This window comes from Acinetobacter proteolyticus, from assembly GCF_000367945.1.
Lineage (GTDB): Bacteria > Pseudomonadota > Gammaproteobacteria > Pseudomonadales > Moraxellaceae > Acinetobacter > Acinetobacter proteolyticus.
Window position 1 is genome coordinate 192,877 of sequence record NZ_KB849177.1, and the last position, 57,671, is coordinate 250,547.

47 protein-coding genes and 1 CRISPR repeat array (1 of these 48 running past the window's edge) are annotated in these 57,671 nt (G+C 41.8%); of the genes, 26 read left to right on the forward strand and 21 right to left on the reverse strand.

The genetic code is table 11. The features are described from left to right. Positions 1–7 precede the first annotated feature (7 nt). Positions 8–2,917: a CRISPR direct-repeat array (repeat unit 28 nt; unit sequence GTTCATGGCGGCATACGCCATTTAGAAA). Between the two features lie 116 nt (positions 2,918–3,033). The 5 genes from thiE (at position 3,034) to rapA (ending at position 9,562) form a co-directional block, all read left to right on the forward strand. Continuing rightward, entirely contained in the window at positions 3,034–3,645 is a 612-nt protein-coding gene (thiE, locus tag F993_RS18690) for a thiamine phosphate synthase (RefSeq protein ID WP_004652099.1), read from the forward strand. A gap of 82 nt (positions 3,646–3,727) precedes the next feature. Next, positions 3,728–5,026 carry a glutamate-1-semialdehyde 2,1-aminomutase gene (gene hemL, locus F993_RS18685; protein WP_004652100.1) on the forward strand — a complete coding sequence of 433 codons (1,299 nt, stop codon included), beginning with the start codon at positions 3,728–3,730 and terminating at the stop codon, positions 5,024–5,026. Between the two features lie 349 nt (positions 5,027–5,375). Continuing rightward, a complete protein-coding gene (locus F993_RS18680; RefSeq protein ID WP_004652101.1) occupies positions 5,376–5,792 on the forward strand; it encodes a GlcG/HbpS family heme-binding protein in 417 nt (138 codons plus the stop codon). Between the two features lie 143 nt (positions 5,793–5,935). Further along, positions 5,936–6,580 (forward strand): RluA family pseudouridine synthase, encoded by a 645-nt coding sequence (locus F993_RS18675; protein WP_171065980.1) that lies wholly within the window; start codon positions 5,936–5,938, stop codon positions 6,578–6,580. 144 nt (positions 6,581–6,724) lie between these two features. Next, positions 6,725–9,562: an RNA polymerase-associated protein RapA gene (gene rapA / locus F993_RS18670; RefSeq protein ID WP_004652103.1), complete on the forward strand. Its 2,838-nt coding sequence runs from the start codon at positions 6,725–6,727 to the stop codon at positions 9,560–9,562. Between the two features lie 55 nt (positions 9,563–9,617). On the opposite strand, the gene dps is transcribed toward rapA, so the two are convergent. The 3 genes from dps to fabR all read right to left on the reverse strand — a co-directional run bounded on the left by dps (position 9,618) and on the right by fabR (position 12,129). Further along, complete coding sequence (gene dps, locus F993_RS18665) at positions 9,618–10,112, reverse strand: DNA starvation/stationary phase protection protein Dps (protein ID WP_004652105.1); 495 nt, start codon at positions 10,110–10,112, stop codon at positions 9,618–9,620. Between the two features lie 218 nt (positions 10,113–10,330). Further along, complete coding sequence (locus F993_RS18660; RefSeq protein ID WP_004652106.1) at positions 10,331–11,347, reverse strand: AI-2E family transporter; 1,017 nt, start codon at positions 11,345–11,347, stop codon at positions 10,331–10,333. An 86-nt stretch (positions 11,348–11,433) separates the two neighbouring features. Continuing rightward, positions 11,434–12,129, reverse strand: coding sequence for an HTH-type transcriptional repressor FabR (gene fabR / locus F993_RS18655; protein WP_004652107.1), 696 nt, complete (start codon positions 12,127–12,129; stop codon positions 11,434–11,436). A 140-nt stretch (positions 12,130–12,269) separates the two neighbouring features. On the opposite strand from fabR, the gene F993_RS18650 reads away from it, so the two are divergent. Then, positions 12,270–13,337 carry a ferredoxin reductase gene (locus F993_RS18650; protein ID WP_004652108.1) on the forward strand — a complete coding sequence of 356 codons (1,068 nt, stop codon included), beginning with the start codon at positions 12,270–12,272 and terminating at the stop codon, positions 13,335–13,337. 14 nt (positions 13,338–13,351) lie between these two features. Further along, positions 13,352–14,446, forward strand: coding sequence for a fatty acid desaturase family protein (locus tag F993_RS18645; protein ID WP_004652109.1), 1,095 nt, complete (start codon positions 13,352–13,354; stop codon positions 14,444–14,446). Between the two features lie 52 nt (positions 14,447–14,498). On the opposite strand, the gene F993_RS18640 is transcribed toward F993_RS18645, so the two are convergent. Continuing rightward, positions 14,499–14,966 (reverse strand): hotdog fold domain-containing protein, encoded by a 468-nt coding sequence (locus F993_RS18640; RefSeq protein WP_004652111.1) that lies wholly within the window; start codon positions 14,964–14,966, stop codon positions 14,499–14,501. A gap of 110 nt (positions 14,967–15,076) precedes the next feature. Between F993_RS18640 and F993_RS18635 the strand changes: the two genes are divergently transcribed. Together F993_RS18635 and F993_RS18630 are read left to right on the forward strand one after the other, a co-directional pair. Continuing rightward, positions 15,077–15,709: a TetR/AcrR family transcriptional regulator gene (locus F993_RS18635; RefSeq protein WP_004652112.1), complete on the forward strand. Its 633-nt coding sequence runs from the start codon at positions 15,077–15,079 to the stop codon at positions 15,707–15,709. A 26-nt stretch (positions 15,710–15,735) separates the two neighbouring features. Beyond that, a complete protein-coding gene (locus F993_RS18630; RefSeq protein ID WP_004652113.1) occupies positions 15,736–16,197 on the forward strand; it encodes a GFA family protein in 462 nt (153 codons plus the stop codon). Positions 16,198–16,228: 31 nt separating this feature from the next. On the opposite strand, the gene F993_RS18625 is transcribed toward F993_RS18630, so the two are convergent. From F993_RS18625 to F993_RS18615, 3 genes are all read right to left on the reverse strand, one after another. Then, positions 16,229–18,385 (reverse strand): TonB-dependent receptor family protein, encoded by a 2,157-nt coding sequence (locus F993_RS18625; protein WP_004652114.1) that lies wholly within the window; start codon positions 18,383–18,385, stop codon positions 16,229–16,231. A 257-nt stretch (positions 18,386–18,642) separates the two neighbouring features. Beyond that, positions 18,643–20,856, reverse strand: coding sequence for a TonB-dependent receptor family protein (locus F993_RS18620; protein WP_004652115.1), 2,214 nt, complete (start codon positions 20,854–20,856; stop codon positions 18,643–18,645). 192 nt (positions 20,857–21,048) lie between these two features. Then, complete coding sequence (locus F993_RS18615) at positions 21,049–21,750, reverse strand: SIMPL domain-containing protein (RefSeq protein ID WP_004652117.1); 702 nt, start codon at positions 21,748–21,750, stop codon at positions 21,049–21,051. A 464-nt stretch (positions 21,751–22,214) separates the two neighbouring features. Here F993_RS18615 and F993_RS18610 point away from each other — a divergent pair, with 464 nt between their 5' ends. Both F993_RS18610 and F993_RS18605 read left to right on the forward strand, forming a co-directional pair. Beyond that, on the forward strand, positions 22,215–23,585 hold the full coding sequence (locus tag F993_RS18610) for a diaminobutyrate--2-oxoglutarate transaminase (RefSeq protein WP_004652118.1): 1,371 nt from the start codon (positions 22,215–22,217) through the stop codon (positions 23,583–23,585). A 3-nt stretch (positions 23,586–23,588) separates the two neighbouring features. Further along, the gene (locus F993_RS18605) at positions 23,589–25,121 is read left to right on the forward strand and encodes a pyridoxal phosphate-dependent decarboxylase family protein (protein WP_004652119.1); all 1,533 of its coding nucleotides are present in this window, start codon (positions 23,589–23,591) and stop codon (positions 25,119–25,121) included. A gap of 87 nt (positions 25,122–25,208) precedes the next feature. On the opposite strand, the gene F993_RS18600 is transcribed toward F993_RS18605, so the two are convergent. Then, entirely contained in the window at positions 25,209–26,264 is a 1,056-nt protein-coding gene (locus F993_RS18600) for an aromatic ring-hydroxylating oxygenase subunit alpha (protein ID WP_004652120.1), read from the reverse strand. Between the two features lie 435 nt (positions 26,265–26,699). Between F993_RS18600 and F993_RS18595 the strand changes: the two genes are divergently transcribed. Continuing rightward, positions 26,700–28,130: an aldehyde dehydrogenase family protein gene (locus F993_RS18595; RefSeq protein ID WP_004652121.1), complete on the forward strand. Its 1,431-nt coding sequence runs from the start codon at positions 26,700–26,702 to the stop codon at positions 28,128–28,130. Positions 28,131–28,202: 72 nt separating this feature from the next. On the opposite strand, the gene F993_RS18590 is transcribed toward F993_RS18595, so the two are convergent. Then, positions 28,203–28,688, reverse strand: a complete 486-nt coding sequence (locus F993_RS18590; protein ID WP_004652123.1) for an Lrp/AsnC family transcriptional regulator — start codon at positions 28,686–28,688, stop codon at positions 28,203–28,205. 135 nt (positions 28,689–28,823) lie between these two features. On the opposite strand from F993_RS18590, the gene F993_RS18585 reads away from it, so the two are divergent. Further along, a complete protein-coding gene (locus tag F993_RS18585; protein ID WP_004652124.1) occupies positions 28,824–30,545 on the forward strand; it encodes an alpha-keto acid decarboxylase family protein in 1,722 nt (573 codons plus the stop codon). 138 nt (positions 30,546–30,683) lie between these two features. Further along, complete coding sequence (locus F993_RS18580) at positions 30,684–32,066, forward strand: amino acid permease (protein ID WP_032812304.1); 1,383 nt, start codon at positions 30,684–30,686, stop codon at positions 32,064–32,066. A 54-nt stretch (positions 32,067–32,120) separates the two neighbouring features. Here F993_RS18580 and F993_RS18575 read toward each other — a convergent pair whose 3' ends face one another. Continuing rightward, entirely contained in the window at positions 32,121–32,570 is a 450-nt protein-coding gene (locus F993_RS18575) for an SRPBCC family protein (protein WP_004652126.1), read from the reverse strand. A 356-nt stretch (positions 32,571–32,926) separates the two neighbouring features. On the opposite strand from F993_RS18575, the gene F993_RS18570 reads away from it, so the two are divergent. From F993_RS18570 to blp2, 6 genes are all read left to right on the forward strand, one after another. Next, positions 32,927–33,958: a substrate-binding domain-containing protein gene (locus F993_RS18570; RefSeq protein WP_004652127.1), complete on the forward strand. Its 1,032-nt coding sequence runs from the start codon at positions 32,927–32,929 to the stop codon at positions 33,956–33,958. Positions 33,959–34,057: 99 nt separating this feature from the next. After that, positions 34,058–35,437 (forward strand): phosphate ABC transporter permease subunit PstC, encoded by a 1,380-nt coding sequence (gene pstC / locus F993_RS18565; RefSeq protein WP_004652128.1) that lies wholly within the window; start codon positions 34,058–34,060, stop codon positions 35,435–35,437. Beyond that, positions 35,434–36,828: a phosphate ABC transporter permease PstA gene (pstA, locus tag F993_RS18560; protein WP_004652129.1), complete on the forward strand. Its 1,395-nt coding sequence runs from the start codon at positions 35,434–35,436 to the stop codon at positions 36,826–36,828. Before pstC ends, pstA begins: the two co-directional genes overlap by 4 nt. A 14-nt stretch (positions 36,829–36,842) precedes the next feature. Continuing rightward, a complete protein-coding gene (gene pstB, locus F993_RS18555; RefSeq protein WP_004652130.1) occupies positions 36,843–37,757 on the forward strand; it encodes a phosphate ABC transporter ATP-binding protein PstB in 915 nt (304 codons plus the stop codon). A 143-nt stretch (positions 37,758–37,900) separates the two neighbouring features. After that, complete coding sequence (gene sohB / locus F993_RS18550) at positions 37,901–38,863, forward strand: protease SohB (RefSeq protein WP_004652131.1); 963 nt, start codon at positions 37,901–37,903, stop codon at positions 38,861–38,863. A 250-nt stretch (positions 38,864–39,113) separates the two neighbouring features. Continuing rightward, positions 39,114–41,258 (forward strand): Ig-like repeat protein Blp2, encoded by a 2,145-nt coding sequence (gene blp2 / locus F993_RS18545; RefSeq protein WP_004652132.1) that lies wholly within the window; start codon positions 39,114–39,116, stop codon positions 41,256–41,258. A gap of 25 nt (positions 41,259–41,283) precedes the next feature. On the opposite strand, the gene F993_RS18540 is transcribed toward blp2, so the two are convergent. Both F993_RS18540 and F993_RS18535 read right to left on the reverse strand, forming a co-directional pair. Beyond that, on the reverse strand, positions 41,284–41,922 hold the full coding sequence (locus F993_RS18540) for a DUF2238 domain-containing protein (RefSeq protein WP_004652133.1): 639 nt from the start codon (positions 41,920–41,922) through the stop codon (positions 41,284–41,286). Between the two features lie 38 nt (positions 41,923–41,960). Further along, the gene (locus tag F993_RS18535; RefSeq protein WP_004652134.1) at positions 41,961–42,311 is read right to left on the reverse strand and encodes a hypothetical protein; all 351 of its coding nucleotides are present in this window, start codon (positions 42,309–42,311) and stop codon (positions 41,961–41,963) included. A gap of 261 nt (positions 42,312–42,572) precedes the next feature. Here F993_RS18535 and F993_RS18530 point away from each other — a divergent pair, with 261 nt between their 5' ends. Next, on the forward strand, positions 42,573–42,977 hold the full coding sequence (locus F993_RS18530; RefSeq protein ID WP_004652135.1) for a hypothetical protein: 405 nt from the start codon (positions 42,573–42,575) through the stop codon (positions 42,975–42,977). Here the strand turns inward: F993_RS18530 and rsmD are convergent. Continuing rightward, entirely contained in the window at positions 42,974–43,522 is a 549-nt protein-coding gene (gene rsmD / locus F993_RS18525; protein ID WP_004652136.1) for a 16S rRNA (guanine(966)-N(2))-methyltransferase RsmD, read from the reverse strand. The two genes, F993_RS18530 and rsmD, sit on opposite strands and share 4 nt — an antisense overlap. Continuing rightward, the gene (gene mrdA, locus F993_RS18520) at positions 43,522–45,561 is read right to left on the reverse strand and encodes a penicillin-binding protein 2 (protein ID WP_004652137.1); all 2,040 of its coding nucleotides are present in this window, start codon (positions 45,559–45,561) and stop codon (positions 43,522–43,524) included. The genes rsmD and mrdA overlap by 1 nt, the downstream gene beginning before the upstream one ends. Positions 45,562–45,800: 239 nt before the next feature. Between mrdA and F993_RS18515 the strand changes: the two genes are divergently transcribed. The 4 genes from F993_RS18515 to F993_RS18500 all read left to right on the forward strand — a co-directional run bounded on the left by F993_RS18515 (position 45,801) and on the right by F993_RS18500 (position 48,678). Continuing rightward, a complete protein-coding gene (locus tag F993_RS18515) occupies positions 45,801–46,319 on the forward strand; it encodes a hypothetical protein (RefSeq protein WP_004652139.1) in 519 nt (172 codons plus the stop codon). 61 nt (positions 46,320–46,380) lie between these two features. Next, a complete protein-coding gene (locus tag F993_RS18510) occupies positions 46,381–47,694 on the forward strand; it encodes a DUF445 domain-containing protein (protein WP_004652140.1) in 1,314 nt (437 codons plus the stop codon). 83 nt (positions 47,695–47,777) lie between these two features. Further along, positions 47,778–48,431 (forward strand): adenylate kinase, encoded by a 654-nt coding sequence (gene adk, locus F993_RS18505; protein ID WP_004652141.1) that lies wholly within the window; start codon positions 47,778–47,780, stop codon positions 48,429–48,431. A gap of 61 nt (positions 48,432–48,492) precedes the next feature. Then, positions 48,493–48,678, forward strand: a complete 186-nt coding sequence (locus tag F993_RS18500; protein WP_004652142.1) for a hypothetical protein — start codon at positions 48,493–48,495, stop codon at positions 48,676–48,678. On the opposite strand, the gene nth is transcribed toward F993_RS18500, so the two are convergent. Next, complete coding sequence (nth, locus tag F993_RS18495; RefSeq protein ID WP_004652143.1) at positions 48,675–49,361, reverse strand: endonuclease III; 687 nt, start codon at positions 49,359–49,361, stop codon at positions 48,675–48,677. The two genes, F993_RS18500 and nth, sit on opposite strands and share 4 nt — an antisense overlap. Further along, positions 49,362–50,195, reverse strand: a complete 834-nt coding sequence (locus F993_RS18490) for an RnfABCDGE type electron transport complex subunit B (protein WP_081401961.1) — start codon at positions 50,193–50,195, stop codon at positions 49,362–49,364. A 350-nt stretch (positions 50,196–50,545) separates the two neighbouring features. Here F993_RS18490 and gdhA point away from each other — a divergent pair, with 350 nt between their 5' ends. Continuing rightward, positions 50,546–51,892, forward strand: coding sequence for an NADP-specific glutamate dehydrogenase (gene gdhA, locus F993_RS18485; RefSeq protein WP_004652145.1), 1,347 nt, complete (start codon positions 50,546–50,548; stop codon positions 51,890–51,892). Positions 51,893–51,983: 91 nt separating this feature from the next. Here gdhA and F993_RS18480 read toward each other — a convergent pair whose 3' ends face one another. From F993_RS18480 to F993_RS18460, 5 genes are all read right to left on the reverse strand, one after another. Continuing rightward, complete coding sequence (locus F993_RS18480; RefSeq protein ID WP_004652146.1) at positions 51,984–53,090, reverse strand: META and DUF4377 domain-containing protein; 1,107 nt, start codon at positions 53,088–53,090, stop codon at positions 51,984–51,986. A 191-nt stretch (positions 53,091–53,281) separates the two neighbouring features. Then, the gene (locus F993_RS18475; RefSeq protein ID WP_004652148.1) at positions 53,282–54,055 is read right to left on the reverse strand and encodes a DODA-type extradiol aromatic ring-opening family dioxygenase; all 774 of its coding nucleotides are present in this window, start codon (positions 54,053–54,055) and stop codon (positions 53,282–53,284) included. Between the two features lie 100 nt (positions 54,056–54,155). Continuing rightward, complete coding sequence (rlmH, locus tag F993_RS18470) at positions 54,156–54,635, reverse strand: 23S rRNA (pseudouridine(1915)-N(3))-methyltransferase RlmH (protein WP_004652149.1); 480 nt, start codon at positions 54,633–54,635, stop codon at positions 54,156–54,158. A 323-nt stretch (positions 54,636–54,958) separates the two neighbouring features. Next, on the reverse strand, positions 54,959–57,388 hold the full coding sequence (gene lon / locus F993_RS18465; RefSeq protein WP_004652150.1) for an endopeptidase La: 2,430 nt from the start codon (positions 57,386–57,388) through the stop codon (positions 54,959–54,961). A 144-nt stretch (positions 57,389–57,532) separates the two neighbouring features. Continuing rightward, a protein-coding gene (locus F993_RS18460) for a 5-formyltetrahydrofolate cyclo-ligase (protein WP_004652151.1) crosses the window boundary here: on the reverse strand, positions 57,533–57,671 show its end. Its footprint extends 449 nt past the window's final position; the window shows 139 of its 588 coding nt (coding positions 450–588); the start codon falls outside the window, past its right edge; it ends in the stop codon at positions 57,533–57,535.

A 57,671-nucleotide genomic window follows, 5' to 3' on the forward strand; every position in this document is an offset into this window, starting at 1 on the left:
GCGACACGTTCATGGCGGCATACGCCATTTAGAAAGTATAGACCTTCCTATCTGGATTATTGTTTTTGTTCATGGCGGCATACGCCATTTAGAAAGTTTTCACTCAAAGAGTAAAAACTAGATTCAAGTTCATGGCGGCATACGCCATTTAGAAAGTTCATGAGACTTGTCGAAATCGACTTTTCTCGTTCATGGCGGCATACGCCATTTAGAAACTGCGATTTGGAGTGTGTGAGATGGGTGTAGTGTTCATGGCGGCATACGCCATTTAGAAATAAGCCAATTTCAAACATAGATTACCCCACTAGTTCATGGCGGCATACGCCATTTAGAAAATTTGATCGAAATTGGATTAAAGAAACTCGATGTTCATGGCGGCATACGCCATTTAGAAATTATTGGTTTTAGTTATGAACATCGTATTTACGTTCATGGCGGCATACGCCATTTAGAAATTATGTCCAGATCAAGGCATCTCCAGCAAAATGTTCATGGCGGCATACGCCATTTAGAAAACCATCAAAGTAATTGGCAAAATCCAATAAAAGTTCATGGCGGCATACGCCATTTAGAAATGTGGAGCAAGTTTAGCAATTGATATTGATCGGTTCATGGCGGCATACGCCATTTAGAAATAATCAACTTCGCATAATGAAGATTGATGTTAGTTCATGGCGGCATACGCCATTTAGAAATGAAAGGTGAGACATCATATCTGATTTATATTGTTCATGGCGGCATACGCCATTTAGAAATGTCAATCATAGGGTTTTTAGTGGTTGTCTATGTTCATGGCGGCATACGCCATTTAGAAACGTGCAGTGACTAGCAAATACGAGTGGATAGCGTTCATGGCGGCATACGCCATTTAGAAAAATCATAGATTAAAGGTCTTGAATATGGGATTGTTCATGGCGGCATACGCCATTTAGAAATTGCTTATGCTAATGCTGCGCTTGGCGGTTGGTGTTCATGGCGGCATACGCCATTTAGAAAAATGGGAACAAGAAGCACTTGAAGCTCGACTTGTTCATGGCGGCATACGCCATTTAGAAAATTTGCATTGTTAATGACTTAACCAATAACAAGTTCATGGCGGCATACGCCATTTAGAAAAGTTTTCACCCATGATCTGGAATTGTCCCCAAGTTCATGGCGGCATACGCCATTTAGAAAAATCAAATTCATGCTCTCAATGAAGAAGTTACTGTTCATGGCGGCATACGCCATTTAGAAAACCAATCACCATTATCAGCAGCGAAAGTATGTGTTCATGGCGGCATACGCCATTTAGAAATATGAGCCTGTATATGTCCCTCAGCCTGTCAAGTTCATGGCGGCATACGCCATTTAGAAACTTGGTTGCTTCCTCAAAAGCCTCTCGTTCTTGTTCATGGCGGCATACGCCATTTAGAAATAACCAAACTGTAAAGCGCAACTAATTGCAGTGTTCATGGCGGCATACGCCATTTAGAAATTTCCAAGATAAGCACCCATGCCTGTTGATAAGTTCATGGCGGCATACGCCATTTAGAAATCTGGAAATAAGCATTGGTGAGTTTTCCACGAGTTCATGGCGGCATACGCCATTTAGAAACCGTTCCCCGCACCTTCAGATTTTTTCGGTCAGTTCATGGCGGCATACGCCATTTAGAAAATGACGTATCACAAGCTGATTGCAAACGCTTGGTTCATGGCGGCATACGCCATTTAGAAAATCCGGGATAAGTTGATTGCCATTAATCAAGGGTTCATGGCGGCATACGCCATTTAGAAAACACCAATTAAAACCGATACCCACAAAGCCCAGTTCATGGCGGCATACGCCATTTAGAAACATTGAAGGACGGGCACCAATTAGAACTAAATGTTCATGGCGGCATACGCCATTTAGAAATGATATTTCACCGATGTCTTTATCGCCACGGCGTTCATGGCGGCATACGCCATTTAGAAAATTACCAAACGTGACTCAAGTGACGGAGAAGGGTTCATGGCGGCATACGCCATTTAGAAATGTTCGCTGATCAGTTAAGTCTGCCAATTTCGGTTCATGGCGGCATACGCCATTTAGAAATAGACGTATTCGTTATCGCAACATGAACGGTCGTTCATGGCGGCATACGCCATTTAGAAAACTGTTTGTTGCATTATCGAATGCTAAACGTTGTTCATGGCGGCATACGCCATTTAGAAAGTTTCCGTGTTGTACTGGTTGTATCGATTGATGTTCATGGCGGCATACGCCATTTAGAAAACCAGCCGCGCCCTCTTCAAACGCGTTGTCATGTTCATGGCGGCATACGCCATTTAGAAAAATAACCATTTGCCCAAATCTCAACCCCAGCAGTTCATGGCGGCATACGCCATTTAGAAAAGAAACAGGCGAACCATTTTTTAATGAGAAGCGTTCATGGCGGCATACGCCATTTAGAAATGATTACGCTTCACTGAAGAATGTTCTTTTAAGTTCATGGCGGCATACGCCATTTAGAAATTGCCGTCAATATATTTCGGCTCAAAGATTGTGTTCATGGCGGCATACGCCATTTAGAAAAACTTGGCAGTCCACGACGTTTAAAGACCATCGTTCATGGCGGCATACGCCATTTAGAAAAGCCTTTCGCGCTCTTCTTTAAGCCTTGCCCCGTTCATGGCGGCATACGCCATTTAGAAATACGCAAGTCACGCATCGTGACTAAAAGTAAAGTTCATGGCGGCATACGCCATTTAGAAAATATTAAATCTATTACCCGTGATGATGTTTTAGTTCATGGCGGCATACGCCATTTAGAAATGGTCAGGCATATCCAGTGATTCTTTTGGAATGTTCATGGCGGCATACGCCATTTAGAAAATAAAAGGGTGGTCATCTGAATTAATGGTCAGGTTCATGGCGGCATACGCTATTTATTTGTGAGGCAGAGAGTAGATAGGTTAATTAATAAGAACTTACACACTCACTCTCTTTAATTTTTAACCAAGAAAATATACTCTGAAGCTAATGTAATTATAGTGAATAGTGAAACGTTCATGCGCGGTCTATACCTCATTACCAACGATGATCCAATCCAATTATTATTAGAAAAATTAGATGTGGCGCTAGCAACAGGACAAGTAGCTATTTTGCAATATCGCCGTAAGAAAGTGGCAAAAGCAGATCAGCCAAGTGAAGTCGAACAGATCAAAGTACTTTGTGAAAAGCATCAAGTCCCATTTGTGATTAATGATGATTTGGCTTTGGCGGAACAATTTGGATTAGGGGTACATCTTGGACAATCGGATGGTGAAATTAGTGATGCGGCCGCACGTTTACCACAAGGTGTAATTATTGGTCGGACTTGCCTAAATGCATTAGAGTTGGCGGAAAAGGCGATTGCGGATGGTGCAACTTATGTGGCCTTTGGTGCGGTTTATGCGACTTCAACCAAACCAGAAGCAGGCAATGTAGGCATTGAAGTGATCAAACAAGCGAAACAAAAATTTGCTGTGCCGATTTGTGCAATTGGCGGTTTGACCGTTGAAAATTCTCAAGTGGTGATTGAGGCTGGGGCGAGCCTTTGTGCCGTAATTAGTGATATATTAGGGCGATCAACAGCCGAAATTCCTGCTCGTGTAAATGCATGGGCAATGTTATTTGACTAATTATATGTATCCGCTTCGCGGAACTTTTATTGTTTCTCGGAACGACAACGTTCCTCGTCCTCGATTCTAGGTTGAGTCTTTTATGAGCTTATCTCCAAAGCAAGAACAGCTATTTAAACAAGCAAATAAACATATTCCAGGTGGCGTAAATTCACCTGTACGTGCATTTAACGGTGTTGGTGGTACGCCAGTCTTTATCGAAAAGGCAAAAGGGGCGTACTTGTGGGATGTCGATGGTAAGCGTTATGTGGACTATGTCGGTTCATGGGGACCAATGATTTTGGGTCACGCACATCCAGATATTATTCAAGCGGTACAAACTGCGGCAGAAGATGGCCTAAGTTTTGGTGCGCCAACCGTGCACGAAACGACGCTGGCAGACACTATTTGTGAGATCATGCCTTCAATTGAATTGGTACGTATGACCAGCTCAGGTACTGAAGCCACCATGACTGCGATTCGTTTGGCACGTGGTTATACTGGCCGTGACAAGATTGTGAAATTTGAAGGCTGCTATCACGGTCATTCCGATTCGTTATTGGTCAAAGCGGGTTCAGGCTTATTGACGCTCGGTGAAGGTGAGCCAACCTCAAAAGGTGTACCAGCTGATTTTGCTAAACATACCTTAACGCTACCGTATAACAATATCGAAGCATTGAAAGAATGCTTTAGCAAGTTCGGTCATGAGATTGCGGGTGTGATCATTGAACCTGTTGCCGGCAATATGAATCTGGTAACGCCAATCGACGGTTTCTTGCAGGCGATCCGTGATGTCTGTGATGAATACAAATCAGTGTTTATCATTGATGAAGTGATGACAGGTTTCCGTGTTGCTTTAGGTGGCGCACAATCAGTCTATAAAGTTAAACCTGACTTGACCACGTTAGGTAAAATCATTGGTGCGGGCTTACCAGTCGGTGCTTTTGGTGGTAAACGTGAAATCATGGAATGCATCGCACCTTTAGGTGGTGTTTACCAAGCAGGCACATTGTCAGGGAATCCATTGGCAATGCGTGCAGGTATTGCGATGTTCAAACACCTTCGTGAACCAGAGTTTTATGACAAGCTGGCTGCACAGCTCGCAAAATTACTTGCAGGTTTACAGGCTGCGGCAGACGAAGCGGGTATTCCATTTAAAACTCAGCAAGTCGGCGGCATGTTTGGTTTGTATTTCACCGATCAAGAGGACATTACCAGCTTTGACTCAATGTTGGCCTGTGATGTGGAAGCATTTAAGAAATTCTTCCACGGCATGTTAAAGCGTGGTGTCTATCTTGCGCCATCTGCATTTGAAGCAGGATTTATTTCATCGATGCATTCAGATCAAGATATTGCAGAGACTATTCAAGCAGCAAAAGAAACTTTTGCTGAAATGAAGTAATGCGGTGATGTCTAAAAAAGCCCGAGTTTTTCGGGCTTTTTTAATGGATATATCTTTAATTTGAAATGAATAAAAAGCTTAATACATTAAAACAATATGGGTTGATCTTAACGCAACCGTACTGATTTTCTAGCTGTTTATAGGATAAACCTTTGCGATCAACAAAAAAGATAAATAATCTTTATTGTACCGCCAGTCAAAATAATGCTTGAATAATAAACTATATTTGCGTTGGTCTGCGACTGCTGCAAAGCATTCACGTTTTGATTGGCGCAGGTGATAGAGAGCGCTTCTATATATTTTATTTTAAATAAGCTTTTGATAACAAACTCATGGGAATGGAGTAACAATGAAAACTAAACATTATTTAACTGCGGCGGATGTGGAAATTCTGGTTGATGCAGCAGCACAATATGCGACAGCACATAATTTTAATGTCAGCATTGCTGTTGTCGATGACGGTGGCACCTTGTTAATGATGAAGCGCATGGATGGCGCCTCGGTATTATCGACACAGATTTGCCAAGAAAAAGCACAATCTGCTGCGGTCAGCCGAAGAACCACCAAGGCATCCGAAGATATGATCCGTGATGGTAAGATCGGCTTTTTAACGATCAATGCAGCAAAAGGCATGTTAGAAGGTGGTGAGCCGATTGTCTATCAAGGACAGGTTGTCGGGGCTGTGGGTGTTTCTGGCGTGCAGTCATTTCAGGATGCAGAAATTGCCCAACATGCGATTCAACAATTTCTAGAGCAACAGACCTAAATCATCATTTAAATTCGATTCTGGATGAAATATCGAGAGAAACACGAAAAAAAATGAGTAAAAATACGTGTCATGCATTGTAATTCAGCGCCAAGCTTTTTATGATTGCCCGCTTGTTTTCATCCAGTCGTTGGAAGGCTACCTTGAATGATTTTCTAAGTGAACATTTGATTCATCGTGATGAAGATTTTATGGTCATCCATAAACCTGCAGGCTTACTCACTGTGCCGGGGAAAACACCTGATTTACAAGATTGTTTAATCAATCGTTTATTAGAATTAGAACCAAAAACTTTACTGATTCATCGTTTAGACCGTGATACGTCTGGCATTTTGGTGTTTGGTTTATCCAAATTTGGACAGAGCAATATTTCACGCCAGTTTCAAGATCGTCAAACCTCAAAAATTTATCAAGCTTTGGTGGCTGGGCATTTAGAAGGTCAGGGCATAGTCGATATTCCTGTGATTTATGATCCAAGCCGTCCACCCTTGCATATTGTGGATGCTTCCTATCACAAGCCAGCATTAACCGAATGGCAAGCGGTCGAACATCTAGAAATTCAAGGACAAGCTGTAACTCGAGTTAAACTCATTCCGATTACAGGGCGTTCACATCAGCTTCGTGTGCATATGCAATATTTAGGTCATCCGATTCTGGGTGATACTTTATATGCCACGCCAGAACAGCAACAGCTTTATGCGCGTTTGTGCTTACATGCCAAGCAATTGAGCTTTGCGCATCCTAAAACAGCTGCACAGCTCACTTTCGATTGTGCAGTCCCGTTTTAGTCTAAAAACTTTTTTATGAAACACGATGTGATGCACGCTATTTGATTGCGCTTTGTGTCAAAATACATCGTTGAAAACTACATAAAATGCCTTAACTTTTATTTGGGTCAAGGCATAAAATATGTAGGCTAACTTGAGATAAAGGTGGAAAAATTGCAGCAGTTTGCTATTGGTCAACGTTGGTTATCAGATACTGAAACTGAACTCGGTTTAGGGGTTCTTATTGATGTAGATGAACGTTCTATCAGCATTTTATTCCCTAAAAGTGATGAAACTCGTGTTTATGCACGCAACAATGCGCCTTTATCTCGTATCATCTTTAACGTTAATGATGAAGTACAAGACCAAGAAGGTATCAAGTGGACTGTTGAGTCGATCGAAGATCGTCATGGTGTACTGCGTTATGATGTGGTTCGTAGCCTTGAAAATGGCGAACAAGAACGTAAGTCACTGAATGAAACCCGTATCGGTGCACAGATTCAGCTGTCAAAACCTTTAGAGCGTCTATTAGCCAGCCAAGTTGATTATAAAGAATGGTATGACCTGCGTATTGAAGCGATGTTGTTGCAAGCGCAAATGCACACCAGTCCTTTACGTGGCTTCCTTGGTGCGCGTGTGGGCTTGATTCCACACCAACTTTATATTGCACATGAAGTCGGTAAACGTTTTGCCCCGCGTGTTTTATTGGCCGATGAAGTGGGCCTAGGCAAAACCATCGAAGCAGGTTTGATCATTCACCAACAACTAAAAACAGGCCGTTCAGAACGTATCCTGATTTTAGTGCCTGATTCACTGCAATATCAGTGGATGATTGAAATGCGCCGCCGTTTCAATTTGCAATTCTCGCTGTTCGACTTAACCCGTACCGCCTCGATCAAAGAGCATGATCCTGATCTGAATCCATTCTTGACTGAGCAATGCATTATTGCCAGCGTCGACCTGATGGTTGACCACGATGACTTGCGTGAGCAGGCCATGGAAGCTGGTTTTGATCTATTGGTGGTCGATGAAGCTCATCATTTGATGTGGAGTGAAGAAGAAGGCGGTAATGATCGTTATGATCTGGTCGAAGAACTCGCTGAACAAACAGCAGGTGTGTTACTGCTCACCGCAACACCTGAGCAATTAGGCGTTGAAAGCCATTTTGCCCGTCTTCGTTTACTCGATCCGCAACGTTTCAGCAGCCTTGACCGTTTCCTTGATGAAGAAGAACAATATCAACATACTGCAAAAATTGCAGAAGTGTTGATGTCTGACCAAGCATTAACAGAAGAGCATCTTGCTGCACTGGACGGTTTATTGGGTCATCGTATTGATGATCAACCTGAACAGCGTATGCGTGCGATTCACGAATTATTAGACCGTCATGGCACAGGTCGTATTCTGTTCCGTAATACCCGTGAAGCAATTCAAGGCTTCCCAGGTCGTGATTGCCAGCCAGCGCCTTTACCTGCACCAGAAGACTGGTCATTTGATGGCAAAATGCGTGAGCAAATGTGGCCAGAAGAAGGTCAACTCGATGGTGCATGGATGGAAAATGATCCGCGTGTGCCTTGGTTGATGGAAGTGCTGCGTAAAGAATTAAAGCACAAAAAAGTGTTGTTGATTGCACGCAGTGGGCCAGTGGTTGAAGCATTGGAAAATGTTCTACGTTTACATGCGGGAATTCGTACCGCGATGTTCCATGAGGGCATGAGCTTATTAGAGCGTGACCAAGCTGCGGCATATTTTGCAGAAGACAGTTATGGCGCTCAAATTCTATTGTGTTCGGAAATTGGTTCAGAAGGGCGTAACTTCCAGTTTGCCAGTGATTTGATCTTATTTGATCTACCTGCAAACCCTGACGTATTGGAACAACGTATTGGTCGTCTGGACCGTATCGGTCAAGAAAACCGTATTCAAATCCATGTGCCGTATCTGATGGGTACAGCACAAGAACGTATGTTCCGTTGGTACAACGAAGCGCTCAATATTTTCAGCAGTATTTCTCCAACGGCGCAAACGCTACAAGAGAATTTTATTGTTGAATTGAAAGATTGCTTGTTGGCCGATCAAGGCCAGACGTTTGAAGATTTACTTGAAGAAGTCAATGTACAGCGTCAGGCCTTGGAAGCTGAACTACAAGCAGGTCGTGACCGTTTGCTTGAGTACAACTCGTGTCGTCCAGTGGTTGCACAAGGCATTGTACAAGCGCTTGAAGATTATGATGACAACACCACTTTGCCAATGTTCGTGAAGCGTTTCATGTCATCCACCAATATTGATTTTGATGAGCAAAGTAACGGTACGGTGATCATCAAGCCGACTGATCAGATGCAAGTTCAAGGGATCACCTTGGATGAAGAGGGAATGACAGCAACCTTCTATCGTGATCAGGCACAAATCCGTGAAGACGCGCAATATTTGACTTTGGAACATCCGTTTATTGAAAGTGTGATGGAAATGATCCGCACACAATCATTCGGTAGTACCAATGTGGCCTTATTGAAATCGAATGCCTTGAAACAAGGTTCAGTCTTGTTGGAAGTGTGGTTTAAGGTTGATGTGGTTGCGCCGAAGGCATTGAATTTGCCATCAAGCTTACCGAAGCAATTGATTCGTGTATTGCTCAGCGAAAATGGTCAGGACTTGTCTGCCAAGATCGATCCAAGCATTCTACGTCCGTATCTGCATCACCTAGATGGCAATAGTTGCCGCCAAGTGGTGAAAGCGCGTCGTGATGTGATTGAGTCACGTTATGCACAAGCTTTAGAGATTGCCAAGGGATCATTGCCAGAATTAATGCAACAAGCCAAAGAGCATTACAGTGGTAAATGGCAGTATGAAATTGACCGTTTAAGCTATCTCAAGCAATTTAATCCAAGTATTCGCCAAGATGAAATTGAGCGTCTACAGAAATTCCAGAAAGAGGGCTTAGGTCTGTTAGATGGTCTGTCTGTGACACCAGAAGCAATTCAAGTTTTGGTTGTGGTTAAACCATAATTAAAAGTGCAATAAAAAAGAGGACGATTAAGGTCCTCTTTTTTTATCTATTGATTTAGTGATCGATATTGGCTTCCAAGAACCATAAATATTGATCCAGATCTTCTAATGCAGCATGGATAATATCTTCAGAAATCGGATCTTGAATTTCATCAATGGTATCACGCAGATGGTTGGCAACCACACCATAACGATCCGCTAATTCTTTAAGATGGTCTTGTACCGCGTGAATCGCCACAGGATAAGGCTTGAGATGTGATGTTTCTGAAACAGTCTGTGTTGTTCCTAATGCAGTACCGCCAATCTGTACCGCACGTTCTGCGACATTGTCCAAATGGGTGATCAATGAAGTACGGAAGGTATCTAACATTTCATGCACTGCAATAAAGTTGCTACCCCGCATGTTCCAATGCGCCTGCTTAGTCAATAAGGAAAGATCAATCAGGTTGGCAAGGATTTGATTTAAAATTTTTACCGTGGATTCTTTAATTGAGTCGTCTAAATTATTACGTGTATATACTTTTAAAGCTTTCGCTGTTGAAGAATTCATAGTTACCTCATTCAATTATAATGTGATGAAACATCGTGAATAAAAACCATTCATTTCATGACTAGCTTATCGCTTGAATCGAGGCTTGAGTGTTTTCGTTTTCTAGGCTTTTGTAAGTTTGCTTATCATCAATTCTGTTTTTGATTGTATTGGTTTTGATTCAGATGGAATGATGCTTCCATCTGTTAGACTTCTTTTAGAATTGTAAAAAAAATGGCTTAAATCAGTCCTGCATCCTTACATTCCAGTTTGATATAGGCATAGAAAATAGGCGCAACAATCAGACCGCTGAGACCAAAAATCGACTCGAAAATGAGCATCGCCAATAACACTTCCCATGCACTGGCATTAATTTTGGTGCCAATGATTTTGGCATTGACGAAGTATTCTAGCTTATGAATGATCACCAGATAGGCCAATGCGATGGCTGCTACAGACAGGGAAATGGTCAAGCCAGCCATAATGATCAAGGTATTTGAAATCAGATTACCAATAATCGGCAGTAGACCAAAAATAAAGGTCAGAATGGTCAGGGTTTTGGCAAAAGGTAAATGGATATTGAAGATCGGCAGAACGATAAAGACAAAGATCATAAACAATACGGTATTGATCAGGGAAATTTTCACTTGAGCAAAGACCACATTTTTAAACGAAACGGAAAGCTTTTGAATGCGATGCAGCACAGCCGCTTTAAACGCAGGTTGTGGCGTGTGTTGTTTGAAATTCTGGATCGAAACCAAAATCCCGACAATTAGACCAATCACCATTGTCGCTAGGTTATGCAGAATATCGGTGCCTGTATTTTTGACGATCGAAATATTATTTTTGATAAAAGACAAAATCTGGTTTTTGATATCCGCCACGCTATGCGGCAAATATCCTGGCAGGTAATGACTCATTTCCTCTTGGAATTTAATCAGTGTTTGATCGATCTTAAAGTTAAAGGAATTCAGTCCAGTCCCTTTTAAATCATAGATCACAAAGCTAATCAGACTGGTAATAAAAAAGCCAATCAGGAACGTGGTTAGAATACCCAGAATAATACTAATAAAGATCCGTGCGCGTTGACCGTCAATATGCTTTTCAACAATCGAACTTAAACTGTTAATAATTTCAAAGACCAGAAAACCTGCAAAAAAACTCGGAAGTAAATGCAGGGGAATGACCATCATTAAAAACAAAGCCATTAAGATAAAACTGGCGATGATGCTTTGACGGTCACTGAGTAGATTCATGATCTAGATGCCTAGTTTAAGTTGTTGTTATGTTAAAGAGCAAACATATGATTTTGATGACATCTATCCTATTGTGCTGCGAACAATTAATCAATTTCCATTTCATTGATATGACGCGCACCTTCTAAAATCATGCGAATCATGACCATGGTCTGTTCTGCCACTTCAGTACGTTGCTCTGTAGGTAAATCCAGCACTTTTGCACCCATATTGAACACCAATTGGGTGATGGCTTTGGCAGCAAGATCAGCATGACTGAGCTTACTGTTATTCAATCGTTCTAAACGAATCAGGTCTTCTTGCAGCTCTTGCTGAAAGAAGTTGAGTTGACGGTCAACCGCTGCTTTATACGAAGTAGAACCCGTGTAGCCTTCGCGTAATAACAAACTCAGATTGCCTTCATCGGTATTCAATTGTTGAATAAACACTTCAACCGAACTGCGGATAATGCTTTGCTGCTTTGAAGCCTGTAAACGCGCTTCACGAATAATACGGCGTAGTACCAAACCCGATTGATCAATCAAGGCAATTGCCAGTTCATCAATATCTTTGAAATGACGATAGAAACTATTTGGTGCAATACCTGCCTCACGTGCAATTTCACGTAAGCTGAGCGAGGCGATACTTTTTTGCGGACCAATCAAGTTGAGCGTAGCTTGAAACAACTCTTCTTTGGTAATGGTTGCTTTTCTACCTACTGAGCGCACAGGAGATTTCATAGGAATGACATCTTGTTCGTTTAGGTTGTCATGACCGAGTGGTAAAAAAGAAGAATGAACCATTGTTTTCAATATATAAGTAAGCTACTCGGGATTATAGCGATTGTCTGTGGACTTGTGAAATGTAAATTCTTATACGAGTGTATATACAAATATATATACATATGTATAATAATTGACAAACAACCAGAGTAAACCTGCTCATGCAAGCAATTGAAAAGAGAAATTCTCTATTTAATTCGTTGGCTCACAGTGTGATGAACAGCCATGACGCCAATTTTTGGTTACAGAAAATCAATCCATTGTGGTCCATTAATCAGTCTCTAGCCAAAATCGTAAAAAAACAAATCGTGGCAAAAGACACGGTCAGTCTTATTCTGCAATGCAACCGACATGTTGCTCGTGGTGTTGCAGGACAGCATCATCCTGTCACGGTTGATATTGCGGGGCGTCACTATGAGCGTACCTATAGCTTGATGCAGGTGGATGCCGATCATCTCTGTTTAACCGTAAAAAAAGTGGATCAAGGTCTAGTCAGTTCTTGGTTGGTTGAGGGTAGCCAAACCGGGGATATCTTACGTTTGGGACAGCCTTATGGTGAGATGCAGCAGACCGTTGCAACACCACATTTAGTATTGCTGGCAGCGGGGAGTGGTATCACCCCGATGCTGAGTTTGATTGAAGCGTTATGTCAGTCAAAACAATTGAATACGACCACGGTTCAATTGATGTATTGGGTCAAAACCCATGCCGATGCAGCTTATGTAGAATATCTGAAAGAAGTTTCTGAAAATTTTTCAAATTTTAGTTATCAAATTTTTTATACCCACGAACAAGATCAACGTTTGAATCAAAGTCATGTTGATCAAATTCGTGATTTAGCTGAAACCACAGTCTATGCCTGTGGACCATCGGGTTTTGCGGCTACAGCAGAAAGTCTGTTTCAAGACGCTGCTGCCTTGCAAACAGAAGCTTTTAGCTTGAGTCAATTTGATGTGGATGCGACGGATACGGGTTTTGTGAATGTCACGTTGACGCAATCGAATAAGACCATCGCCATTCCTAAAGGCCAGTCGATTCTGTCTAGCTTAGAACATCAAGGCATCAAACCAAATCATGGTTGCCGTATGGGGATTTGTAATAAATGTGCCTGTAATAAAGCACAAGGCGCAACCAAGAATTTGTTGAATGGCGCTGCCAATAATGAACCAACACAGCTATTAAAAATTTGTGTCAATTCAGCCCAGTCTGATCTTGTGATTGATCTATAAGAGAGTAATTGATTATGAACATGCCTGTTAAGATGGAATTTTTTAAAAATCCCAAAAATCGTGATTTAACTGCTGCAGAATTAGATGCTTTTGCTCGTGAACTCGATCAAATCAAACAAGACGTATTAGATGATTTAGGCGAGAAAGATGCCAAATATATCCGCCGTGTCTATTCCACCATTCGATATAGCAGTCTGGCTGGACGTGCATGTTTATTTCTAGGTTGGTTTCCTCCAGCATGGTTACTTGGAACAGGCTTACTCGGTTTCGCCAAAATCATGGAAAATATGGAGTTGGGCCATAATGTCATGCACGGTCAGTATGATTGGATGAATGATCCGAAGTTTAATGGTCAAACTTATGAATGGGATACGGTGGGAACTTCAGATAACTGGCGTCAAACCCATAACTATAAGCATCATACTTATACCAATGTAAAAGGTATGGATGATGATGTTGGTTATGGCGTATTCCGTTTGTTCCCTGAACAGCGCTGGTCGAAATTCACCTTAATTCAGCCGATCTATATTGTGCCATTTAGCTTGTTGTTCCAATGGGGGGTTGCAGTTCAAAATCTTGAATTGGGTAAGGTGCTCTATAAGCGTAAAACCATGGCACAATTCAAACGCGAATGGCAGCCTGCGCAAAAGAAAATCCTCAAGCAAATGTTTAAGGACTATGTGTTCTTTCCATTGATTGCGGGACCTGCAGCGATTCCAGTATTCACTGGTAATTTGGTGGCGAATGGGATTCGCAATGTCTGGACATTCAGCATTATTTTCTGTGGTCACTTTACCAAAGATGTTGAAGTATTCCCGAAAGCCGTATTGCAAGACGAAAGCCGTGGTCATTGGTATATGCGTCAGATCCGTGGTTCATCCAACCTTACTGGATCAGAAGCCTTTCATATCTTAACGGGACATTTGAGCCATCAAATTGAGCATCATTTATTCCCTGATATTCCTGCACGTCGCTATCGTCAAGTTGCACCGAAAGTACAGGCGGTGTGTGAGAAATATGGCCTGCATTATAACAATGCCAGCTTCGTGAAGCAGTTTGGTGAAGTGGTCGGACGTATTTTTAAATACGCATTGCCGTTTAAAAAATAAGTGAGAACACCTAGAAAAGCCCTGAATGCATTCGCTTCAGGGCTTTTCTATTTTATTTCTTCTTTTTTGAAATCCACATGGTGATGGTGGCATGGAAAACTTTTTCATTGTGCTGATCGAGTACATCAACATTCACCAGATATTCACCAGCTTTGTCCCAATCGTAATGCTCATCAACAGGGGTGGCGATCGCAATCAAATCAGTTTCAGCCTTCTTTAAATATTCAACCGTCATACCTTTGGGAATCCAGCGATGGGTCGTGGGTACCGTCACTTCAGTCATGGTCCCGCCAGCAAGTTCTGCCATATTGCACATTGCGATTGCATGTACCGTGCCAATATGATTCAGCACGCTTCGTTTTTTCTTGATACTGATTTTGCAGGCATTGGGTTTAAGCTCTTCAAACAGTGGGGAAATACTGCTGAAATACGGTGCTTTAACACATAGCATTCGGGTGAATGTCCATTTACCTGCAGGTAAGGCCGATACTTTATTCCATAAATCTAAGGTGTTTGCCATTTTAAATGTCCTGATACAGAATTAAATTCTTAAACAGAATATAATTCTGTTTACAAGCTGTGGTCAAGTCATACACAATAGTTCCGATTATTGGTCATTTTGATGAAAGCATGCAGGCAGCTCAGCAATTATTAGAACGTTTATATCCACAACGTAGATCCTTATTAAAACGACAGATTTTATTGGATGCCTTGTCCTGTTTTCTTGAATATGGTCTGGAAACGACTAGTATCGACATGATCCGAGCGAAGTCAGAGAGCAGTGTCGGTGCGATTTATCATCATTTTAAAAACAAAGAAGGCGTGATTGCAGCACTGGTGTTTGCCGCATTGGATGATCAGGCGCAGCTACGTGATCAGTATTTACAACAAGCAAAAACGCTCAAAGAATTGCTCTATGCGCTGATTTATAGTTATACCGACTGGGTTTCTGATCAGCCCAAGTTTGCGCGATTTCTTTTGCTCGCCCATCTGAGTGTGCGACAGGGTGAATATCGACAAGCCCTAAATGACAAAAATAAACTCAGAAATCAAAACATCATCGCGCATATTTCAAATTTTGCCGATGCCAGTTTATTAAAATCAGTGCCAGCAGAACTGATGATGTCATTGGTGATTGGTGCCAGTGAAAGTTATTGCCGCGCTTGGTTATCTGAAAAAGTAGTGACCAATCCCAGTGTATATCGAGAAACTTTGGCACAAGCGGCTTGGGATTCATTACAACATTTAAGCAAACATCCATAACGCGAAAATGATCAGGATAATAATAGATGAAACCTAGCAGTGAGAATCAAAAATATACAGGGGTGTGTTTATGCGGGGCAGTGGTTTTTCAGCTAAATCTGAAAAAAATTAAAATGATGTATCGTTGTTATTGCAGCTTATGCCGTAAGCAGAGTGGGGCTGCTTCGAATGCTTCAACTTTTGTGCGGACAGAATCATTTCAGTGGCAGCAAGGCGAGTCGTTGATTCAAACTTATATCAAAGATACCGGCTTTAATAGTAGCTTCTGTAAACAATGTGGTTCGCCTGTACCGAATGCTTTAGGTATCAATCCAAAGGTGATGTGGATTCCTTTAGGATTGATTCAGGAAGATTTTAGCCCAGAGCTTGAATTAAATTTTTGTGTGAACGCTAAAGTGAGTTGGGCCGAAACTCATCAAAAACTTACTGAATTTGATGAGTTACCGAATATGATTGAATTGAAAAATTATTTTGAAATCAATCAATAAAAAGCCGAATGTGGACATTCGGCTTTAGGGCTTAGAAATCAAACGAGGTCTGTAAATAGTAGGTGCGAGAAGGGCCAGCGTAGATGCCACCAACCTGATCTGCGGAACGGGTGTAATAGTCATGATTGAATAGGTTTTTGACACCTAAGCCAACTTTTAAGCCTGATAAGGACGTATCGGCAAAATCATAAGCGGCACGAACACCCACAATACCGTAGCCCGGAATATTACCATAACGACCCGTACCATCATTATTTCCAGCAGCAGTTTGACGCGACTGTGCATAGACATTGGTGTTAAAGGTCCATTGATCACGTTTGTAATCAACCCCAGCATTTCCGATCCAGTTTGAATAGAAATCCAGTTCATTGCCTGAGTCTTGACCTGCCGACGCGGTTGCTTTGGTATAGGTGGTATTGGCATACATCGAGACATTGGCTAGGTCATCATTGATTGCACCTAGATTATATTTAAAGCCGAGCTCAGCGCCTTTATGCTTGGTCGCTCCCAGATTAGAATAGGTTTGTGTGGCATCATCACGCTTGAGCTGATCGGCGAAATCAATGTAGAACAGGGTAAATTCAAGCGATAAATAATCGTCCAGATAATGGGTGCCGATTTCATAATTATCTGCTTTTTCAGGATTTAAACCATCCATAGTCAAATAAGCACCTCTGGCATTGGTATTGGCCATTTGACTATATTGCAGTGGTGCGAATGATTTACCGTAGTTGGCAAAGATATTCCATTGATCATTGGCTTTGTACATCACTGCAAAGCTTGGCAGTACAGCGTCATAGGACTTGCTGGCATTCACGCCATTCAAAACCGAATAATCACGGTTTAGCTTATACATATTTTCATTGGTTTTAATTCGCTCGAAACGAAGCCCTGGGGTGATGGACCATGCGCCTAAATCAGTACGGTTATCGACATAGACGGCATGCGCTTCGGTGTCGCCATCCGCTTTAGTCCAACCATAAAAATTACTTGGGCCTGTGTCACGGTTATAATTGGCGCGATCAACGGATTCACTGCTCGTTTCCTTTAAATAGCGATAACCGACAGACACTTCATTCAGCGTATCGCCGAGCTGAAACGCATGTGAGTAACGTGGTTCAATTGCTGTGACTTTATAATCACGTGGGGCAATCTGATAAAGACTGGAACCGCTGCGCTCTACACCTGCATCACGATAACTATCGAGGTGGTAAGCGAGCACTTCAAAGGCATTATTGTCTTTTTTATAATTATATTTCAGTGAGATATCATTACGGTTGCCTTCCATATAGTCATGGTTGCGTAAAGACTGATATGGGTTTTGCGCATACTGTGCAGGCGTTAAACCGCCAGGCATATCCACCTTGGCTTCATAACGATGTAGATTCGCTTCAATGCTTGAATAATCATCTAAGGCATAGCGGGCTTTTAAACGTAGATCATTGATATTGGCATAGTCGTTTTGATCACGATAACCATCACCATTCACCCCTGAATAGAGTAAAGCGAGACCGAGTCCGTTGTCTAAAGTGGTTCCAAAAAACAGGTTTGGATTGACTTTTAAATTGCCATTTTCAGCCACTTCCGTGGTCATGCCGACACTGGCTGCAAAACTCTCTGGAATGCTGCGCGTATTAAAATTGATAATGCCACCGACGTTTTGTGGCCCAAAGCGGACGGAGCCAGCACCACGAACCACATCAATCGATTCCATATTGCCCAAGGTGGTTGGGGCCAAGGAAAGTTGGGGCTGTCCATAGGGTGCTACTGCTAAAGGGACACCATCGATCATCAACTGCGAACGGGGTGAAAATCTTGAGGTGAGGCCACGAACACCGATACTTAAAGATGCATCACTGCCAGAGGTGCCTGAGTTTTCAGAGGCTTGTACACCGGGAACAGTACGCAACGCTTCTTTCACTGAGGTGGTGCCGCGTACTTCTAAACTTTGTTGATCAACCACAGTACGAGCACCAGGATGGTTGAGCACTTTTTTGGCATTGGCTTGTTCTAACCAGTTGCCCTCAGCTTGGATAGAAATGGTTTCCAGTGTTTGTGTGCTATTACTTTGGCTGTCATCTGCAAATGTTGTCGTCGCAACGCAGCTGATCAGTGCTGTGATGGCACAGCTTAGGGCAGAGGGCTTAAATTTGGAGAAATCAAGAGGAGCAGAAATCGAGCATGTCATAAGTGGATTGCCGAACGGAATGAGGTAGAGGATTTATTTTGCGCTGCCATTCTAATTGATTATAATTCTCATTTATAGTTATTGTTTAGATAAACTAATTAAAGTTTCACATAATATATATAATTTTTTTTGTTAAGAGGTGGAATGTTGCGGGGTACACTGAATCGAGGTTTTGATTTCATTTAGATTGTGGCTTATCGGTGATATTCGTTGTGAAAGAGATAAAACGCCGAACTTAAAGGTTCGGCGTCTTATATTTAGAAATCATATGATGTTTGCAGGAAGAAGGTGCGCGGCTGTCCTACATATTTACCGCCAGTCGAGTCTGATGAGCGGGTATAGTATTGCTTATCAAACACGTTCTTTATCCCACCCGCGATTTTTAAGCCCTTGAGTTGATTGCTAAAGTCATAGCCTGTGCGTACGGCAAAGGTTGAATAACCCGGGATATCACCCGTGCGACCATCTGCGGTTTCTTGTATTTGATAAACATCACCTGAACCCGGTGCGTGTTGTTTGGACTGCGCAAACATGTCCGCATTCACAGACCATTGATCAACTTGATAGGCTAAACCGAGGTTACCCACATGGCGTGAATAGAAGGGCAAATCTTTGCCTTCAAACTTACCCGCTTCAGATGTTGATTTGGTAAAGGTATAGTTCCCGTAGACCTTGAGACCCTCTAGCGCATCCGCCAGTTGACCGAAATCATAGCTGATGCCTGTTTCAACGCCTTTATGACTGGTTGCACCTAAATCTGTCCAAATCCCTGTGCCGATATTATCTGGACGTTCTAACATCAGTTCTTTATCAAAATCTAAATAAAACACCGTCAACTCAGCACTTAGACCATTGCCTAAATATTTAGTTCCGATTTCATAGTTTTTAGATTTTTCGGGATGTAATCCATCCAGAGTCGTTGCTGCTGTGTTGACTCCGCCGACAGATTTAGTCGTTACGAGTTGGTTGTATTGCTGCGGGCCAAATGAAACCCCAGCATTGGCAAAAATATTCCAGTTGTCATTGGCTTTATACAGCACCGATAGGCTTGGTAAGAACTCTTCTGACTTGATTTTTGGGTAAACTGTATTGGTGGCGACACCATTTTGATAGGCGGTAAAATCGTTATGGGTATCGATGGATTCAAAACGAACCCCAGGCGTAATCACCCAATTCGCGAGGCCAAAACGGTTGTCGATATAAATGGCGTGCGCTTTGGTACCGCCGTCACTGGTGGTATTGGCGATACGTTCACCGGGTGTCCCTATGAGAGAGTTGTAAGAAGCTGTGCGTCCTGAGAACTCAGAACTTTCTTCCTGTAAATAACGGTAACCAACAGTCACTTCATTATCCATACCTGCCCAACTGTAGGCACGTGAATAACGTGGTTCAATCCCAAAATATTTATAATCGCGCGGAGAGTTACTGATACGGCTGGTGCCATTATTGGCAACGGACTCTAAGTCACTGGTACGGAAAGAATCAACGTAATAACCCAGTACTTCAAAGTTATTCAATTCATCTTTATGGCTATATTTCACAGAAACATCGGAACGGCGACCCGCAAAATAGTTGCGGTTTTGATTGGATTGATACGGATTATCTGCAAATTGAGCCGCCGTTAAACCTTCAGGCATTTCTCCTCGACCTTCATAATGATGCAGGTTGACCGCAATCGCATCTTGATCGGTCCATTGGTAGGCGGTTTTCAACATGACATCATCGATATCAATTTTATTATTGGCTTCTCGATAGCCATCACCTTTGCTGCCTGAATAAAGTAAAGCTAGCCCTAAACCATTATCGAGTGTGCCACCAATAAACAGATTCGGTGTGTACTTGAGTTGGTCTGTCCCCGTTGCAAATTCTGTGGTTAAACCGACTGAACCTGAAAATTCTTTGGGGATTGCCCGTGTTGCAAAGTTGATGATGCCACCCACGTTTTGTGGCCCAAAGCGAACGGAACCCGCACCGCGAACCACATCGACCGATTCAATATTACCCATAGAAACTGGGGCTAATGATAATTGTGGCTGGCCATACGGGGCAAAAGAAAGTGGAACGCCATCCATCAACACGGTGGAGCGGGGGGACAAGCGTGAGGTAAGACCGCGTACCCCAATATTTAGAGAAACATCACTGCCACCTGTACCGTTGCTGTCTTGGACTTGTACCCCGGGGATTTGTTTTAAAGCATCACGAATTGAGGTGGTGGCAATCTCATCCAAACGTTTGCGGTCAATAATGCTACGTGCACCTGCATGTTGTTGTACTTTTTCAGCATTGGCATCGTCTAGCCAATTGCCTTGTGCTTGAATTGAAATCGTCGCAAGCGTTTGTGTTTCAGCGGGTTGTGCTTCATCGGCAAAAGCCGCATGAGATATACCACTCAATGAAATGGCAATAGCTAGACTTAAAGAAGAGGGCTGGAATTTAATCAATGGTGTCGCTGTATAGGATGCAATTTTCATATCAGGAGGCGAATGCTATAAATTTCCCGAATCTTAATCAGTTATTGCGCCGAATGAAATAAGAACGATTATCACTTATAACTATAGGATGAGTTAAGTTAATTGTTTTTTTACTCAAGATATTTTTGGCTATTTCAAATAACAAAAAACCGTGCTTAAGCACGGCTTTTTGTTATTGTCAGAGCAGAGTTATTATTTAAATTGGATTGAACCATTGGCACTGACCGTGATTTTTGATTCACCTGCTGCCATATCCTGAGCAGGGGCTGCTTCAGCCATGGCAAACTTGGCCATGCCACCGCGCATCATCGGTTGCGGGAAGTAGTTGCTGGTATTCAGGTTTAAACTGACAAGGTTGTATTGGCCTTTATTCCATGCTTGGGTGATGGCTTGCGCACGTTGCTGGAAATTCTTCGATGCTTCAATCATCAGTTCATTTTCAACTTTTTTACGCTGTTCATCCGACACGGTAAAGTTAATCGATTGGGTCTGGAAGCTTTGTTGTAATTCGCTGATCAACTGGCTTGCGGCTTTAAAGTCTTTACTTTCCAGCTGGATTTCCGCGCGGGCACGCCATTCTTTCAATTTATTGCTGTCATTGTCATATACAGGATAGGTACTTTGTGCGCCTGTTTCGACTTTGACCTGTGAATATTTACGCGCAATTGCTTGTGCTTGATTCATCAGTTGGTTGATTTGATTTGAGAGTTCTGCAGGCTGTTTATTGCTTTTCTCAACATAAAGCACGGCACGCATTTCATCATTGGCAACCTGACGTGATGCATCCGCTTGGATATTCACAATGTTGTAGTTCAAGTTTTCATTCTCGTGAGCAAAAAGGCTTGGGCTGAATGCTGCCCCGATCATTAATGTAGCAAGTGCTAAAGTACGCATAAAAATGTCCTTAGAATTTGATATCGAAAATTTATTTTTACCAGTTCGATATTAAAAAGAACTGATGTCGAACTTCTGCATATTTTGTGGTGACTTTGTAAGAGATTAGCAGTGTTTTGCAACAAGAAAATAAAACAAAAAATATTTAAAATCAGATTATTAAGTGGAGTAATTTGACCATTTATCTAAAAACGCAGGCGGGATTAAAAAAAGCTTACTTTCTTTAGCTTGTCACATAGTATGATGATAATCCATCATAGTTATTGGAATGAAATATTTTTTCAATAATTTAGATGCATGTAAGACACAAAAAGTGTTTATTTTATTTCAAAATTAGGTATCATCTCGCTCCTAGTTGAAAGATATAAACAAGTGTCTGCACTAGATTCTAAAAAGCACCGAGTCAAACGACCGCAAGTCACCAGACTTATTTCTTTTACCCATATCAGAGATGGTAATTCGATATGAGCGTTACTTCCGTAAATCCTGCCGCTAATGCAACTAACGAATATTATCTGACTCGCCAAAGTCAGATGGAATCGAATGTTCGTAGTTATCCACGTAAATTACCGTTAGCGATAGCAAAAGCACAAGGCTGTTGGGTTACTGATGTTGAAGGTACAGAGTACCTTGATTGTTTAGCTGGGGCAGGAACATTGGCTTTGGGCCATAATCATCCTGCGGTGATTCAAAGTATTCAAGACACATTGGCAAGCGGTTTGCCATTGCATACTTTAGACTTAACGACTCCTTTAAAAGATGCGTTTACTGAAGCGCTTTTGGCTTATTTGCCAGGCGGTCAAGAAGAATATTGCCTACAATTCTGTGGTCCATCTGGTGCAGATGGTACAGAAGCAGCGATTAAATTAGCGAAAACTTATACGGGCCGTAGCACAGTGATTAGTTTCTCTGGTGGCTACCATGGTATGACGCACGGCGCGCTTGCAATGACAGGTAACCTGTCAGCGAAGAACGCGGTGAATGGCTTAATGCCGGGCGTGCAATTTATGCCATACCCACATGAATATCGTTGCCCACTTGGTTTAGGTGGGGAAGCAGGTGTTGACGCTTTAACGTATTTCTTTGAAAACTTCATTGAAGATGTTGAAAGTGGTGTAACCAAGCCTGCAGCTGTGATCCTTGAAGCGATTCAAGGTGAAGGTGGTGTTGTTACTGCGCCAGTAAAATGGTTGCAAAAAATCCGTGAAGTGACTGAAAAGCACAACATCGTTTTAATCTTGGACGAAGTTCAAGCTGGTTTTGCACGTTCAGGTAAAATGTTTGCCTTTGAACATGCTGGAATCGAGCCTGATGTTGTGGTGATGTCTAAAGCGGTAGGTGGTAGTTTACCACTTGCAGTATTGGGTATTAAACGTAAGTTTGATGCTTGGCAGCCTGCGGGCCACACGGGTACTTTCCGTGGTAACCAACTTGCGATGGGTACAGGTTTAGCATCACTTCAAGTGATCAAAGAACAAAACCTTGCTCAAAATGCGCAAGAGCGTGGTGATTTCTTACAAGCAGAGTTCAAGAAACTTGCTCAAGAATTCCCATGTATTGGTAACGTACGTGGTCGTGGTTTGATGATCGGTGTTGAGATCGTTGACGAGCGTAAACCTGCGGATCATATGGGTTCATTACCTGCTGATGCTCAATTGGCTGCTGCAATCCAGACGGCTTGTTTCAACAATAAATTATTGCTTGAAAAAGGCGGCCGTAACGGTACAGTAATTCGTTTACTTTGCCCGTTGATTATCAATCAAGAAGAGTGCGTAGAGGCGGTTGCTCGCTTCAAGAAAGCTGTTGCTGAAGCATTAAAAGCAGTACGAGGCTAATTCATGGTTGATTTTGCAGAACATCGTAAAGCGTTACTCTGCAATGATGCTCAATCTATTGCTGACTATCAGTCAGCAATGGGCGAGGCGGTAACTGCCGTTTCAGCATGGTTGCAAAATGATAAAATGTACACTGGCGGTAGCATTAAAGATTTGCGTGAAGCAATCTCTTTTGCACCTTCAAAACAAGGTTTAGGTGTACAGCAATCATTACAACGTATGGTTGAGCTTTTCCTCAACAAAAGCTTAAAAGTACATCATCCACATTCACTTGCACACTTACACTGCCCAACCATGGTGATGAGCCAGATTGCGGAAGTGTTGATCAATGCAACCAACCAATCGATGGATTCATGGGATCAAAGCCCAGCGGGTTCTTTGATGGAAGTTCAACTCATTGATTGGCTTCGTCAAAAAGTGGGTTATGGTGCAGGTCAAGCTGGTGTGTTCACGTCTGGTGGTACACAATCAAACTTGATGGGTGTATTGCTGGCACGTGACTGGTGTATCTCGAAAAACTGGAAAGACGAAAATGGCAAGCCATGGTCGGTCCAGCGTGATGGTATTCCAGCAGAAGCAATGAAAAACGTCAAAGTCATCTGTTCTGAAAATGCACATTTTTCTGTGCAAAAGAACATGGCGATGATGGGTATGGGCTTCCAGTCTGTTGTCACTGTTCCTGTGAATGAAAATGCACAGATGGATGTTGATGCACTCGAAAAAACCATGGCGCATCTTCAGTCTGAAGGCAAAATCGTGGCCTGTGTTGTTGCAACAGCGGGTACGACAGATGCTGGTGCGATTGATCCACTCAAGAAAATCCGTGAAATTACCACGAAATTTGGTTCATGGATGCATATTGATGCAGCTTGGGGCGGTGCACTGATTCTTTCAAATGACCATCGTGCAATGTTGGATGGAATTGAATTATCAGACTCAATCACGCTTGATTTCCATAAGCATTATTTCCAAAGCATTAGTTGTGGCGCTTTCTTGTTGAAAGACGAAGCAAACTATCGCTTTATGCATTATGAAGCAGAATATTTAAACTCTGCTTATGACGAAGAACACGGTGTACCTAACCTTGTGTCTAAATCATTACAAACGACACGTCGTTTTGATGCCTTGAAATTATGGATGACGGTTGAAGCATTAGGCGAAGAGCTTTATGGTTCGATGATTGATCATGGTGTGAAGTTAACACGTGAAGTTGCAGATTATATTAAAGCAACAGCGGGTCTTGAATTGTTGGTTGAACCACAATTCGCTTCAGTCCTGTTCCGTGTGGTACCAGAAGCTTATCCTGCTGAATTTATCGATAGCTTAAACCAAAACGTGGCAGATGAATTGTTTGCTCGTGGTGAAGCGAATATTGGTGTAACCAAAGTGGGTAATGTTCAATCATTGAAGATGACCACTTTAAGCCCAGTTGCAACGCTTGAAAACGTTCAAAACTTGCTTGCACTTGTGTTGGCAGAAGCTGATCGTATTAAAGATGCAATTGCTGCAGGAACTTATGTTCCAGCGATTGATTAATTTCAATCTGGCGCATCCATCAAAATAAAAAAGAGGTCTGAATAGACCTCTTTTTTATTGCGTCTTGGAACTGAATGTATGAGTCAGCTAGGCCGCAAAAATAGCATTGAATCCCATTTTTCTTAAAAGTCGACGATACATACTTGAGCTACGGTCTGCTGGAAAATGCGCTTCCATCGATAAATCTAGAGGGAGATATTCAGGTTTCTGGGTTTCAACAATCAGTCGATCTTCTTCAAAAATTTGTAAATTGAATGCATAAGCATCCTCAACAGGTAAATCTTTATCATAATTACGGCAGATTGGTGCAAACAGGCGAGTTTGTCGTGCGCTTACAGGAGAGGCCGCATTCATGATCACCTGTTTACTTTGATTCGGAAAATGAATGGTCAGTGTGGCAGTAAAAGGCAGACTGATTTCAAAATGTCTGAGCCAGTTAAAATTATCTTGCCCACGTTGTGCTGTCCCGATCGGATAGCGTCCGACACTGCTGATATAATCTGCATCAAAGCCATAACTGGTTTCAGTGGTTACATAGTCTGGCACTTCAACATCATCAGGATCACCAAAGGTATCAGGATGTACCCAAGCAAAATGTGCGACATCAATAAACCCTTCCAGTTGCCGACCGGCAAAGCAATTTAAATCAACATATGGGCATACCAGTTGTTGGTAGTCTGAATCTTCCCAGTAGGGCATCTCAGGAATAACAGGGTTATCATCAGGGCGAGCTGCTAAGCAACACCAGACCAGCCCATACTTTTCAGTGGCAGTATAGGTTTTCAAATGAAAGCGCTCTGAGATTTTATGCTGCGGATGTGCGGGAATCCGATTGCATTTGCCGGCATGTCCAAAGCGTAATCCGTGATAGCGACACACAATGCCTTGCCCGTCATGGCGGCCTAAGCTAAGAGGAACCCCACGATGTGGGCAAACATCTTTTGCAACAATCAGTTCATCTCCCATTTTGTAAATAACCAATGGCATATCCAGCAACATGGCTGCTGTTGGTTGCTCTGAAATATCACGGGCGAGTGCAATCGGATACCAGTGCTGAGCAAGTAGCTGCCAATCATGCTCTGAAAAGGTCATGTGTACAGGTAAATCCGTATGCTTAAACGTTGTAATCACTTTGCTATTCATCTTCTTATCTTCTGGCTCATTGGTATTGAATATAGCGAAGCCAGCTGTTCTAAGAAATTTCAATTAATTGAATGAAGTGTTATAAGTTTTAGAACATAGAAGCCAAACTGGAATTTTTAATGTGGTTCCTGAAGCTAAGATGGCATTGTATAAGGGTGCGCATTTGGCTTGCTGCTCTTATGCATTCTGTCCAGCGTCTCTACGATGGTTTTTTATGATGCCAAGGTAGAAAATTGTCACTGTTCTGCACAAACTGTGCATCTTTAATCTAAATCAGAAATAATTATGCATAAACTGTGATGCACAAATTCCATATTGTAGTGATAGATGCTCAATATTTTGATGGATAGATGTCATCACTTTTGCACTTGGGACCTAGAGCTGAGGTCGGATCAGGCAAAACATCATGATTACAATGAATAGAAGGAACAAGGCATGCAACATTTGAATATGCAAAACCAATTTAAACTCATTATTAACGGTCAATCTTGTCTCGGTGAAGCAGGTGAACTTGAGATTATCAATCCTGCAACAGCTGCTGTTGCAGCGCAATGTGCACAGGCGTCGATTGCACAGGTCAATCAAGCAATTGAGGCAGCAAAGCAAGCTTTTAAATCTTGGCAACACAGTTCTCATGAGGAACGCAAAAGCATACTGAATAAGATTGCGGATGGGATTGAACAACATGCCGAAACTTTGGCAGAGTTGATTGTCCTTGAGCAAGGCAAACCCTTGGCATTGGCACAAATGGAAGTGCAGGGTGCGATTGGCTGGACACGTTATACTGCAAGTTTAGACATGCCAGTTGATATTATTGAAGACAGTGAACAGAAACGAATTGAACGTCATTATCAGCCCTTAGGTGTGGTGGCTTCGATTACGCCGTGGAACTGGCCGTTGATGATTGCGGTGTGGCATATCATGCCTGCCTTGCGTGCGGGCAATGTGGTGATTAATAAACCATCTGAATTTACCCCCTTAGCGACGTTAAAACTCTGTGAAATTATTCAACAAGAAGTACCTGCGGGTGTGATCTCAATCTTGCTGGGTAAGGGCGACGTTGGTGAGGCGTTATCGAGCCACCCTGATATCGCCAAGGTGGTTTTTACAGGTTCGACCAAGACGGGTCAGCATATTATGTCAGGTGCGGTAAAAACCTTAAAACACCTGACCCTAGAGCTGGGTGGCAATGATGCGGGGATTGTTTTACCTGATGCCGATCTTGATCAAATAGCCAAGCGAATTTTTAACGTGGCATTTTTAAATGCTGGGCAGACCTGTGCTGCTTTAAAACGTTTATATGTGCACGAAAGCCAATATGACGCGCTAGCACAAAAACTGGCTGATATTGCCAATGCCCAAAATGTTGGAGATGGCATGGCTGCAGAGACTACCTTTGGACCTGTGCAAAATCAGCTGCAATATCAAAAAGTAAAAGCTTTAATTGCCGATGCGCTTGAGCAAGGTGCCAAGGCGCTGTCGGGTGATCAGACGATGCCTGAGCAAGGCTATTTTATTGCACCAACGATTTTAACTGGACTGGATGAAAGCTGCCGAGTGGTACAAGAGGAGCAGTTTGGCCCCGTGTTACCGATTCTAAAATATCGTGATATTGATGATGCAATTGCACGGGCCAATGCCAGTGAATTTGGATTAGGTGGTTCAATCTGGTCTTCTGATTTAAAAGCTGCACAGTTCTACGCTTCACAACTACAATGCGGCACTGCATGGGTGAATACCCATGCAGAGATTGTTCCACATGCACCGTTTGGTGGCTGGAAAATGTCGGGTGTGGGTGCTGAGTTTGGTATGGAAGGTTTGCTGGAAAATACAGTAGGACAAACTGTGCATATCAATAAAATTTAAACTTTCATATTTTTAAGGCGGATCTAATATCCGCCTTTTTGTTTTTATGCATGGTGCTGCTTAAAACGGGGTCTAAGTGGCTGGATGATAGCTGTGGCCCTTGGATTTGCTGAGGAAGTGATTCTGTTCTTTGATTTTTTTTAACACAATGTATGATTTTATATGGCCAATAAAACCATAAGACAGTAGTCGCTCTGTCACGAATTGGGACAGCTGTTCCAGATTTTCTGCGACGACTTTTAAAATAAAATCAGCATCGCCGCTAATTGAAAAAGCATCTTGAATATTATCCTCAGCTTCAATTAAGTCCTGAAAGGCCTGTTGTGACTTAGCCTCGTGAATACGTAAGTTAATGTGGATCATCGCGGTAACCTCCAAGCCTAAAGCTTGTTGGTGGATGCGGGCGGCATAACCTAAGATCACGCCTTTTTGCTCCAGTAACTGTCGTCTTCTGGAACATTGTGATGCCGATAAACCGATTAAATCTCCAACTTCCTGATTGGTGAGCCGTCCATTCTTTTGTAGGGCCTGAATGATTTGCCAGTCGAACTTATCCATTGCATAAAATCCTTTTATGATACACAAATATTGTATTTTTATTAAAATGCGTTTTTATTATGCACGAAATTTAACAGGTAGATGAAATATTATTTTTCTATGGAATAAAAAATTGACTTGAAAGGATGTAGAGCAATGTTCATAGAAATCGGTGATTTTTTAAATCTTCGTCTAAAACAAATGGGTATCCAACATCTGTTTGGTGTACCTGGTGATTTTAATCTTTCTTATCTCGAACAAGTTGAGGCAGATGCCCAACTCGAATTTATTGGTAATTGTAATGAATTAAATGCGGCGTATGCTGCTGACGGTTATGCACGCATCAACGGTTTTGCTGCTTTGACAACGACCTATGGGGTCGGTGATTTAAGTGCGATTAATGGCATTGCAGGTGCTTATGCTGAGAATGTACCAGTGGTGCATATTTCAGGGATTCCGCCTTTACATGTGGTGCAGAAAGGAACTCTGGTTCATCACACTCTGGTAGATGGTAACTACGACAACATCATGAACTGCATGAAAGAGTTCACTGTTGCACAGACCCGTCTAACCCCAGCCAATGCCGCCTCTGAAATTGACCGTGTGTTACGTCAATGTTTCCTTGAACGTCGACCTGTACATATCCAGTTGGCATCGGATATTACTCACGTCAAAATTGAAGTGACAGATCGTTCACTCGATTTATCTTATCCAAGGGTTGAGCCTGAGCTGTTACAAAGCGCAGTCACCAAACTGTGTGAGGTGATTGCGCAAGCTAAGCGACCAGCGTTGCTGATTGATAATGAAGCCTCTGTTTTTGGGATTACCTCACTACTGGATGATTTATCCAAAAAATGCTCGATTCCTTTTGCCAGTATGCTGACCGCTAAAAATATTATGGATGAGGGTTCACCGCGTTATGTGGGAACCTATGTCGGTGGCGCAAGCCAAGCGCATGTGCGTCAGACCATTGAGCAGTCTGATTGCTTGATGGGCATCGGGGTGCGTTTTACTGATGTCGGAACTGGGGTGTTTACCCATCAAATTGCCACTAAAAATTACATTGAAATCAAACCTTATGGTTTGACGATTTTTGGACAGGATTTCCCCGGCATCGAAATTGGACAACTTCTGGTGGAGCTGAATAAGAAGGTTGCACCACGGAAGTTAAGCCAGCCGATGTTGGAGCAGCATGCACAACAGATACTCGAGGTGCCTGAGCAGCAAAAGCTGAGTCAGGATGTTTTGTGGCGTTATATTGCGGGCTTTCTTAAAGATGATGATGTGATTATCGGTGAAGTCGGGACTTCTAACTCAGCCTTGGCGGGGTTAAAGCTACCAGCAACAGCAAAATATATTGCTCAACCACTCTGGGGTTCGATTGGTTATACCTTGCCAGCATTACTCGGTAGTTTGTTGGCTGCACCTGAACGCCGTCAAATCCTATTTATTGGTGATGGTTCATTCCAGCTCACCGTACAGGAGCTTTCGACCATTATCCGTCATGGCCTGAAACCGATTATTTTCTTACTCAATAATGGTGGCTATACCATTGAACGTCTGATCATGGGTGAGAACGCTGCTTATAACGATGTTCAGGACTGGAAATATTGTGAGATTCCACATGTTTTTAACGGTAGCCAAGACTATAAAAGCTGCGTGGTAGAAACCGCAGGGCAGTTAAAGCAGGTTTTGGAGAATATGCATCAGTTCGACGGAATGACCTTTATTGAACTTAAACTCCCAGCCATGGATGCACCATCCAGTTTGAAAAAATTTGCGTCAGTGATTGCACGCTTTGATTATGGCGATCGAGGCTATGAAATCTTAAAACAACGTTCCCAAGCATTACCCAGTAAAAAAGCAATTTCCTTCTGATCAGAAGGCAATTGGAAAATCTTCAAATTCATAAATTGATACGAGAGCGAATCAGATTCGGAGCTTCATGCTGAGCTTCGAATCATACGCTGTATAAAAAGGTGTACAGGATGTGACACACACATTGGAGATAACATGATGGATGTAAACAATAAACATGAGTTAAAACAAGGATTGTCCAATCGGCATATCCAGCTGATTGCACTAGGTGGTGCGATTGGGACAGGATTATTCTTGGGGCTGTCACAAACCATCAAACTGGCAGGACCCTCTATTTTATTAGGTTATGCGATTGCTGGTGTGATCGCTTTTTTAATTATGCGCCATTTAGGAGAAATGGTGGTTGAAGAACCCGTGAGTGGTTCATTTAGTTATTTTGCCAATAAATACTGGGGCCGCATGGCAGGCTTTATGTCGGGCTGGAATTATTGGGTACTGTATGTGTTGGTCAGTATGGCTGAACTAAGTGCCATCGGGACCTTTATTCAATTTTGGTGGCCAGACGTGCCCACATGGCTGACTGCCTTGGTGTTCTTTGTACTGATTAATGCTATTAATCTGGTCAATGTCCGATTCTTTGGTGAGTCCGAATTTCTGTTCTCCTGCATTAAGATTGTTGCGATTTTAAGTATGATCGGTTTTGGTGCTTATTTATTGCTTTCTGGTTCTGCGGGTCCACAAGCGGGTATTGCCAATTTATGGCAACACGGGGGCTTCTTTCCACATGGCACGCACGGCTTTATTATGGCGCTTGCTGTGATTATGTTTGCCTTTGGTGGGCTTGAACTGATCGGGATTGCCGCGGCAGAAACCAAAAATCCTGAAACCACCATTCCTAAGGCGGTGAATCAGATTGTGTACCGTATTTTGATTTTCTATATCGGTGCAATCGGAATTTTACTCTGTCTTTATCCGTGGAATATGGTGGCGGAAGGGGGCAGCCCTTTTGTATTGATCTTCCAGTCTTTGAATAGTAATGGGGTTGCCAATGTCCTCAATTTTGTGGTGTTGATTGCAGCGGTTTCTGTTTATAACAGTTGTATTTATTGTAATAGTCGTATGTTGCATGGCTTGGCCGAACAGGGTAATGCACCTGCGATATTGAAAAAAGTGAATGCGCGAGGAATTCCAGTACCTGCGGCGATTGTCTCTGCTTCGGTCACGGCGGTCTGTGTGTTGGTCAACTATTTAATTCCGGGTGAAGCCTTTCAGTTATTCATGATGCTGGTGGTTGCGGCACTGGTGATTAACTGGTTAATGATTTCCGTCACCCATTTGAAATTTAATAAAGCAATGCGCCTGAAACAACATCAGACTAAATTTAAAAGCATCTGGAGCCCATGGAGTAATTATCTCACCATCAGCTTTGTCTGCTTTATTTTGATTATTATGGCGATGACCCCAGATATGCGTCTGGCTGTTATTCTCGGACCGATCTGGCTGGCGATTTTAGCGGCGATGTATGTCTTTAAGTACCGAAAAAAAATATTGGTTCTGCCCGAAGCACAGTCCAATCTTTAAATCAGAAAAGGCACAGCAATGTGCCTTTTTTTATTGCATCGATGTTGTATTGATCTAGAAGGGTGGAAACTTGTCCTGAACCAGATTGAGTTGGATTCCATGTTCTAAATAGGCTTTCAAACTATCTACGACGGTGGTGAAGCCACCCGTATTATCAATAATAAAGGCAATTAGCTCATCGCCTTGTAAGGGGATATTATAATTTTGAATTCTGAGATAGGTTTGATTGTCATTAATCGCTTCAAAGATGAAATCAACCGTACTGCTCGGTTCGCCCCACTGAATCTGAATCAATTCATTGGTAATGATTTTTGCGACCGTTACGTTTGTCGAAACTTGGTATTTTTCCCAAGTCCATTCAACCGTTTTTCCTTGTTTAAGTGGCGCTGTTGCTGAACTAAACCAAAATTTTGAGGTAATTTCTGGATCAATAAATGCTTCAAAAACGCTGTGGACCGGTTTACGAATCAGCATTTGTGTTTCAATGATGACAGGATTTAGCATTGTATCTGTTCTTTTTGATAGGGAATTGTCATAAAACATATATAAACTGGTTGCTCTGCCCAAGATGCTTTTTGTTAAGCTGAATGAGCGAGTGTTCTTTTAAATTTCATAAAATTCAATATTTAAATGTTATTTTCTGAGTGTAATAGAGTTCCGAGCTGCAAAAAATAAAGCAGAAAATATGACTTTATGACCAATAATTTTCTAAAAATTGAGCTTAAGAAATGGCTATCACAAAAGCGTCATAAAGTTGTCACTTAATTGTCATATTATCTGCTCAAAATGCAGTTAACCAAAGTACAACACTTAACTTAAAAAGAGTTGTAAACCAAATTGCATAAATGAGAGAAAACAGAATGCGCTTAAATCCACGTCACATCGCAATTGCATTAGCTGTATCTGGGGCAACTGTAGCAACGACTGCAAATGCAGCTCGTGATACGATTCAAATTGCTGGTTCATCTACTGTATTACCATTTGCAAGTATTGTTGCTGAAGAGTTTGGCAACACATTCCCACAGTTCAAAGCACCGGTTGTTGGTTCAGGTGGTACGGGCGGTGGTTTGAAGCAATTCTGTCAAGGTGTAGGGGATAACACCATCGACATCGCAAATGCTTCTCGTCAAATTAAAGACACAGAACTTGATGCATGTAAAAAATCTGGCGTAAACCAAGTACAAGAAATTAAAGTCGGTTATGACGGTATCGTATTTGCATCAAACGTTAAAAAAGCAGCGTATAAATTAAAGCCAGTACATGTATTTACTGCATTATCTGCACAGCTTCCTTCAAATGGTAAATTAGTTCCAAACCCATATACAACTTGGAACCAAATCGATAAATCATTACCAAATGAGCCGATCACTTTAGTTATTCCTGCCTCTAACCACGGTACGCGTGAAGTTTTCCAAGAGAAAATGGTTGATGCGGGTTGTGAAGCATTTGATTACTACAAAGCTTTAAGCAAAGATGATCAAAAGAAAGCATGTTCAACTTTCCGTAAAGATGGTCGTGTGATTGAAATTGCGGGTGACTATACTGAAACTTTAGCGCGCTTGAAAACATCTCCAAATGCAGTCGGTGTATTTGGTTTAGGTTTCTATGATTCAAACCGCGATAAATTACGTGTAGCAACTGTAAACGGTGTGACTCCATCAGAAAAAACAGTATTGGATGGTAGCTACCTTGTTTCACGTCCATTGTTCTTCTACGTGAAAGGCGAGCACTTGAAATCAATCAAAGGCTTACCACAATACACAGAATTTTTCTTAAACAAGAAAATTTCTGGTAAAGGTTCTAAATTAGAAAAAGCGGGCTTGATTCCTTTAAGCGACAAAGAACGCGCAAAAATCCTAGCTGATTTCAAAGCAGGTAAATCAGTTAAGTAATATTGTTAAAAGGGAGGCTGGTGAGACGTTGGATCATCAGCCTTTTTGTCTAGCTAAGTTTTTTCAAATCATGAAAATTGAGAAAACAGTGGAGATTACATGAATCTGCTACTTATCGGTGTGTTATTAGCCCTTGTGGCAATTGCATATCAAATCGGGCTGAGTAAAAGCCGTAACCTAGCAGGTAAGGGAAATAACTCAGCAACACTACATTCTCGTCCAGGATATTATGGGGCGTTGGTTGCTTTGTGGTGTGGTATTCCTGCTTTTTTAATTTTGATTATTTGGAATTTGGTTGAACCAAGTATTTTACAACATATTATTTTCAATAATATTCCTGCATCTGTAAGCTCGACCTTAGATGCAGCAGGCCGTGATGTTTTAACCAGTCGAGTGCAAGCCATTGCGTCTGGTTTCGGGGTAACAGATCAGCCAGCAGCATATGAAGTTGCAGCAGCACAACAACTTGCTAAATTCCAGACCATTGGTTCATTTGCAAAACTTGCAGTGGTGATTAGTGCTGGACTGGCGGGTTTAGTTTGGGCAAAACGTCATGTGAGCCAACAGTTCCGTGCACGTAACCAAGTCGAAAAAACCATTAATGTTGCTTTGATCTTATGTTCTGGTGTCGCAATTTTGACAACAATCGGTATTGTTTTATCGATGTTAAGAGAAGCATTACACTTTTTTCATTTTGTGAGTCCAGTTGATTTCTTTTTTGGTACCGAATGGAATCCAGGTTTTAGCACCTCAGGAAATGCAGAAGGTAGTTACGGTATCTTACCGCTGATTTGGGGAACCTTAATGGTGAGTGGTATCGCATTATTAGTTGCGGTGCCGATTGGCTTGTTGGTTGCGATTTATCTGGCTGAATATGCATCGCCAAGATTGCGTTCTTGGGCAAAACCAGCGATTGAAGTTTTGGCGGGAATTCCAACCATCGTTTATGGCGTATTTGCCTTAATGGTGATTGGTCCATTCTTCAAAATGGTGGGTGAAAGTGTTGGTATCAATATTAATGCGACCAGTGCACTCACCGCAGGTTTTGTGATGGGGATTATGATTATCCCATTCGTTTCTTCATTGTCTGATGACATCATTACTCAGGTGCCTCGCGCATTACGCGATGGTTCTTTGGGCCTAGGTGCAACCAAATCAGAAACCATTCGTCAAGTGGTATTGCCTGCTGCCTTACCAGGGATTACAGGTGCATTTTTGCTTGCCGTATCCCGTGCAGTGGGTGAGACCATGATTGTGGTGCTTGCAGCAGGGAACAGTCCATTGTTGCATGCAAATCCATTTGAAGCAGTTTCAACAGTAACCGTCACGATTGTGAAGCAATTAACGGGGGATACTGACTTTGCCAGCCCGCAAGCACTGGTGGCATTTGCCCTTGGTTTAACGCTGTTTGTGATTACTTTGGGTCTAAACATTATTGCACTGTACATCGTGCGTAAATATCGTGAGCAATACGAATGAGTTCATCAAATACATCTCCTCTGGATCCGAACCTATTGGATCCTCAAGTAGCTGCTGAACAACGTGAGCAGCGTAAAAGAAAGATCCAAAGTTCTTTGGCTAAGCGTCATCGTAAAGAAAAAACCTTTCGCTTTGCAGGTATCTCGGCGGTTGTGATCGCGCTGGCATTTGTTGCCTTACTATTTGGTAGTATCTTGGCGAAAGGTCTGCCTGCTTTTTGGCAAAGCAGTATTACAGTTCCTGTTTATTTTGATCCTGCGATCATTAATGTTGGGGCGAAGCCAAAACAAACAGCAGGTGAAACTCCAGCTCACTTTGAAGAGCGCATGGTCGCTTGGCAAACTGAAATGGGGATGGTGGATTGGGATGCCTTGATCGTAAATGGCATTGTCGCTAAAAATAAAGCATTAGAGTCTCAACGTGATTATCTCAGCAGTTTATACACCAGTTCTGAAGCATACCGTTTGCGTGATATGGTGCTTAAAAACCCCGCACTGATTGGAAGCAAGGAAGAGATTAAATTCTTAGCCGACGCCAATATAGATGTCTGGTTAGCAGGTAATATTGATCGTAGTTTGCCAGATGATCAGCAACAACTCGAACCAGAAGTACGTCAACTTGCAGATCAGTTAAAAGCGGAAGGAATTATTAAAAGTACCTTCAACACCAACTTGTTCTTTAGCCCAGATTCTCGTAGTTCACCTGCAACCAGTGGTTTAGCCGGCGCATTCATGGGGTCATTATTCATGATGATGATCGTGATTGTGATTTCGATTCCAATTGGTGTTGCGAGTGCAATTTATCTTGAAGAGTTCGCACCAAAGAACATGATGACGGATATTATTGAAGTCAACATCAACAACTTGGCTGCTGTTCCTTCGATTGTGTTTGGTTTATTAGGTGCTGCAATCTTTATTGGCTGGATGCAATTGCCATTATCAGCACCTTTGGTCGGTGGTTTGGTTCTGAGCTTAATGACCTTGCCTACAGTGATTATCACGACTCGTGCATCGCTAAAAGCAGTTCCACCTTCGATCCGCCAAGCCGCTTTGGGTTTAGGTGCGTCGAAAGTACAAACCATTTTTCATCATGTATTACCGTTGGCGTTACCGGGCATTATGACAGGTGCGATCATTGGGGTTGCACATGCATTAGGTGAAACTGCACCATTGCTTCTAATCGGGATGAGCGCTTTCGTTGCAAGCGTGCCGACAACACCACTCGATCAAGCGACAGCATTGCCAGTACAAGTTTATTTATGGCAAGGTAATGAATTACGTAATTTCTTCGAAGGACGTACTGCAGCAGCGATTATTGTGTTACTAGCGTTAATGATTGGTTTGAATAGCCTTGCCATTTGGCTCCGTAAGAAATTTGAAGTGCGTTGGTAATTGAGGAGAGTACAATGAATACGATTGATATTATGAACGCCGTAGAAAAGGATAAATCAGTGAATCCACAGCAAAAAGAATTTACGTCATCTGAAGCGCAAGTTCAGCAATCAAATACTGCATTTGTCTCTCAGTTTGAAACGGCTTCTTCAAATAAAAAGCCAAAAACCAGTGAAGTAAAAATCAGTACTAAAGATGTTCATGTTTACTATGGTGAAACTGAGGCAATCAAAGGAATTGATCTTGATGTTTACCAAAATGAAGTGATTGCATTCATTGGCCCATCAGGTTGTGGTAAATCGACATTCTTGCGGACCTTAAATCGTATGAATGACACCATTGATAGCTGCCGGGTGACGGGTAAGGTAACTTTAGATAATCAAGATATCTATGATCCAAACCTTGATGTAGTGTTATTGCGTGCGCAAGTCGGGATGGTGTTCCAAAAACCAAACCCATTCCCGAAATCAATTTTTGACAATGTTGCTTATGGTCCGAAATTGCATGGTTTGGCGCGTGACAAATATGACCTAGAAGAAATCGTGGAAAACAGCTTGCGTAAAGCAGGTTTATGGGACGAGGTCAAAGATCGTTTGAGTCAACCAGGTACGGGCTTGTCTGGTGGTCAGCAACAACGTTTATGTATTGCACGTACTATTGCCGTGAGTCCAGAAGTAATCTTGATGGATGAACCGTGTTCGGCACTCGATCCAATTGCGACCGCAAAAATTGAAGAATTAATCTCAGAATTGTCTGAACAATTCACCATTGCAATCGTCACCCACTCAATGCAGCAAGCGGCGCGTGTCTCTGACCGTACAGCTTATTTCCATTTGGGTGACTTGATTGAAGTGAACTCGACTGAAAAAGTGTTTACCCAACCAGACCATCAGTTGACTGAAGCGTATATTACAGGTCGTTTTGGTTAATTTCTCGATCTAATAAAAGAGCCTAAGGGCTCTTTTTATTTATATAAATGAAAATGAATCTATTTTGCAAAATCGCTATTGAATTTTTATTGAGCAGACCACATCTTAGATGAATAACGCCGAACTTATAGAGCATACACTTCATGTTATTCCATTTACCTAAGTTTCCTGCTGAAATTCGTATTAGTCATCTCAATGCGCGTGTGAATGAACAAAGAAAAAGAATTGCGCAAACCACAGCATCTCGTTTGGAATTATTGCAACTTGTTCAACAACTTTCCAAAGAAGCCAAGATCCGCAAAAAGAATGATCAAAAAATCTATGTCCTCGACTTTAAAGGCGATGTCCAAGCTTCTGCCGTAGATACCATTCGTGAAGAAATTACCTTGATTTTAGCGACTGCTAAAGCTGGACATGACCGTGTGGTAGTGCGTTTAGAAAGTCCAGGTGGCATGGTACATGGCTATGGTCTGGCAGCTGCTCAATTGGTTCGATTACGTGATGCAGGTTTTAATGTCACCATCTGTGTTGACAAGGTTGCTGCAAGTGGCGGCTATATGATGGCATGTATTGCCAATGAAATTATATCTGCGCCTTTTGCTGTCGTTGGTTCGATTGGTGTGGTCGCGCAAGTGCCAAATTTCAATCGTTTATTAAAGCAGCACAATGTTGATTTTGAGCTGTATACAGCAGGTGAGTATAAACGTACAGTCACTATGTTTGGTGAAAACACCCCAGAAGGAAAGGCCAAGTTTGAACAAGAATTGCAGCAAACCCATTCTTTATTTAAACATTTTGTTGAAAAATATCGTCCTCAACTTGATGTTGCTAAAGTCGCAACAGGTGAGCATTGGTATGGTGAAGATGCCCGTGAACTGAACTTGGTAGATAAGTTGCAAACTTCGGATGAATATCTATTAGGCTTGTTACCAAAGCATGATATCTATGTGATTAATACGCGTAAACGCCCAACTTTTGGTGAGAAGCTTGGTCTGCAGGCCGCTCAAATGGCAGAGAATTTGATTCCTACTGTTATGAACAAAATTACAGATAGTCTGGCAAAGGCAAACAGTACATTGGTCCAAATGCGTGATCCAAAATTCTAATGATTGGAACTGTAAAATGATCTTGAAAACCAGCCTATATGGCTGGTTTTTTATGTGCCTTCCTGCTGATTTCTGTGAAAATTTTTGGCTGGATTTGAACATTTGGTGAATTAAACAAACATGACAAAACTTCTGATAGAAGAGATTGTAGTCATATCAATCATTTGATATTTTAACTGCAAGATGAATTACTTAATTATTCATTAATCGAAGAATTATTTAAAAATATAATTGATAAGTGAGCATAATAATGACAAGAGTCGTTGTTTTTTCAAAGAAAAACTCGAATATCCTACAAGATGCACAACTAAAAAGTGTGGTTTTAGACCAGCCTTCGATCGTACAGATGGGTGTAAATCAAGCCGATATTAAATCCATGATCAAGCAAGGTAATGATCTTGTCATTACACTAAAAAATGGTGAAAAGATTGTTGTTAGTGGTTTCTATAGTGATGACAATCTAACCGAACACAGCCTAGCACTCGTAAAAGAGGATGGCACTTATGCAGTCGCAGAGTTTGATGATTCAGGGAAATTTGTTCGTTATGCCCCAGCGTCCTCATTGACGCAATTTGCGTATACTGATGCAGTTACTACATCAGTTTCTCAGTCTCAAAATGTGGATCATGATTCTGCGATTAGTAAATCCCAATTATGGAAAGTCGGTTTGGCTGCTTTAGTTGCAGAAGGTGTGTATTTATGGGCAGTAAAAGATGATGATGACGATAAAAATAAAAGTAGTAACCAACCGATTGATATAACACCACCAGCGACACCGACAGCAAATTTGGGTACAGATACACAAACCATTACGGGTAAAACCGAAGCGAAGGCCAAAATCGAAATTAAGGATGCTGCGGGGAAAGTGATTGCAACCACTCAAGCTGATGCCGAAGGAAACTTTACAATTAAATTAGATCAACCTCTCGTCAATGGTGGCAAAGTGAGCGTGACTGCGATTGATGCTTCGGGGAATGCTTCTAAAGCAACTGTCGTGACGGGTAATAAAGATACCATTGCACCCGATGCTCCGACAGCACAACTGAATGCAGATGGCACAATTGTTACAGGCAAGGCAGAAGCCAATGCCAAAGTCTCGATTTATGATGCAGATGGCAAGCTATTGGGTAGCGTGATCGCGAATAAAGAGGGACTGTACTCGATAAAAGTTTCACCGGCTTTAACCAGTGAGAAAGGCGGGACGGTTGTCGCTGAAGATGCAGCCGAAAATAAATCGACACCGTCTAAAGTGATTGCTGGAAAAGATACACTAGCGCCAGATCAACCTTTTGTGGATGTGAATAAGGAGGGTTCCTCAATTCAAGGTCGAGCCGAGGCGAATAGCAAGGTACAAATTAAAGATGTAGATGGAAAAATCATTGGCAGCGGAGTCACAGATGCGCAGGGTAAATTTCAGATTACACTTTCACCTGCATTAGCCACAGATAAAAAAGCAACCATCATTGTAGAAGATGCTGCTGGCAACCAGTCCAAGCCACTGGAGATTACTGCTGGGAAAGACAGCATTGCACCAGATAAAGCTGTTGCTGAAATCAATGCAGCAGGTGATTCGGTGACAGGTACAGCAGAAGCAAATACTAAAATTGAAATTAGAAGTGCAGATGGGAAAACGCTGTATGGTTCAGGTACTGTGGGTGCGGATGGAAAATTTAGCATTACTTTATCATCGGCTTTAACCGATAAAAATGTAGGTAAAGTCTATATCATTGATGCTGCAGGGAACCGTTCCGATGCGTTTGATGTGGTCGGAACAAAAGATACCATTGCGCCGAATAAACCTATTTTGCAAACCGTGATGGATGATGTTGGCGCGGTAAAAGGGGCGATCGCGGCGGGAGGTGATACTGATGATACCAAACCGACTTTAGCCGGTGTAGGGGAAGCAAAAACGGTTCTGACGATTTATGACAATGGTCAACCGATTGGTACGGTAACAGTCGGGGATAATGGCAGATGGAGTTTTGAAATTAAGCAGGATTTGAGTGTAGGGGCGCATAAAATCACCTTAACCCTGACTGACGCAGCTGGGAATATTAGTGAAGCGAGTGATGCGTTTAGTTTTAATGTAGTCGCACCTGTAGTAAAAGCCTCTTTGGCCGATACGGTTGATTTGGATGCCTTACAAACCCAGCAAGTTGAACCCGTTTCTGAATCGACCAGCATTGAGAAACCGAGTTTAAATACCTTATTGTCCTCTTCTGAGCCTGCATCAAATCAATTGGACACTGTGTTGGATCAATTACTAGCGGGGCAGAACAGTACGCCTTCAATCAGTCAGTCCAGTCATACTGATTTACCCAATCTGGATTATGCTCAGACCATAAAAGCTGATCCTTTAGATCAGCTCGTAGCACTGCAACATTCTATTATTTAATTATGATTGCTACTAAGAAGATCGCCTATTTTTGAATAGGCGTTTTTTCTTTGAAAAGTTGGATGATCCCAATCAGCAGTGCTCCGATGGTCGCAAGGAACATGTCCTTATGCGCATCCCAGACGTCTCCTTGTTGACCATTATAGTTCTCTGCATCTTCAGGGGATAAACCGATTGCAATCCACCACTCGATCAGTTCATAGAACATGCTCGATGCCATAACGAATTGAATCACCAGTAGGAATAGGGTCAAAGATTTAGCGGTCGGTAACCAGACTTGGAAACAGCGATAAAAAAATGGATAGAGCAATAAACCGTAGGCAAAATGTACCAGTCGATCATACATATTGCGTGACCAACCCATACTCTGATTCAAGTCAAAATGAAAAAAATAGATGATCCATTGATTATAGGGCACATACGAGTAGAGGTAGTGTGCACCTAAGATATGGATGAGAAGAAAGCCCAGATAGAGACAAAAACTATAAAAACTGATGCCAATTTTTTTCATCGTGACGATGAGGGCAATCAACATCAATACGGTACCCGCTTGGTGTAATAAATAAGCTTCAAACTCAAGCGGTTGAATACTAGCGATTGCAGCCACCAGAAGCACAATTGCTAGTGCAATATAATGTTTTAAACTCAGTTGTTGTTCGATCATGCTGTATCCTAAATACAGTCAGGCAAATTTTATTGCTGTTACTCTGTGGTCGTTACCGTGATTGTTTCTTTAGGAGTAGCCACACCACCGAGTGCCTGACATGCTTGTTTATATAATTGATATTTTTGTTGTACAACTTCATCGAGCGGAATGTCAAAGAGATCTTCACCATTTTTATATTCTTCAATATAAGATGCTGCTTTGTCTTTATTGGCTGCCAATGATTGTTGATAAAAATTAGAAATAGAAGAGGTCGCTAATTCATTGGATTCAATGTTATGACATTGAAAACTTTGCAGGAGTTTTTCAGCGCGTTTTAGCTCGCTAGATTTTCCAAATAGGCAACCAGATAAGCTCACGGTGGCAATGAGCAGGAACAAAAGTTTCATGATCGAGAGAGTAGAATTTTAAAGGTGCTATTATTGTATATAAGGTGGATTTTATAAATTAATTATTTATGTCTAACACGATAAAATTTAATCTTTTTTTATTGTTCACACCTGATTGGATAAAAATTAAATAGATTCGAATTAAAAATGAAAATAAAACTCCAGAGAGTGGTTAAATATTCACCTGAAATCACTGTGTATCAAGCATAAAAATGATTTTTGGCGGTATGCTAAAGAGGGGTATCATCAGCACATCTTGTTATGCGTATTAAGTACATTCTCTTTTTTTGTTCTTTGATCAGTCTTTCTGCTGGAACCTATGCGGATGACTACGATTTTTTTGCAGAGCCGAGTGAAGATACCGAACACATGTTTGATGCTGCTTATCCTGAAATGAAAACAGCATATTCAGTTTTGCATAATCAATTTTTTCAAAATGAGCGTTGGCGAGTCTATAACTATACAGCTTATCAAACCAATCAGTTTAATCATAAGATGTTGACAGGCGATACCACCAGCCTGTCACTGGATGATTTTTCGATTTCAGTTGGTTATGGCATGATGTACCAGTTGAACCAGACCAATCGAATTGGCTATGAATATTTGTCCAGTTTTCCTTTTGACCGTGGGCAATTGATTCGATTTTTCTGGTTGCGAATTTTTTAACTGACTTTTTGATATAGACCTGCTCGGACTAGACCAGCTTTAGTCTCTTTAATTTTCTGCCAAGTATGAGGCAGGGTGAGCTGAGACAAATCTCGATCTGCTTCCACATAAATATAAGCATGGTTTGCAATCATCGGGTCAGCGAGTTCAGCCAACTCTTGCCATAAATCCAGACTATACGGTGGATCAAGAAACACCACGTCAAAATTTGAGTTTAATTTCTTTAAAGTTTGCTGTGCTGTTGCGACATGCAGTTGGCAATTTTCGGCTTTTAACAGCCGAATATTGTCTTTTAAAACTTTGGCTTGTGTTGGATTCGGTTCAATCATGACCACCTTGGCAGCCCCACGAGAAAGTGCTTCAAAACCCAATGCACCCGAACCACTGCACAAATCTAAAACCTGAGCATTTTGAATGTCCCACATCAACCAGTTAAATAAGGTTTCACGGACACGATCTGGTGTAGGACGTAAACCGTCAATACTGGCAAAGGGTAAAAAACGGCGTTTCCATTCTCCCCCAATAATCCGTAATTGATTTTTCATTATTCTGTGACTCCATCTGCAGGTTGAGCAGCCGCTGTCGGCACGACAGGTGTAGACGCTGGAACGGATGAAGCGGCGGGTGTAGAAGCCGCTTGACTATTCGGTGTTGTCGTTGTGGCAATGCTGTTGCTTGGCAGTTCACCAGGTTTAATGCCTGCGGTCATTAAACCACCACTGACTTGATGGCTGGCAGGGCGCAGAGGATTCTTTTTACGGGTCACTAGCCAATAGTCAAAAATTGGACGTGCCAGTTGAGCCGCTGAACCACCGTGCTTACCATTTTCCCAAACCACAGCAATCGCAATTTCAGGATTATCGGCAGGAGCAAAACCAACGAATAGGCCATGATCCCATTGTCTCGAAGAAAGTGCTGCTTCGTTATAGCGTTTACCTTGGGCAATACTTTTGACTTGGGCTGTTCCTGTTTTACCTGCGATTGAATATTGCAAGCCACCTTTAATGCCACGACCTGTCCCAGATTGAATGACATCTACCATTGCAGCATGCATGTTGATCCAATCTTGTTCTGTACCATTAAAGTTAATTTTGCCATCAGGTGCATTGTGGACGCTAAATTTTTTAGCGCCCTTCGTTTCTCTTAAAACATGTGGAGTGACATGTGAGCCTTTATTGGCTGTGATCGCTGTCGCCATGGCGAGCTGTAAAGGTGTAGAGGTAAATGCCCCTTGCCCGATACTGACTGAAATGGTTTCACCTTTTAGCCATTTCGATTTACGCGTTCTCATTTTCCATTCAGGACTCGGGTAGAGACCTGTGCTTTCACTTGGTAAATCAACCCCAGTTTTTTCACCAAAGCCAAATTGACGCATCCAGTCATTCATTTTTTCAATGCCCATACGATAAGACAGGACATAGAAATAGGTATCGCAAGATACAATTTGTGCTTTATGCATGTTTACCGAGCCATGACCCGTCTTCTTATGGTCACGGAAGCGGTGACTATCACCAGGCAAGGAGAAATAACCAGGATCGGAAATTGCTGTGCTCCAATCAACAAGACCATAATGAATCCCCCCTAAACCAAACATTGGTTTAATGGTCGAGCCTGGTGGGTATGCTCCTTGAACCGCACGGTTGTAGAGAGGTTGATCAAGGTTGTCTCGAAGTCCGCTATAGTCTTTGGAACTAATCCCTGTCACGAAAAGGTTGGGATTAAAACTTGGGCTAGAGACTAAAGCGAGGATTTCACCTGTACGTGGGTCCATCGCGACAATCGCACCGCGACGATCTGCCAATTGTTGTGCTGCAATGGTTTGTAGACCATAATCAAGTGATAAATACAGATCATTACCACGTGCTGGATTTTGGCGACCTAAATTACGCAAAACATTACCGTGAGCATCGGCTTCGACAGATTCATAGCCAGGTGTTCCATGCAACAGGTCTTCATAACTTTTTTCGACCCCAATTTTACCAATCAGGTTTGTTCCTGCGTATAAATCCTTATCAATAGACTTGAGTTCTTTATCATTGATACGACCAACATAACCAATTACATGTGCAAACAATTCACCATGCGGATAGTATCGGGTCATTTGAGTTTCAATTTTGACCCCAGGAAAGGCATATTTCACTTCACTGAATTTGGCAATATCAGCTTCAGTCAAGTTTAACTTGATCGCAAGGCGTTCGGTTTTACGCGCAGTTTTGACACGGCTTTTAAAGCGGTCAACATCATCTTGGGTTAAACCCAGAATGGGAATGAGACGAGTAATGGTGTCATCAATATCGTTGACATCGGCACGGCTCAGTGTGGCGGTAAACACAGGATAGTTATCAGCCAACAATACGCCATTACGATCGTAGATATAACCACGCGCAGGTGCTAAAGGCTGTAAACGAATTCGGTTCTTGTCAGAGGCCGTTGTAAAGTCATCGTAATGAACAATCTGTAAATATGCATAACGACAAATCAATAAAAGTAGAAAAATCGCCACGACAAAGATTGCAAAAAAGATACGACCCTTATAAATGCGCTTTTCTTGTTGCATATTTTTTAAAGGAAAGTGCTGTTTCATAGGGTGTCGACTTAATTACAAAATGGAGAGAATACAAAGGCTACGCATTTTAACGTAAGTTGCATGATCATACTGTAGAATTTTCAACAAATCATGCAAAAGGTGCTGCGACAGTTTTTGACTTTGCAGACATTAAAATTGTATGGTCTTGTATATTAGAAGCAAAATAATTCTGTTAAAGTCACAAACAGTTTGAAATAGGATTTTCCAATACACTCTTAGGGAAAATGGAGAAAATAATGAGAAAAATTTGCCTTTTATTATCGGTTTTAACACTTACAGGTTTTGCCCATGCTGACGAAAATCCGTTTAAGCCTGAGCCTAAATTAAAAGATGCAAACGTTTCAACATGGAATGTGGGCGCCGGTTTTACCAAAAAATTATTACATGCCAATCTTGAATGGGTAAATCCTTATGGTATTGCCTATGCCAAAGCAGGGGCATTTCTGAATGATGACAATGAGCCGGGTGGGCAGGTTGGATTTCGTTATCCGTACTATTTAACTGGTACAGATAAAAATGGTTATTACCTTGGTGTATATGCGGGACATTTAGACAGTAAGAACTATGGTGGTAAACAAAAGGGCAATTTGGGTGTCGGTGCCGATCTTGCTTATGTCTGGTTGAATAGCGAGCGTATCAGCACATTTAGTGTTGGCGCCGGGGTACGCGAAAAAATTGAAGATGGAAATGGCAATACTGTGAAAAAATCAGAACCTGTCCTTCAGTTTTCTTATACCTTAAGTTTTGGTTTATAAGAGGAAATTAACGTTCATCCTTTTATAGGCCATCATGTATCAATAATTCAGAGAGTCATGCATGTTTGATTACGTCAATGAATTGTGGCAGATTTTCCTAAATCGACCTGACCATCTGGCAGTCTTGAGTATCATCCCTGTGACCGCCTTTGTAACATGGGCGCACGTATGGATGGCATTGAAAATGGTTTTCTACCCAATCAACTTTTGGGGATTCCATTTAGGACCACTACCTGTAGGTTGGCAAGGGATTGTGCCACGTAAAGCTGGACGTATTTCAGGCATTATCACCGATAATACATTATCTAAACTGGGTTCATTGCGTGAGTTTTTAGAGGCAATGGATCCTGAAGACATGGCCATGATCATCGGTGAACAAGTTGGTTTTGAGCTTGAGCATCTGATTGATGAAGTGATGATTGATCGTAATGCGGTACTCTGGGAAAACTTGCCTTATTCGATTAAACGCCGTATCTATGCACAAGCACATAAACAGTTGCCAAATACCTTAAGGGAATTAGTGACTGAGCTGACCATGAACGTCGAGTCACTGGTAGATATGCGTGAAATGGTCGTCAGTCAAATGGAAGGTGATCGCCGTTTGATGGTGCGCATGTTCCTGAAAGTCGGTCAAAAGGAAATTAACTTTATTTGGCATATCAGTGCCTTAATCGGGATGTTCTTTGGTATTTTCCAAATGATCGTCTGGTTCGTGGTGCCTTGGCACTGGACCGTTCCGTTCTGGGCTGCCATTTGGGGCTTTTTAACCAACTGGATTGCCATCTGGATGGTATTTAACCCGATTGAACCGCACTATATCCGCTACCCGCAGATTTTCCGTTTGACCAAAGACCGTAAATTTCCTTGGATTGTGCCCGTCTTGAAGATTGGAACCTATAATGTTCAAGGCGCATTTATGAAGCGTCAGGAAGAGGTTTCAGATGTATTTGCCAGTGTGGTAACTGAAGATTTAATCACCTTGAAATCGATTATGACTGAAATGATGTATGGCAGTAAAAAAGACAAAACACGTCGTATTGTCAAGCGTCATATCAATGAAATCATGGAAACTCCATTGGTCAGAACCTCATTACAGCTATCATTAGGGCCAAGAGAGTATGCTAGACTCAAGACCGACTTGATTGATCGCTCAATTGAAATTACCATGGGACCAGTATGTGACCCAGCTCTGAATGCAAGTCGCGCGCAGAAGATCTTTCAAATGTTTAGAGACCGCATCCGTGAACTAACACCGAAAGAGTTCCAGAACCTATTGCGTCCTGCGTTCCAAGAAGATGAGTGGATCTTGATTGTACTGGGTGGAGTAACTGGTTTCTTTGCTGGTTTAATTCACTTATTTGTTGCTTTCTTATAATTAATTTGATGTTGGTTGAGTGATAAGTCTGTATGATATTGCTCAATTTAAGATTTATTGTTTTTAAATGAGGATGTTCTTTTATGCGCATTATTTTACTCGGACCACCTGGGGCAGGCAAAGGTACTCAAGCTCAGTTGATCTGTAAGCGCTACAATATCCCACAAATTTCAACCGGTGATATGCTCCGTGCTGCAATTCGTGAAGGTACTGAACTTGGCTTAAAAGCGAAAAGCGTCATGGAGTCAGGTGGTTTGGTCTCTGATGAGCTGATTATTGGCTTGGTTAAAGAACGTATTGCTCAGCCTGACTGTGAAAATGGTTGTATCTTTGACGGTTTTCCACGCACGATTCCACAAGCTGAAGCATTAGAAACAGCTGGAATTAGCATTGATCACGTGATTGAGATTGCTGTACCTGACGAAGAAATCGTGCAACGTCTTTCTGGTCGTCGTCAACACCCAGCATCGGGTCGTGTTTATCACATCGTTTACAACCCACCAAAAGTGGAAGGTAAAGATGATGAAACAGGTGAAGACCTTGTTCAACGTCCAGATGATCAAGAAGAAACGATTCGTAAGCGTCTTGGCTCTTACCACAGCGAAACTGAGCAATTGGTTGGCTTCTATCAAGGTCGTGCAGCGTCTGGCGAAAATGCCCCGACCTATGACAAGTTAGATGGTTTACGTCCAATTGAAAATGTTCAAGCTGATTTATTTGCAATTTTAGATAAATAATTTAAGTTGCTGATTTTAAAAGAGCTCTGGAGATAGGGCTCTTTTTATTTGGAGAAGGCTTATGCTACTAAAAGTTGTTTTGATTTTAGTTGTAATTTTCAGCATCGTTTTATTATTATTTTTATTGTATCAAAGCCAGAGAATGCTGCGCCATGTACAACAGCAGCAAGCTTTGGAAAATAGAAAAAATGGAAAAGCACGCCAACTGCATCCAAAACTGCAGCAGCAAAAAAAACCTCAGGACTAACTGAGGTTTTTTATTGCGATGGCTTTAGTGGCGCCAAACTCAAATCGATCGGGCCAGTTGCAGACATCGGAAACAATGCATTCACCACACTTTGGTTTACGCGCAATACAGCAATAACGTCCATGCAGGATCAGCCAGTGATGGGCATCAATTATAAATTCTTTCGGGATCACTTTAATCAGACGATCTTCTACTTCTACAACATTTTTTCCAACTGCAAGACCAGTACGATTACCCACACGGAAAATATGAGTGTCGACTGCCATGGTCGGATGACCAAAGGCCGTATTGAGTACCACGTTCGCCGTTTTACGTCCAACACCTGGTAAGGCCTCTAGCTCTTTACGTGTTTCTGGAATTTGGCCTTGATATTGATCCACCAGAATTTGGCAGGTTTTAATCACGTTTTCAGCTTTAGAATTATAAAGGCCAATGGTCTTGATATATGATTTTAAACCATCAATTCCAAGGTCTAAAATGGCTTGAGCGGTATTGGCAACAGGATAGAGTTTATCGGTGGCTTTATTCACGCTCACATCAGTTGCTTGAGCAGAAAGCAATACAGCGATCAGGAGCTCAAAAGGAGAGGAGTAGTTCAGCTCGGTCTGAGGATTCGGTCTCTGTTCACGTAAACGTTCAAAAAAAGTCTGAATCTGCTTTTTGGTCATATTCTTTACGGGCATTTAGATGTCCTGCAATTCATTTAAACGTTGTTGTAAAGCAAGCAACTGTACTTGTTTGGATTCATCAGCACGGACGCTAAGCTGTTTTTCAAGCTTTTTAATTTGAGTGCGTAACTTGGCAAGTTCAATTGTGGTTTTTGCATCCAGTGCGGGACTTTCTTTGGGTTTGTCTGCTAGCGTAATCACTGGCACATTGTTTTGCGATTGTGAGAATTGAGCAAAGAACTCAATATCAATTTCTGCACGGACAATGGGCCCCTTACGGCTCAAGCGACGTTTTTCTTCGCGTTGGATATGAGCGTAATAACGATGTCTTAAATCATCCTGTTCGACGGTACGTTGTGTTGCTGTGGGTAAAGGTTTGGTATCTTCAACTAGATCAATGCAATCGACTGGACAAGGTGGAATGCATAACTCACAACCAGTGCATAGGTCTGTTAAAATACTGTGCATCAATTTGCCACTACCGATGATGGCATCGACAGGGCAGGCACTAATACATTTGGTACAGCCAATACATTCATCTTCTCGAATCACTGCTTTGATGCGTTGTGGTCGACCATCAAGTTGAACCTCCCAAACACTAGGTTCAGCTTTTAGTTGGGGGCGTTCTAACAAGACTGCCAGTGCATCTGCAACCGGTTGTCCACCAGGCACACATTTATTAGCTTCTTCGCCTTCTGCAATTGATTTTGCATAAGGTAAGCAGCCATCACGATGCCCACATAAACCACATTGCGTTTGTGGTAACAGTTGGTCGATTTGGACAATAAGCGCGTGTTGTGCAGTTGGGGACATGTATCGACAGTGAAGCAAAAACAGGGAGCTTAGTATAGCAAATAAAGCTTTAACGCGGCTAAGCAATCTAAAAAGATGTAAATTACTCAGGTGTTTTTTTTGCTTAAAAATGGTGCTAATGATGAAATTTTTTAGTGCATTTTTGTGTGTAAATTAGTCTATTTTCCTATTTTAAAATGAAGTTCTGTTATGCATTCGGATGCTTTTACTTGTATTTATTATATAAATAACGAACATTTTTTGATTTAAGGTAATGATTTTAATTGATAAAAAAAGTTAAGTATAAAAATAATATTGTGATGAAATAGTAATCTGTATTTAATAGATGCAAAATTCTATTTTGGTGCATTTTTCGCACCAAGATAAACCATAGACTCGGGGGATGTATGTTGAAATACGATAGCTTAAATGACTTTCTGGATTATGTTAAAGCTAGAGATCCATATCAACCTGAATTTTTACAAGCGGTCGAAGAAGTGATGACCAGCTTGTGGCCATTCATTCAGAAAAATCCTAAATATGCACAATATGGTTTGTTAGAGCGACTGGTTGAACCTGAGCGCGCTATTCAGTTCCGTGTCTCATGGATGGATGATCAAGGACAGACTCATGTCAATCGTGGTTTCCGCGTTCAATACAATTCTGCAATTGGTCCATACAAAGGGGGAATGCGTTTCCATCCTTCTGTGAATTTGTCCATTTTAAAGTTTTTAGGCTTTGAACAAACTTTTAAAAATGCGCTAACGACTTTACCGATGGGTGGAGGTAAAGGCGGCTCAGATTTTGATCCTAAAGGTAAATCTGAAGCAGAAATTATGCGCTTCTGCCAAGCCTTAATGCTTGAGCTATATCGCCATCTCGGTTCGAATACAGATATTCCAGCAGGAGATATCGGAGTGGGTGGCCGTGAAGTGGGCTACATGACTGGGATGATGAAGAAGTTAAGTAACGACACATCTTGCGTATTTACAGGTAAAGGGATTTCTTTTGGTGGTTCATTGGCTCGTCCAGAAGCGACAGGCTATGGCACGGTATATTTTGCTGAAGAAATGCTAAAAACCCGTGGCGATAGCTTTGCCAATAAAACCGTATCGATTTCAGGTTCGGGTAATGTTGCACAATATGCAGCAGAAAAGGCCATGTTCTTAGGCGCCAAAGTCGTTACTCTGTCAGATTCAAATGGTACGGTTTATTTAAAGAATGGTTTTAGCAAAGCCTTGCTTGATGAAGTGATGGAGCTGAAAAACATCAAGCGTGGTCGTATGTCAGAATTCGCATCAAAGCATGGTTTTGAATATTTTGAAGGTCAAACGCCATGGCATATTCCTGTGGATATCGCATTACCTTGTGCAACACAAAATGAGCTCAATGCTGAAGATGCAGTAACCCTATTATCAAATGGCGTAATCTGCGTCGCAGAGGGAGCTAATATGCCATCTACACTTGAGGCTGTTGAAAAATTTGTTGCGGCGAAAATTCTATATGCACCAGGTAAAGCTTCCAATGCGGGTGGGGTGGCAACCTCTGGTTTAGAAATGTCGCAAAATGCTAATCGTTTGGGCTGGTCATTTGAACAGGTTGATGAGCGCTTACATGCGATTATGAAAGAAATTCATCGTAACTGTGTGAAATATGGAACCCAGGAAGATGGCTCGATTAATTATGTGGATGGGGCAAATATTGCAGGTTTTGTAAAAGTTGCCGATGCCATTCTTGCGCAGGGCATTTATTAAAAATCTTATGAAATTCCTCTCTCAGAAAGAGGAATTTCCCATAAAAAAATCCGATGACAAAGCATCGGATTTTTTTATGTATAGTACGAAATTATGGTTTTTTTACAATCTCTTGTTCAACAACCATATCGAGTACGTCTGCAATGCTTGATTGGTCAGCAGCTGGGTTTTTAATGTCAAAACGTTTAACACGTACAATCACACGTTGTTGTGGGTTGTGCTCAAAACCTTCGATTTGACCGTAGTACAATGACCAGTTTTTATCTGCGTAAGTTTTTAAACCTTTGTCATCATATTTGACTTCACGAACTTGCATACAAGTTTGTGGTGCAACACCTGTGCAAGACTTAGTTTCAGGTGAAATTTCTAAGAAAACAGTTTTACCTTCAGATTGGTATTTTGCTTCAGGGGTCATTTTACCAACGAAAGTATATTTTTGACCTTTCGCATCAGCAATCACTAGTGTTGGTTGCTCTGGATTCGTGGCATTTACTTCAAACGCAATTTGACGTTTTTGTAGCAGATCACCTGCGAATTTTTCTTGCGCCATTAATGCTGGTTCACAAGCCATCATGGTTGATGCACCATCACCTGTCGCGATCAAACCATTTTCAATTTTCCAAGATGTATTTAAGCGGTTACAACCTGTATCTACAGATAAGCGATCATTGGCTAAGAAGCTTAATACGATTGGACGTTTGGTATCAGCAGGTTGATATGACCAAGTGTAATTGGTTAACACGTTGCTATTCGTCACTTTTGCACCTGTAAATACATGTTTTTGACCTTTACTATCTGTCACAGTCAAGATGGCTTGGCCATTCACTGTGCTGATTTCAAATGGTACTTTTTTCTCGCTGAAAATGTCAGCAGATAAGCGTTCTTGCTGCATTAAATCGTCAGCACAAGCCATCATCGTCGATACAAGCGGAGAGGTTACAATCTTGTTGCCTTCAACAGCCCAAGTACCGCCTTGGTTATTACAACCCGTTTGGATCGCAAGTTTCTGATCGCTATTAAAAGATAAAACTAAAGGCTTAGATGCCTTAGAACCTTGATAAGTCCAATTATATTCAGTTAAATTTTTTGCAGCAGTTGTATTAATTTGAGAAATTACATTATCAGTTACATTTTGCACAGTTTGGCACGCCATTAAAGAAAGCGGAAGTAATGCAAGAACTAAATATTTGATTTTCATATTCAAAACAACGATAAGTAAATAACAGACATAAGCTTAAAGTATTCTTAAAAAGAGAACATGTCATCCTTTTAGCAATTAAGTTTGTTAAATGTTTCTATTTGTAAAATTTTGGAAAAATATAGTAGATTTATAGGCTTGCCGCTATTTTGAGCAAGCCTAATTTATTTTAATGTGATTTAGTTGGATATTTAATCAAAGCGATAAATATCCATGCCCAAAGAACCCATCGAGAAGCTACTGTGTACAACGTTGAAGCGATGACCTGTGCCCATAGCGAAAAAGAGTGGGGCAAGATGCTCTAGTGTTGGATGGTTACGTTGGTTGTAAGGAAGCGTTGGCCAGTCTAGTACCGCATCATAATCTTGATGGGTCAGTTTACTGACCACTGTATTGCGGAAAGTGCTGGCCCAAGTTGGCACGTCGGCATCTGCTTGCCATGATAATTCAGCAAGATTGTGAGTGATGCTGCCTGAACCGATCAACAGAATTTGTTGCTCACGTAATGGAGAAAGAACCTGTCCAATTTTATAGATTTCATCTGCATTCATTTGAATCGGCAGTGAAATCTCAATCACAGGGATATCTGCATCTGGGTACATATGCAACAGTGGCATCCATACGCCATGATCACGTGGACGGGTACTATTTGCATGTGCAGTAATCCCCGCTTCGGCAAATCGTTTAAGAATTTCTTCTGCCAGTTTTGGTGCACCAGCTGCGGGATAACGAATGTCATATAGCTCAGGTGGAAAACCACGGAAGTCGTGCCAAGTTTGTGGTCGAGTTGATGTATTGACCTCTAGGGCTTGGCTTTCCCAGTGTGCCGACATCACCACAATGGCTTGAGGTTTAGGTAAATTATTCCCCAAGCGATGAAGTGCTGGACCCACTTGTTCTGGATCAAGCGCAAGCATGGGTGAACCATGTGAGATAAATAATCCGGGTAAAGTTTGCAGATCCATAAATAACTACCTAAGAAGGAATATAAGCCTATCCTGACAAAATGGGTATCAATATGACAGCCCTTAAGTTTCAACATGTTGTTCTAAAATTAGAACAGTTTTAAGCCCGATGATAGGGATGGTTGTGATTAATGGTCATCGCGCGATAAAGTTGCTCAATCAATAAAATACGCACCATTGGATGTGGCATGGTCAGCTTTGATAATGACCAATGCCATGCCGCTGCTTTGCGAACAGCATCGGAATGTCCATCTGGACCACCAATCGCAATCGCAATATCATTGCCTTCAAGCATCCATTGTTTCATCGTGTCGGCTAATTTTTCTGTACTGAGTTCGCGACCACCGACTTCTAAAGCAATCAATGTTTCATTGGGCTTGAGTACATTTAGAATGCTGTCGCCTTCAATTTGACAGTATTTTAAAATATCTGCTTCAGAATCATTCTTGCCACGTTTTGCCATTGGAAGTTCGATTACCTGCGTTTGTACAAAGGGCTGAATACGCTTGAAATAGTCTTCAAATCCAGTTAACACCCAAGCAGGCATTTTTTGACCAATGGTGAGAATGCGAATTTTCATAGGGTGTCGTTGATTGAGGAAATGAACCCTATTATAAACCCTGTTCTTTGTCGCATGCAGGTAAGTATGGTTTATCTAGTCATAAAAAATACAACAAGCAGTGGTAGCCTAGTCATAAAAAACGCAGCTCAAAATGCGTATGAGCTGCGATCAAAGTGTCATCCGTCTGGAGTTCGGATGACGCTAAAATGAGTGCAGAGTCAAATTTAGCCTTTGTTTTTATCGACTCTATTTTATTATGCAAGATATTGGTTATTTTTCAACCGAATTGTGTAACAAAAAAAGAGAGCCGAAGCTCTCTTTTATTTCCAATCATTTACAGATTAGTGACGTGCTGCTTTCGCATCTTCGACTGGTTTCACAATCGGTGTCTTTGGCAAAGGCTTAGGTGTATCTGTCAAGGCCAAAGGCAGGATTTCATCAATGCTTTTCACTGCTTTGATTTCTAATCCTTCTTTGACATTGTCAGGGATCTCAGCCAAATCACGGACGTTATCTTGTGGAATAAACACCAGTTTGATTCCACCACGGTGAGCTGCAAGAAGTTTCTCTTTCAAGCCACCAATACGCATCGCGCGACCACCAAGACTGGTTTCACCGGTCATGGCAATGTCTGGACGAATCGGAATACCTGTAAATGCCGATACAAGGGCAGTGGTCAGTGCTAAACCAGCAGATGGACCATCTTTTGGTGTTGCACCTTCAGGTAAGTGAACGTGGACATCCGTTTCTTCAAAACGTGATGATTCAATTCCCAATTCATCAGCACGAGTACGTACCACAGTCATTGCAGCGGTAATCGACTCCTTCATTACATCACCAAGTGAACCTGTGGTAATGAATTTGCCTTTACCTTTGACTGCTGCAACTTCAATGGTGAGTAATTCACCGCCCACAGAGGTCCAAGCCAAACCATTGACACGACCTACTTGTGCTTCATCTTCTGCAATACCGAAGTCAAACTTATGTGGACCTAAGTATTCTGGAAGATTGGCTGAAGTAACGTCAATCTGTAAGTTTTTAGACTTTTTGCTGACCGCTTCTTTCACAACTTTACGTGCAATTTTAGAAACTTCACGTTCTAAGCTACGGACACCTGCTTCACGTGTATAACGTTGTACGATGTCACGGATTGCTTCTTCATGAACAGTCAATTCTTTTGTACGTAAGCCATTGTTCTTGATTGCTTTCGGAACAAGGTAGCGTTCAGCAATATTCACTTTTTCATCTTCGGTATAACCCGGTAGACGAATGACTTCCATACGATCCAGTAAAGCCTCAGGAATATTCATGCTGTTGGCAGTACAAATGAACATCACTTCTGAAAGGTCAAGGTCAAGATCTAAATAGTGATCGTTGAACTTACTGTTTTGTGATGGATCAAGTACTTCAAGCAATGCTGATGCTGGATCACCACGGTAGTCTTGTGCCATCTTGTCGATTTCGTCGAGCAAGAACAATGGGTTTTTAACCCCAACTTTCGTTAGCGACTGCACAATTTTACCTGGCATCGCACCGATATAAGTACGACGGTGACCACGGATTTCAGCTTCGTCGCGTACACCACCCAATGCCATACGAACAAACTCACGCCCCGTTGCTTTGGCAACCGATTCACCAAGTGATGTTTTACCAACACCTGGAGGACCGACTAAACAGAGGATCGGACCTTTGAGTTTTTTCACACGAGACTGAACTGCCAAGTATTCAACAATACGATCTTTAACGTCATCTAAGCCGTAGTGATCTGTATCCAGAATTTCCTGTGCTTTCGCAAGGTTAATACTGACTTTGCTGGCTTTATTCCAAGGCGTATCTAAAATCACTTCTAGATAGTTGCGTACAACAGCCGCTTCACTTGAAGCTGGTTGCATTGCTTTCAGCTTACGAAACTCAGCTTCAGCTTTTTTGCGTACGTGCTCAGGTAAATCGGCTTCAGCAAGACGTTTTTCAATTTCGGCAACGTCATCTTCGGCACCGCCATTCATATCGGAAAGTTCACGTTGAATGACTTTCATTTTTTCATTTAGAAAGTATTCACGTTGGTTCTTTTCCATTTGACGTTTTACGCTGTCATGCAGTGTTTGCTCAATTTGCTGTTCAGCAGATTGATTCATCAAATAGCTCATTAACTCTTGCAAGTGAGCTTCAAACTCGTCGTGTTCTAAAAACTTTTGTTTCACTTCAATATTTAAAGGTACACGAGTTGCAACGAAGAACATCAATTGCAATAAGTCTTCGATTTTATTTGCTGCTGCAACGAGTTCACGTGCATTACGTAGCTTCGCTTCTGCATATTGAGCGAATAGGGTACGTAATTCATTTAAGCGAGTCTCTTGGGTCTCTTGGTCCAAAGGCAATGTCATTGGGCTTAAATGATGTTCAGCTGTTAAGTATTCTTCGCCATCAATAATGCGTTCAAGCTTAGAACGATGTAGGCCTTCAATCAGTACTTTAATGCAGTTTTCATCATTTTCATGATTCACAACTTGTACGATTTTAGCCACAGTTCCATATTGATAGAGGTTGTCGTGATCAATTTCTTCTGTGAGCGAATCTTTTTGCGCAACTACAAATACTAAATTGTCACTGTTACGAGCCACATCCACTGCATTGATCGATTTTTCACGACCCACGAATAGCGCGATTTGCATGTGAGGATAAACCACAACATCACGTAACGCTAATAGTGGTAATACACTTGGAACCTGTGGCTCTAAGCTTGTTTCATTATTTAAAATATATTCAGACATGGGCACTCCTAATGAGTGACAACGGTGTTGCCATGTTTTTTATAGTGATGTGCATTTCAAAAAATACAAGGGGGTAGGGGTAGAAAATATAAAAAAAAGACTAAATTACTCAAGATTCATTGCAGAAATAAGAAAAATAATCTGCTAAGACCTGAAATAATAAAACTTTTTAGGGCTGAGTAAGGCATGCAAGGGTTGATCCCATTTTTGTCTGAGGAGGGGGCCCTCCACATATTGAAATGCATGGGCAAGACCGAGACGATAGGGACGATGTTTGGCTGTA

Bases quoted from the DNA above. Each gene is read 5' to 3' on its own strand.
- thiE (WP_004652099.1), top strand. From the start codon at position 3,034: ATGCGCGGTCTATACCTCATTACCAACGATGATCCAATCCAATTATTA.
- hemL (WP_004652100.1), top strand. From the start codon at position 3,728: ATGAGCTTATCTCCAAAGCAAGAACAGCTATTTAAACAAGCAAATAAA.
- F993_RS18680 (WP_004652101.1), top strand. From the start codon at position 5,376: ATGAAAACTAAACATTATTTAACTGCGGCGGATGTGGAAATTCTGGTT.
- dps (WP_004652105.1), bottom strand. From the start codon at position 10,112: ATGAATTCTTCAACAGCGAAAGCTTTAAAAGTATATACACGTAATAAT.
- F993_RS18660 (WP_004652106.1), bottom strand. From the start codon at position 11,347: ATGAATCTACTCAGTGACCGTCAAAGCATCATCGCCAGTTTTATCTTA.
- fabR (WP_004652107.1), bottom strand. From the start codon at position 12,129: ATGGTTCATTCTTCTTTTTTACCACTCGGTCATGACAACCTAAACGAA.
- F993_RS18650 (WP_004652108.1), top strand. From the start codon at position 12,270: ATGCAAGCAATTGAAAAGAGAAATTCTCTATTTAATTCGTTGGCTCAC.
- F993_RS18645 (WP_004652109.1), top strand. From the start codon at position 13,352: ATGAACATGCCTGTTAAGATGGAATTTTTTAAAAATCCCAAAAATCGT.
- F993_RS18640 (WP_004652111.1), bottom strand. From the start codon at position 14,966: ATGGCAAACACCTTAGATTTATGGAATAAAGTATCGGCCTTACCTGCA.
- F993_RS18635 (WP_004652112.1), top strand. From the start codon at position 15,077: ATGCAGGCAGCTCAGCAATTATTAGAACGTTTATATCCACAACGTAGA.
- F993_RS18630 (WP_004652113.1), top strand. From the start codon at position 15,736: ATGAAACCTAGCAGTGAGAATCAAAAATATACAGGGGTGTGTTTATGC.
- F993_RS18625 (WP_004652114.1), bottom strand. From the start codon at position 18,385: ATGACATGCTCGATTTCTGCTCCTCTTGATTTCTCCAAATTTAAGCCC.
- F993_RS18620 (WP_004652115.1), bottom strand. From the start codon at position 20,856: ATGAAAATTGCATCCTATACAGCGACACCATTGATTAAATTCCAGCCC.
- F993_RS18615 (WP_004652117.1), bottom strand. From the start codon at position 21,750: ATGCGTACTTTAGCACTTGCTACATTAATGATCGGGGCAGCATTCAGC.
- F993_RS18610 (WP_004652118.1), top strand. From the start codon at position 22,215: ATGAGCGTTACTTCCGTAAATCCTGCCGCTAATGCAACTAACGAATAT.
- F993_RS18605 (WP_004652119.1), top strand. From the start codon at position 23,589: ATGGTTGATTTTGCAGAACATCGTAAAGCGTTACTCTGCAATGATGCT.
- F993_RS18600 (WP_004652120.1), bottom strand. From the start codon at position 26,264: ATGAATAGCAAAGTGATTACAACGTTTAAGCATACGGATTTACCTGTA.
- F993_RS18595 (WP_004652121.1), top strand. From the start codon at position 26,700: ATGCAACATTTGAATATGCAAAACCAATTTAAACTCATTATTAACGGT.
- F993_RS18590 (WP_004652123.1), bottom strand. From the start codon at position 28,688: ATGGATAAGTTCGACTGGCAAATCATTCAGGCCCTACAAAAGAATGGA.
- F993_RS18585 (WP_004652124.1), top strand. From the start codon at position 28,824: ATGTTCATAGAAATCGGTGATTTTTTAAATCTTCGTCTAAAACAAATG.
- F993_RS18580 (WP_032812304.1), top strand. From the start codon at position 30,684: ATGGATGTAAACAATAAACATGAGTTAAAACAAGGATTGTCCAATCGG.
- F993_RS18575 (WP_004652126.1), bottom strand. From the start codon at position 32,570: ATGCTAAATCCTGTCATCATTGAAACACAAATGCTGATTCGTAAACCG.
- F993_RS18570 (WP_004652127.1), top strand. From the start codon at position 32,927: ATGCGCTTAAATCCACGTCACATCGCAATTGCATTAGCTGTATCTGGG.
- pstC (WP_004652128.1), top strand. From the start codon at position 34,058: ATGAATCTGCTACTTATCGGTGTGTTATTAGCCCTTGTGGCAATTGCA.
- pstA (WP_004652129.1), top strand. From the start codon at position 35,434: ATGAGTTCATCAAATACATCTCCTCTGGATCCGAACCTATTGGATCCT.
- pstB (WP_004652130.1), top strand. From the start codon at position 36,843: ATGAATACGATTGATATTATGAACGCCGTAGAAAAGGATAAATCAGTG.
- sohB (WP_004652131.1), top strand. From the start codon at position 37,901: ATGTTATTCCATTTACCTAAGTTTCCTGCTGAAATTCGTATTAGTCAT.
- blp2 (WP_004652132.1), top strand. From the start codon at position 39,114: ATGACAAGAGTCGTTGTTTTTTCAAAGAAAAACTCGAATATCCTACAA.
- F993_RS18540 (WP_004652133.1), bottom strand. From the start codon at position 41,922: ATGATCGAACAACAACTGAGTTTAAAACATTATATTGCACTAGCAATT.
- F993_RS18535 (WP_004652134.1), bottom strand. From the start codon at position 42,311: ATGAAACTTTTGTTCCTGCTCATTGCCACCGTGAGCTTATCTGGTTGC.
- F993_RS18530 (WP_004652135.1), top strand. From the start codon at position 42,573: ATGCGTATTAAGTACATTCTCTTTTTTTGTTCTTTGATCAGTCTTTCT.
- rsmD (WP_004652136.1), bottom strand. From the start codon at position 43,522: ATGAAAAATCAATTACGGATTATTGGGGGAGAATGGAAACGCCGTTTT.
- mrdA (WP_004652137.1), bottom strand. From the start codon at position 45,561: ATGAAACAGCACTTTCCTTTAAAAAATATGCAACAAGAAAAGCGCATT.
- F993_RS18515 (WP_004652139.1), top strand. From the start codon at position 45,801: ATGAGAAAAATTTGCCTTTTATTATCGGTTTTAACACTTACAGGTTTT.
- F993_RS18510 (WP_004652140.1), top strand. From the start codon at position 46,381: ATGTTTGATTACGTCAATGAATTGTGGCAGATTTTCCTAAATCGACCT.
- adk (WP_004652141.1), top strand. From the start codon at position 47,778: ATGCGCATTATTTTACTCGGACCACCTGGGGCAGGCAAAGGTACTCAA.
- F993_RS18500 (WP_004652142.1), top strand. From the start codon at position 48,493: ATGCTACTAAAAGTTGTTTTGATTTTAGTTGTAATTTTCAGCATCGTT.
- nth (WP_004652143.1), bottom strand. From the start codon at position 49,361: ATGCCCGTAAAGAATATGACCAAAAAGCAGATTCAGACTTTTTTTGAA.
- gdhA (WP_004652145.1), top strand. From the start codon at position 50,546: ATGTTGAAATACGATAGCTTAAATGACTTTCTGGATTATGTTAAAGCT.
- F993_RS18480 (WP_004652146.1), bottom strand. From the start codon at position 53,090: ATGAAAATCAAATATTTAGTTCTTGCATTACTTCCGCTTTCTTTAATG.
- F993_RS18475 (WP_004652148.1), bottom strand. From the start codon at position 54,055: ATGGATCTGCAAACTTTACCCGGATTATTTATCTCACATGGTTCACCC.
- rlmH (WP_004652149.1), bottom strand. From the start codon at position 54,635: ATGAAAATTCGCATTCTCACCATTGGTCAAAAAATGCCTGCTTGGGTG.
- lon (WP_004652150.1), bottom strand. From the start codon at position 57,388: ATGTCTGAATATATTTTAAATAATGAAACAAGCTTAGAGCCACAGGTT.